Here is a 51,784-nt window from a genome sequence, read left to right as displayed (position 1 = left end):
CCCGCGCGCGCTTCAAACCTTCACTGTCGGGGTCGATCCCGACCATCCACCGCGGTTCGATCTTCTCCGAGCGGAGCAGCTTGTACAGCAGATCCGTCGAGATATTGCCGGAGCCGACAATCGCGGCAGTGACCTTTCGGTTGGCAGTCACAAAATTCTCCTGAGTCTCTGGGATGTGGTGACCGCGGCGCTACGGCCGGTCGAATTGCAAACGGACAGAACCGAGTCCGGCGAACTCGGCGTGGAACTCATCGCCCGGACGGACGTCGATCGCGCGGGTGCACGACCCGGGGAGCACGATGTCGCCTGCCTTCAGCCGGACACCGAAGGAGGCGACCTTGCGGGCCAGCCAGGCCACCCCGATGGTCGGGTCGCCCAGGACGGCGTCGCTGCGCCCCTCGGCCACCACCTCGCCGTTGCGGGTGAGCACGGCGTCGATCGCCTTGATGTCCAGGTCGGCCGGTGCCACGCGCTCCTTGCCCAGCACCCAGCCGGCGGACGACGCGTTGTCGGCGATGGTGTCGCACAACCCGATCTGCCAGTTCTTGATCCGGGTGTCGATCAGCTCGATCGACGGCGCGTAGGCGATCGTCGCGTCCAGGACGTCTTCCTCGGTGCAGTCCGCGCCGGGCAGGTCCTTGCCCAGGACGAAACCGACCTCGACCTCGACCCGCGGGAACAGGTACTTCGCAGTCTCTACCGGCACGTCCTCGAAGACCTGCATGTCGGCGAGCAGGTGGCCGTAGTCCGGTTCGTCGACGCCCATCATCTGCTGCATAGCCTTGGATGACAGCCCGACCTTGTGGCCCACGACCTTCGCACCCGCATCCAATCGCCCGCGAATATTGACCAGCTGGATCTCGTAGGCGTCGACCACATCGATGCCGGGATGGCGGTCCACCAGCGGGGTGAGGGGCACCCGGTCCCGTTCGGCGGCGGCCAGTTCAGCGGCCAGCTGGTGACGAACCTCGTTGCTCAGCACGCGGTTTCCTTTCTGATGATTCCCGCGCTCGACGGCAGCTGCGGCGGGTGCGAGGGCGACCGGTCCCGCGGGAACGTGTTTCGTTGCGCAGCAAGCGGTTTCCTGGCGCTCAAAAGCGGATACGGACGGTGTCGGTGCGTGGGCGGGCCTGGCAGGCCAGGGTGTAACCCGCGTCGATGTCGTCCTGATCGAGAACGCCGCCGGGCGGCATGTCGACCGCGCCGTCGACGACAGTGCAAGCGCACGAACCACATTCGCCCGCCCGGCACGAATAGGGGACGTCGAGACCGTGCGCCAGCATGACGTCGACCAGGGTGCGACCGCGCGGCCAGCTCAGCGCGTGCACAGTGCCGTCGAGTTCCACATCCACCTGGGCGGCGTCGGCGAGTTCGGTGTCCGCGACCTCGACCGGCTCGGCGAACGGGTCACCGGACAGCGAGGTGAACACCTCGGTGTGCACCCGCTCGCGCGGCACGCCGGCCGCGGCGAGGGCGGCGGTCACGGCGGCCATGTACGGCGCCGGGCCGCAGATGAACGACTCGTAGCCGGGGTAGCGGCGCGCGAAGTCGGTCAGCCGGTCGGCGGTCGGCAGGCCCTGCTGCGACTCGAGCTGGTGCACGACGGTGAGCCGGCAGGGATGCTCCGCGGCGAGTACCCGCAGCTGGTCGGCGAAGATCACCGACTCGGCGTCGCGGTTGGCGTAGAACAGCACGACCTTCCGGGTGCCCGCGGTGAGGGCGGAGATCAGGATCGACATCACAGGGGTGATACCGCTGCCACCCGCCCACAGCAGCAGGTCGACGTCGAGGGAGGCGGGGGTGAAGGTGCCCACGGGTGGCAGTACGTCAACGGTGTCGCCGACAGAGATGTTGTCGCACAACCAGTTCGAGCCGTAGCCGTCGACAGTGCGCTTCACCGTCACCTTCGGCGCGGGATCGATGAACGGCGAACTGGACAGCGAATAGCAGCGCGCCACCGTCTCGGGCCGTTCGCTCGGGATACGCAGCGTGAGGAACTGGCCGGGCCGGTACGCGAAGCGGGCGGCGGCCTCGGCCGGCACCTCGAAGACCAGCGACCGCGCGTCGGCCGTCTCTTCGATCACCGCCGATACGCGCAGCGTCGTCACCCGCGTGGGTGCGTCCACGATCGCGTTCGACATGTCGTCCTCCTTCGGTCACGATCCGGCGAGCGTGGACAACGGTGACAGTTCCGCGCGGATCCGCGACCAGGCGATCCCGGTAGCCGGGAGGCTGCCGCGCACCGCCCGCTGACCGGGAGAGGGTTGGGCTCCGCGCGCCGCGGCGGCTACAGCTCGCGCGCGGTCGGCCCGGTGATCTCGGTGGCCGATCGTGTGCCCGTGCCGGCTGGTGCGCTGGAGATCCGGGTAGTGGCTCATCGCGTGGGTACAGGCGGTTCGTTGACACCCTCGATCGCGACAGTCGAGCTGATAGTGCGAACCGGCTGACCGGGAGTGTGCTCGCCCTCCGGTGCGCTGGAGATCCGGGTAGTGGCTCATCCGCGCGGGCGCAGCGGGCCGTCGACAGCGTCGATCACGGCAGCCGCGCCGAGGTGCGACCCGGCTGACCGGCTCGTCCTCGGCTGACCTGGGTAACCGGCAGCCGCGTTCGGTGGCAGGCGATCCCGGCAACCGGGACGTCGTTATGGACTGCCCGCTGACCGGGAGGACGGCGGATCGACCGGCGCGCGCGGCCCTAACGTCGCCCCTCATGACCGGACAGATTCCCGGGGGCGCCCGATGAACCGCATGCAGGACAGAGTCGCGCTGGTGACCGGCGCGGCGCGGGGGATGGGGCGGGCCCACTGCCGCCGGCTCGCCGAGGAGGGCGCCGACATCATCGCGCTCGACCTGCCCGCGGCGGCCGAGGAACTCGCCGAGACCGCGCGGGAGGTGCAGGCCGTGCGGCGCAGCTGTGTGGTCGGGTACGCCGATGTGCGCGATCAGGCGTCGCTGGATGTGGCGGTTGCCGAGGGGGTGCGGGAGTTGGGGCGGCTCGATGTGCTGGTCGCCAACGCGGGGATCTACGCCGATCTGGCGCCGTCGTGGGAGCTGTCCGAGGCGGCCTGGCGGCGCACCCTCGACATCAATCTGACCGGGGTGTGGCACACCGTGCGGGCCGGGGCGGGTGCGCTGGCCGACGGCGGGTCGATCGTCATCGTCAGCTCCACCAGCGGGCTCAAGGGTGGCGCGAACACCGCGCACTATTCGGCGAGCAAGCACGCGGTGGTCGGGCTCGCGCGCACCCTCGCCAACGAGCTGGGGCCGCGCGGGATCCGGGTCAACACCGTGCATCCCGGGTCGGTGGCGACACCCATGATCCTCAACGACACGGTGTACGCGAAGCTGCGGCCCGACCTCGACGCCCCGACCGAACAGGACGCGGCGCAGGTGCTGGCGAGCAAGAACATCCTGCCGGTGCCGTGGGTGGAACCGGTCGACGTCAGCAATGCCGTGCTGTTTCTCGCATCCGACGAGTCCCGTTACGTGACGGGAACCCAGCTCGTGGTGGATGCCGGACTGACTCAGAAGGTGTGACATGGGACGGGTTTCGGGCAAGGTCGCGCTGATCACCGGCGCGGCACGCGGGATCGGCGCGGCGCAGGCCGTGCGGCTGGCCGAGGAAGGGGCCGACATCATCGCCCTCGACCTGTGCGGGCCGGTGGAGACGGTGGTCAGCGGGCACGCCACCCCCGACGATTTCGCACCGGTCGTGGCCGCGGTGCAGGCGACCGGGGCGCGGATCCGCACCGCGGTGGTCGACGTGCGCGACGGCGACGCGCTGCGGGCCGCCACCGACGAACTGTCCGCCGAGCTCGGTGGCCTCGACATCGTCTGTGCCTCAGCGGGTATCAGTTCCAGCGCCCCCGCGCTGGAACTGACCGAGAAGCAGTGGGGCGACATGCTGGACGTCAACCTCACCGGTGTCTGGCAGACCTGCAAGGCGACCGCGCCGCACCTCATCGAGCGGGGCGCCGGCTCGGTGATCCTCACCAGCTCGATCGCGGGCCTGCGCGGCCTGGTCGGCGTGGCGCACTACACCTCCGCAAAGCACGGTCTGGTCGGCCTGATGCGTTCGATGGCAAAGGAATTGGCGCCCCACCACGTACGGGTCAACTCGGTGCACCCGACCACGGTGGACACCCCGATGATCCAGAATCCCGCGGTGCGCAAGAAGTTCCGGCCCGACCTGGAGAACCCGACCCGCGAGGACTTCGCGGAGGCGGCCGCGAAGATGAACATGCTCCCGATCCCGTGGATCGACCCGGTCGACGTGGCGAACGCGACCCTGTTCCTGGCCTCGGACGAGGCACGCTACATCACTGCGGTGACGCTGCCGGTGGACGCGGGCAGCACCCAGGTCTAGGTGAACGCTGAAGCGCCGCACGATCTTTCGGGGTCATGCGGCGCTTGGCTGTCCGGATCGGGCAAAGGTGCCGACCCACGGCTCGAATCGATTGCGTAACCGATGTCGACCAGCCGTTACTATCGAATCGAATGCGTGAACGTGTGGGTTCTGTTGCCCCGGCACGCCGTGGGGAGTTCCTGCGGGACTGAGAGCTGCCCGAAGTGCAGTTCCAACCTGGTGCTTTCGATGGACGGATGAGCTCAGGACCGGTCAGTCGCCGAGAAGCTGAATGATGTCCTCGGTCAACGCGACCGCCTCGCTCTCGGCCTGCGCCAGCGGAAGCGGGGTACCCGGGACGTGGTCGCGGTAGTCGGCTCGGGTACCGGGCGGATAATCAGCGCCTACCCACCGAACCTCGATCACCGCATTGCGGGCTCGGACCAGGGTCGCCACGCCCGGTTGCGTATAGCTGTGGAGGTCGACCCGCTTCATCGGCTCGCCTGCCTTCGCCCCGAAGATATAGTTCGCGTTCGGAATCGGGCCGGCCACCGCCTGGTCGCCGACATTCGGCAGCGGCGCGGTGCGGATGTCGTACCACGAGGGGTTCTCCAACGCTGCCCGCCACAGGTCGAACCTCGTATGTGCGGCGGGCGGGTCGGCTTCCACACTGATGCTCACCGTGAGTAGCCACGTCGAGATGACGGCGGGATCTTTTGCCGACCACACGCACTGCTGGCCACGGTCGCCGAAAAGACTGGTATCCAATTGCAGCCCACGTGCTTTCGCGGGCAGGAGTGGACCCAGCTTGTCGCAGGTCCCGTACCCCGGTGCGGGGACCCTGGCCCGGCTGTCCCAATCGGACCGGGTAACCACACCGACTACCGTCAGCAACGCGAGAACCAGCAGGACCCCCGAGCTGATCAGCATCAACCGCTTGTTCCGGGTGAAATGCTGCCGGATGGGCGGCTGCTGCCGGAACGTCGGTTGTGGATCCGGTGATGGCGGAACAGGCTGTGGCTCAACGCTGATCGCAGTCTGCGGCATCGGCGAGTTGTTTTCGGGCACCGGCAGGTCGGCGCCCCAGACGGCACACCAGTCGACACCGCCGCTGTCGTCGCCCACCGTCATTCCCCTCGAACTCGAATCGGCCTCAGCGTAACGAGTTCGCGCAGCGGCGGCTGAACCAGGAAGCGCCGCACGGTTGTTCGGACCGTGCGGCGCTCTTGCTGTCCGGATCGGGCTAGCGATCCGGATCGGGTGGGTACCTGGCTTGCCCCGGATCGGGCAGGTACCCACGCACTGGGCAGGCCTCGGACCGGGGGTGTGAACGGTGAAGCGCCGTGCGGTCTTTCGGGACCGCACGGCGCTTCGTTGCCGGATCAGGCGGTGCGGGTCAGGAACGCCAGGACGGCCGACTCGAAGGCGGCCTTCTGTTCGATCATCGCCCAGTGTCCACAGTTGGGGAACACGTGGAGTTCGGCGCGCGGGATGGTGCGCATGGGGATCAGGGCCATGTCGAGCGGGGACACCCGGTCGTCGCGGCCCCAGGTGACCAGCGTGGGGGCCTTGACCTTGTGCAGCATGGCCCACGGGGGCGGGGCGTCGGAGGCTTCCATGGCTTTCACCATCATGGCGAAGGCGGCCTTGCTGTACATGCGGCGGGCGCTGTCCAGGGTGGCCGGGTCGGTGGCCTGGGTCCAGCGTTCCTCGATGAGTTCCGTGGTGACCAGCGCGGGATCGAAGACCATCGAGTGCAGCCACTCGATCAGCCGTTCCCGGGTGGGGTTCTCGGTGAACTCCTGCAGCAACTTGATGCCCTCACCGGGGCCGGGGCTGAAGATGTTCTTGCCGATACCGCCGATGGTGACGATCTTGCCGACCCGCTCGGGGTGGGCGATCGCGTAATTGAGCGCGACCCCGCCGCCCATCGAGTTGCCGACGATGTCGACCCGTTCCAGGCCGAGCGCGTCGACGAACCGGACCACCGCGTCCAGGGCGGTGACCATCGGGTGGCCGCCGAAGTCGTCGCTCACCCCGAAACCGGGGAATTCCAGGACCAGACAGCGGAAGTGCTCGGCGAACAGCCCGAGGTTGCCGCGGAAGTTGCGCCAGCCGGTGACACCGGGACCCGAACCGTGCAGGAGCAGCAGCGGGGGACCGTCACCGGCCTCGTGGTAGCGCAGAACGCCTGCGTCGGTGGGGATTTCGCGGAGCGTGCCCTCGTAGCTGAGGTCCGTGGTCATGCGTGGGTCCCTCCGTCGATGCGGATCTCGGTGCCGGTGATGAACGCGCCGTCCTCGGACACCAGCATCGCGATCACCCCGGCCACCGCGCTCGGGTCGCCCATGCCCGCGCCACCGGACTCCAGGTCGGTGGGCAGGACCGGGGAGAGCTTCGCGAACAGCGCCCAGTCCGCATCGGCCGGCACGTAACCCGGTGTGGCGTCGGTGATTCCGGACTTGATGCTGCCCGGCGCGACGCTCACCGCCCGCAGGCCCTTCCCGCCGAACTCCAATGCCAGTGCGTGCGTGAAGGACTGGATGCCGCCCTTGCTCGCCGCGTAAGCGCCCATGTACGGGTGCGCGAACGCCGCCGACGTGGAGCTGAAGTTCACGATGGTGGAGCGCGGGTTTGCGAGCAGGGCCGGCAGCGCCTCCCGGACGACCAGGAAGGTGCCGGTCAGGTTGACGTTGATGATCAGGTTCCACAGCTCGAGCGAGGTCTGCTCGGTGTGCGAGGCGCGCAGGATGCCGGCCGCGTTCACCACCGAATCCAGGCCGCCCAGAGCCGTGATCGCGGACGCGACCCCGTCGACGACGGACTGTTCGGCGCCGATGTCGATGGTCAGGGTGGCCAGGCGGTCGGCCAGGTCCCGGGACTGTGCCTCGGCGTAGGTGCTCGCGAGGCCCTCGGCCGCCACGTCGGCGGCGACCACGGCGGCGCCCTCCTCGAGCAGGCGCAGCACGGTGGCCCGCCCGATCCCCGAGGCCGCGCCGGTGACCAGGCTGCGATGGTCGGTGAGTCGTTTCATCTGTACTCCTTGCTGGTGGGTGCTCAGCCGAGCCGGCCCGGGACCGGTTCGTGCCGCAGTTCGTCGGTGGCCAATTCGCCTGCGCGCACGGCGTTCTCGATGGAGTCGCGCAACGCGGGACAGGTCGGGATCCAGCTGCTGGGCACGCCGAGTGCCGCCTGCCGGGCGAACTCGGGGCACGACCGCTCGGCGTCGCCCAGCCACTGCACACTGGTGTGGCTCGGGCTGAACTTCTCCACCAGAACGCCGGTACCGCAAGTGCCGCACTGTATGTCGCGCATCGCGAATCCTGTCGTCAGCGGGCTCCGGCGGCGTGCCGGGCCCCGATGTAGCCGAACACCATGGCGGGGCCGATGGTGGCGCCCGCGCCCGCGTAGTCGTTGCCCATGACCGCCGCCGACGTGTTGCCGGTGGCGTAGAGCCCGTCGATGACACTGCCGTCGCCGCGCAGCACCTGGGCGTGCTCGTTGTAGACCAGTCCGCCCTTGGTGCCGAGGTCGCCGATGCGGATCCGCAGCGCGTAGAACGGGCCGTGGTCGATCGCGTCCAGCGTGGGCTGGGCGAGTGTCGGGTCGCCGTAGTAGTTGTCGTAGGCGCTGCGGCCGCGACCGAAGTCGTCGTCGCGGCCGGCGTGGGCGAACGCGTTGTATCGGTCCACGGTCGCGGTGAGCGTGGCCACCGGCACCCCGATCGCCGCGGCGAGTCCCTCGACGGTGTCGGCGGTGCGGACGAGTCCGGTCTCCAGCCAGGTCGCGGGGAACTTCTGACCGGGCACGAGACCGCCGATCGGATAGCGGCTCTTGGCTTTCGCGTCGAACAGCATCCACGCCGGGTCGTGGCCGCCGGCCAGCTGCGCGTGCACGAAGGTCACGTACGGCGACGCCTCGTTGGTGAACCGCTCACCGCGTGCGTTCACGATGATCGAGCGCGGGATCGAACGCTCCGACACCAGAACCTGGTTGATTCCCTCGGGCCGCTGGAACGACGGCATCCACCACGCGTCGTCCATGAGATCGACTGCGGCACCGACCTGTTCGCCGGCGATGATGCCGTCGCCGGTGTTGTCGGTGGAGGCGGCGCTGAAGTTGTCGTGCGCGCCGGCGGGCAGGTACCGCTTGCGCATCGCGTCGTTGTATTCGAAACCACCGGTCGCGAGCAGGACACCGGCGCGGGCCCGGATCCGGATCTCACGGCCGTCGCGTTCGGCGACCACACCGATCACCGCGCCCCGCTCGTCGGTGATCAGCGAGCGCATCGGGGTGTTCAGCCACAGCGGGATACCGGCGTCGCGCGCGGCCAGCCGCAGCCGGGCGATGAGCGCGCGGCCCAGGGTGTCCATGTGTCGGCGCAGCGCGATCGCCTTCACCGCACGCATGCCGGTGACCAGCGCGGTCCAGCGCGCCTTCCAGGTGCGCATCACCATGTTGAGCTGGACGAAGTCCTTGGAGGTGATGAACAGGCCGGGCGGGGTGGCCAGCGCGGCGGGCCGCAGCTTGTCCTCCTCGTCGCCGAGTTCCTTCAGGTTCACCGGCAGCGGTTCGATGGACCGGCCCGCGGGGCGGCCGCCCGGCGCCTCCGGGTGGTAGTCGGAATAGCCGGTGCACCACTGGAATCGCAGGTGCTTGCTGCTGGTCTCGAGGAATTCCAGCATGCGCGGGCCCTCGTCGATGAACGCGTCCAGGTTGGCCGAGGGCACCCGGTCGCCGACGACGGCGTCGAGGTAGCGGCGGACGTCGGCGCGTTCGTCGCGCAGGCCCTCGCGCAGCAGGGTCGGGTTGTTCGGCACCCAGATGCCGCCACCGGACAGGGCGGTGCTGCCGCCGTAGTAGGCGCCCTTCTCGATGATCAGGGTGTCGGCGCCGCGGTCGGCGGCGGCCAGCGCGCCGGTCAGGCCGCCCGCGCCGCTGCCGACGACGAGGAAGTCGACCTCGTGGTCCCAGTTCTGTTCGGACATCTGTGGCTCCTACGCGAATGCGATGTCGGCGGGCGACCAGAACGCGCGCATGCTGGTGATCCGCGCGTTCTCGTCGAAGGTCATGACATCGATCGGGTCGATGGTGATGGTCTGGTCACCGGTCTCGGTGACGACGCGGAACGAGAACGCGGCCTCGTTCTCGCCGCCGATGCGCAGCGCGAACAGTTCGGTCTTGTTCTGCACGGCCTCGAGCGCGCTGTAGAACTGTTCGATCGCGGCGCGGCCCTGGTGCACCGGCGAACCGACCGGGTCCTCGACGGTGGCGTCCTCGGCGTAGAGGGCGGCGATCTCGGCGGCGGTGCCCTCGGCGACGAGCTCGAGGTAGCGGTGCACTGTGGCGCGGATCTGTTCGGGGGAAGGCATATTCGTGATTCCTCTAATCAGTTGCCGAGCATGTCGAGCACGGCGAGATGGCTGAACAGCATGGAGGCGCCGATCGGGTTGCCGCCGCCGGGATAGACCGTTCCGCTGACCGCGGCCATGGTGTTGCCGGCGGCGTAAAGGCCTGGGATGACGGCATTTTCGGCAGTCAGGACCCGGGCTGCGGTGTCGGTGCGCAGCCCGCCCTTGGTGCCCAGGTCGGAGATGCCGAACGCGGCCGCGTGGAACGGGCCCCGCGTGATCGGAACCAGCGGCGGCTCACCGCCGGAGAACGCGCGGTCGTAGGCTTCGTCGCCGCGCCCGAAGTCGGGGTCGACGCCGGTCGGGACCATGGCGTTGAACCGATCGACGGTGGCGACGAGGTTCGCGGCGGGTACGCCGATCTTCTCGGCCAGCTCCTCGAGGGTGGCGGCGGTGTGCCACAGCCCTTCCGCCTCGTACTTCTCGGGCTCGACCATGCTGACGTTGCTGGCCTTGACCGGCGGCACCACACCCTCGGTGTCGTCGTAGATCATCCAGAACGGCAGGGTGAGCGAGCCGTCCTCGATCCGTTCGATGATCGAGCGGCCCAGCCGGTCGTAGGGACCGGATTCGTTCACGAACCGGTTGCCGTCCTGGTCGACGAAAATGCCGCCGGTGAACCACAGCGCGAACGCCGACCGCCCGTCCGGGTGGGTCATACCGGGCGACCACCAGGCCTGATCCAGCAGATCGGTGTCGGCGCCGGCCGCGATACCCGCGAGCAGTGCCGCACCCGTGTTGCCACCCGGGCCCATCGAATCGCGCGCCTCGCCGGGTACTCCGTACCGCTTGCGCAGCTCGTCGTTGTTCTCGAAGCCACCCGCGGCGAGCAGGACACCCCGCGTGGCCTTGATCGCCACCCGCTCATTGTCGCGCTCCACGATGGCGCCGGTCACGGCACCGTCCTCGACGACCAGTTCCACCAGCGGCGAGTTCAGCCGGAGCTGGACGTGCGGGTAGGACGACAGCGCGTGCAGGAACCGGCCGATCAGGGCCTGCCCGCCGATCAGCGTGTCGGGCAGGGGGGCGCCGAGCCGGTCGGTGTCGAGCGGGCCGCGCAGCGAGGTGCGCAGGTCACCGAGCACGGACGCGGGCAGCGGGGTCGGCATGACGTGGCGCTGACCGTCCAGGCGCGCCTTGGGCGCGGTGCCGAAATAGTCCGGCCAGGGCAGCATTTCGAAGGCGAAGCGGTCGTCGGCCTCGAGGTATTCGATCAGGCCGGCACCGCGGGTCACATAGGTGTCCTGCAGCTCGCGCGGCGTGCGGTCGCCGACCACGGCGTGGAAATAGGTGAGCGCGTCCTCGATCGTGTCGTCGGTGCCCGCGCGGCGCAGCACCGGGTTGACCGGGAACCACACGCCGCCGCCACCCGAGTAGGCGGTGGTGCCGCCGAACTTGTCGGTCGCCTCGACCACCGTCACGCGCAGTCCCTCCCGGGCCGCGGTGTAGGCGCCGGCCAGGCCGGCACCCGATCCGGCGACCAGGACGTCGCATTCCTCGTTCCACTCCACCACTGCAGCTCCTCCTCGAGACCGGTGTGGTGGCGACGCTAAGCCCGGGGCGGGGGCGCGGAGCCCGGCTCCTCCCGGTCACCGGGAGGGGTATCGATTCGACGAATGTGCCGGTCAGCGGGAGGACGGTCTGCTGCGCGGGCGCGCGGGTCCCTAGCGTGCTGCGGAACTGGTCTCCATCGAAAGGTGCGCATTGTGAACCGAGAGCCGTCAACGTCGACCCGACTGTCCGGCACCGAGCTCGACGTGGTCGTCGTCGGTGCGGGCATCGCCGGTCTCTACGCCCTGCACAAGTTCCGTTCTCAGGGTCTCACCGTGCGGGTGCTCGAGGCCGGGGCCGGCGTGGGTGGTGTCTGGTACTGGAACCGTTATCCCGGCGCGCGCTGCGACGTGGAGAGCGTGGACTACTCGTACTCCTTCGACGACGACCTGCAGCAGGAGTGGAACTGGAGCGAGAAGTACGCGGCGCAGCCGGAGATCCTGGCCTATCTCCAGCATGTCGCCGAGCGGTTCGACCTGTACCGGGACATCGAATTCGGTACCCGGGTGACCGATATCGAGCTCGACGTGCCGACGCTGCGCTGGACGGTCCGCGCCGACACCGGACTGGAGTTGTCGGCGCGGTTCGTGGTGCTGGCGACCGGCCCGCTGTCGAACGCGAACACCCCCGCGATCCCGGGGCTGGAGTCGTTCGCCGGGCAGGTGCTGCACACTTCGACCTGGCCGCACGCCGGGGTGGACCTGGCCGGGCAGCGGGTCGGCGTGATTGGGACGGGATCTTCCGGGATCCAGGCGATTCCGCATCTGGCCGCGGCGGCCGAGCGGCTCACGGTGTTCCAGCGCAGCGCCAATTACAGTGTGCCGGCGGGTAATACGGCGCTGGACGACGAGACCCGGCGGCGGCAGAAGGCCGGTTACCCGCAGCGGCGCCGGCTGTCGATGCACAGTGGCGGTGGCTCACCGCATCTGGCGCACGAGAAGTCCGCGCTGGAGCTGTCCGACGCGGAACGGCGGGCGGCCTACGAGGAGCGCTGGAAGCTGGGCGGGGTGCTGTTCAGCAAGACCTTCCCCGACCAGCTCTCCGATCCCGCCGCCAACGAGACCGCGCGGCTGTTCTGGGAGGAGAAGGTGCGCGCGGTGATCGACGATCCGGAGGTGGCGCGGGTGCTGATCCCACGCGACCACCCGATCGGGACCAAGCGCATCTGTACCGACACCGGCTACTACCAGACCTACAACCGCGACAACGTGGAACTGGTCGACCTGAAGGCCGCGCCGATCGACCGGATCGACGCCACGGGCGTGCACACCACCGCCCGCCACTACCCGCTCGACACTCTGGTCCTGGCAACGGGATTCGACGCCATGACCGGTTCGGTCGCGCGGATGAACATCGTCGGGCGCGACGGGGTCACGCTCAACGAGGCGTGGCGGGAAGGCCCGAAAACCTATCTGGGCCTGGGTGTCACGGGCTTCCCGAACCTGTTCCCGCTCACCGGTCCCGGTAGCCCGTCGGTGCTGGCCAACATGGTGCTGCACTCGGAACTGCATGTCGACTGGGTGGCCGACGCCATCGCCTACCTCGATGCCGGTGGTGCGACGGCGCTCGAGGCGCGGCCGGAGGCGGTGGCCGACTGGGTGGCCGAATGCAGTGAGCGGGCCGCGGGAACGCTGATGACCCAAGCGAATTCGTGGTACCTCGGTGCGAACATCGAGGGCAAGCCGCGGGTGTTCATGCCGTTCTGCGGCGGGTTCGGCGTGTACGGGCAAATCATCGCCGATGTGGCGGCCGCCGACTACAAGGGGTTCGACGTCATCGTGGCGTGACAGCACAGCCGAGAAAACGACCGCGGGCGGGGTGGATATCCGATATCCACCCCGCCCGCGGTCGTCGGTGCCTCAGGCGGCGAAGCCGCCGAAGGCGCCCTTGTAGAACAGCAGCGGCGCCGCGCCCTCGGTGGCGCGCAGCGCGCCGATCCGGGCCAGGACGATGGTGTGGTCGCCCGCCTCGTGCTCGAACTCGACCGTGGCCTCGATATGGGCCAGCGCCCCGGCCAGCAGCGGCGCGCCGTTGGCGGCCAGCTGCCAGTCCACGCCGGCGAACTTGTCGGCCCCGCTCACCGCGAACTGACGGCACAGTTCACCCTGGTGGTCGGCCAGGATATTGATGCACAGCGCGCCCGCTTCCCGCAGCAGCGGCCAGCTGGTGGACGTCTTCGCCGGGCAGAACGACACCAGCGGCGGGTCGAGCGACACCGACACCACCGACTGACAGGTGAAGCCGAGCGGCCGCGTCCCGTCGTGGGCGGTGATCACCGCGACGCCGGTGGCGAAATGGCCGAGCACCGCGCGCAGTTCGGCGGGCGTCAGCGCGGCCGGGCCGGAGTCGAGGACGACGTTGTCTGTGTTCATGATCTCAGAATCCGGTTCGGTGGTGCCGGTCTCAAGACACCTTCCCGGTCAGCGGTTGTCGAGGGCGCCGGAGGTGCACTGGACGGTTGATAACATGCACCGGTGGCTACCAGCGAACCCGATAACGGCGTGATCAACCTGCCGCCGACCAGTTGGGCGGTGCTGGCCATGCTGTCCTACGAGGAAGAGGTCTCCGGCTACGACCTGAAGAAATGGTCCGACTGGAGCCTGCGCTACGTCTATTGGAGCCCGTCCTACAGCCAGATCTACGCGGAGCTGAAGAAGCTGGAGAAGTACGGCTTCGCGACCTCGCGGATCGACAGCGACAACGCCATGCGGGGCCGCCGCCTCTACCAGATCTCCGACGCCGGCCGGGAGGCCGTGACCAAGTGGTGGAACGAGGCGCCGGTCGACCCGTCGGTGCTCAAACACCATGTGCTGCTGCGAGTCATGTTCGGTCACCTGGGCTCGCCGGAGCGGCTCAAGGAGATCCTGCGCAACCACATCGCCGACGTCGACAAGATGGAGAAGCGCGCCGCGATCGACGCCGAAGCGGCGAAATCCGAACCGGGCTGGGCATATTCGCAGCTGGTGCTGCAGTGGTCGCAACGGCACTACGCCGCCGAACGCGAACTGGCCCAGCAGTTGATCGACGACATCGACGCCGCGGCGAAGCGCCTGGACGAAGCCGAACACGACGACCGTTCGGAGTATCCGCATCCGACACCGGGCCGCTGGCGCGAGATCGAGCAGCGCGTGGAGCGCGAGCACCCGGAGCACTGACGGGCCGGAAAGTCGCAGGTACCGGCTGAGCGCTGCGCGGATCTCGGCCGGATCTCGGTGCGGCGGGCGGATGGCTTTGCCCGCGGATAGGTTGTGATCGCTCTGCTTCGGAGCAATGTCAAGGGCTCGAAACCGAGATGTCGGTCAGCTCCGAGCGGCTTCGGTGATCCGAGGATGGAATCTGTTGCGGCTCTGTCTATCCGAGCACGGCGCGGATCATTTCCCAGATCTCGGTGCGGGCGGCTTGGGTTGCCGACAGGCCGGGGATGGTCAGGAAGCCGTGGAACAGGCCGTCGTAGCGGCGGTGTCGGACCGGGACGCCGTCGGCGGCCAGGCGGGCGGCGTAGGCGTCGCCTGCCGAGCAGGGCGGGTCCAGTTCGGCGGTGATCACCACGGCGGGTGGCAGGCCGGCCAGGGTCTCGGCGCGGGTGGGGACCAGGCGGACGTCCGCGGTGCCGTGGGGGGCGTATTGCTGCCAGTACCAGCGCATGGCGGCGGTGGTGTTGTAGTGGCCGGTGCCGAAGCGGCGGTAGGACTCGGTGTCGAAGTCGTCGTCGATGACCGGGTAGAAGAGGATCTGGGCGGCGAGCGGGGGGCCGCCGGCGTCGCGTTCGGCGATCGCGACGGTGGCGGCGAGGTTGCCGCCGGCGCTGTCGCCGGCCAGGGCGATGCGGGTGGGGTCGCCGCCGTGCTCGGCGGCGTGGGTGGTGGCCCAGCGCAGGGCGGCGCGCACGTCGTCGTGGGCGGCGGGGGCGGGATGTTCGGGGGCGAGGCGGTAATCGACCGCGACGACGACCGCGCCGACACCGGCCGCGAGCGCGCGGCAGAATTCGTCGTGGCTGTCGAGGTCGCAGAAGACGAACCCGCCGCCGTGCGCGAACACGATCACCGGGAGCGTGTCGTCGGTGTGGTGCGGGCGGTAGACGCGCAGCGGCAGCGGGCCCCCGGGGCCGTCGACGGTGCGGTCGCGAACTTCACGCATGTCCGGAATGCGTTGCAGCGGTGCGCGTCTGGCGTGGATGGCGGCGCGCACGTCGGCGGCGCGCATGGTGGATACGTCGGGGAAACCGGCGTCGAGCACCGCGAGCAGGTCCGCCACCTGGGGATCCGGTACGGCACCCGGTCCGGTGCTGGGAAAGACGCGGTCGATCACTGGCCCTCCTGAACGTGTGGCGGCGCGTTCGAGCGCCGCGTCCGGTCACCGTAGAACCGGGCTCTACCGGCGGGAACCGTGTTCTCCCGGTGGGTGGAAACACCGGGCCGCGGTGCGCCGCCGGATACCTACCGTCGACGCATGGATACACAGGTCTATGTGGTCGACACGGTGGTGACGAAGCCCGGCCGGGCCCGCGAATTCGTCGACAGTTATCTGCGCGACTACGCGCCGGGCGCCCGGGAACGGGGGATGACCCTGGAACGGATCGTGGTGAGCCCGCCGGTCTGGTTCCCGGACGCGTCGAACACGGTCACCGCGACCTGGGTGCTCGACGGCGCCGCGGGATGGTGGGCGATGACCTTCCAGGGTCGTACCGACGAGCGGGTGCGGCAATGGTGGTCGGGGGCAGCCGATCTGATCGTCGAGCGGTCGCGGGTGACGGGTGCGGCGGCCGCCGATGTCGACGAGCTGTGCGGAACCGGGGGAGTTGCCGTGGAAGACGCGTTCGCCGATTCCGGGCGGGTCGCCGACGGTCCGGGGCACGCGGGATTCGCCGACGCCGTGACTGCCGCCGAGACGCGTGCCGACGCAAGGGAGTCCACCGATGCGTGAGGTGATCCGGCTGCTGCACCTGCCGTCCGTTCCGGCGGCGGAGGCCGCTGACCTGCTCCGACCCGACCTGCGGCAGATCGCCTCGCAGGCGCTCCGGATTCTGGTCGAGCCGACGCTGCCCGGTACCCGCAACGGCGGCGACGTCCTGGTGCGCCTGCGTTTCGCGGCTCCCGCCGACTGGTCCGCGTGCGCGGCGCGGGTGGACGCGGCGATCGCGGCCGCCGGTGCGGTTCACGTCGACGGGGTCGAATATGATTGCGGCACAGGTGGTTTCAGCGAGCCGCGGCAACCGGGTGCGGTGTATCGCGCGCTGTTGCTGCGGGTCGCGCCGCAGACGCCGCCCGATGTGGTCGCGGAATTCGAGGCCGATCTGCTGCGCATGCCCCGCTATATCTCGAGCATCCGGGCCTGGCGGCTGAGCCCGGTGCTGCGGGCGACCGGCTCGTCGCCGTGGACCCATGTCTGGGAGCAGGAGTTCACCGATCTCGACGGGTTGAACGGTCCCTATCTGATGCACCCGATCCACTGGGCGCACGTCGACCGGTGGTTCGATCCGGAATTCCCGGGCGCGATCGTCGGCGACCGGATCTGCCACAGTTTCTGTGCCGCAGGCGAGTTCGCACTCGATTGAGGCCGGTCGTCGCCCGGTGCGGGGACCGGGCGACGACGCTCACGACGCGTAGCGGGGCGTGCGCGAGTCGGGCTGCGGCCGAGTGGCGGGGCCGTGGCCGAGCGGGCGGGCGTGCTGCAGCGTGGGATGCACCCGGACGCGGCCGTCGTCGACCTGGCGCCAGATGTTGAGCGCGGTGGTGCGCACGGGCGCGGCCAGGCGGTGGTCGAACTGCATCCGGTCCACCGGGCCGCATACCGACACCGCGGCGACGGCGGCCTCGCCGAGGTCGCCGATCGGTGCGGCCAGACAGCCGACGCCGGGTGTGGACTCCTCGCGCTCGACGGCGATGCCGTGCGTGCGGACCTTCTCCAACTGGGCGTTGAGCTGGGCGCGGCTGGTGATGGAGTACCGGGTCTGCGCGTTCGCGGGGCCGGTGACGATGTCGTCGAGCCGGCGCGGGTCGGCGGAGGCCAGGATCGCCTTGCCGGCGGCGGTGCAGTGCGCCGGGCGGCGGCCGCCGACCCGGGAGGGGATGGCGGTGGACAGGTCGCCACCGATCTTGTCCAGGAACACGACGTCGGGGCCGTCGAGCACGGCGAGGTGCACGACGAGACCGGTGACGCGGTGCAGTTCGTGCAGGAACGGCTTGGCGGCGCGGTGCAACCGGTCCTGGTGGACGGCCAGCGAGCCGAGTTCCACGAGCCGGATGCCGAGCTGGTAGTCGCGGCCTTCGCGGCGCAGCCAGCGCAGCTGGACCAGGCGTTCCAGCATCCGGTGGGCCGACGATCGGGGTAGGCCGGTGCGCCGGACGATCTGGGCGAGATTGAGCCGGCCCGGTCCGTCGAACGCGTCGAGCAGCAGCGATGCGCGGTCCAGGATCGCGCTGGGGGTGGTGGCCTCGGCCTCGATGATCATGAGGGCTCCGTTCGGATCTACGAGAGAATGCCCATGTTTCGATTAGGCATATGCCTATTCATACCATCCCTTGTGTGGGCTGTCACATGAAATCTCGAAAGTGGCCTGGACAACGAACGGCCCCGGACCGAGCCGAAGCTCGGGCCGGGGCCGCTCAGGGGGTGTTTTCACCCCACGGGGGTGAATTACATGGCCGCCAGGGGCTCGCTACCGGACCAGTCGTGACCCCAGTAGCTGTCCGCGGTGATCTCCTCCGCGGTGTAGAACCGCTCGTCGACCCGCATGCCCTCGGTGCCGAACTCGATGTCCCAGCCGCCGGGCGCCCGCACGTAGAACGACACCATCTTGTCGTTGGTGTGCCGGCCCAGCGTCGACGACACCGAGAACCCGTCCTTGGTCACGCGGTCCAGCGCCTGGCCCACGGCGTCGAGGGTGTCGACCTCCACCATGATGTGCACCAGACCCGGCGCGCCGCCGTGCGGCGCCGGGCACAGCGCCAAGCTGTGGTGCCGCTCGTTCACACCCATGAACCGCACCCGCATCGGGCCGAACTCCGGCGGCGCCGGGATCCGGAACGCGCCACGCGGCAGGAAGCCGAGCACGTCGGTATAGAAGGCGAACGTGCCGTTCGGGTCCATCGTGGGCAGCACCACGTGGCCCATGCCCTGGTCGCCGGTGACGAACTTCGCGCCGAACGGCGTCACCACCGGACTGTGGTCGAGCACCGCGCCGTGGAACACCTCGAGCGTGGCACCGGTCGGGTCTTCGAAGGTGATGACCTCCTCGACCCGGCGGGCGTCCGCCTCCTCCAGCGACAGCGGCTTCACCGCGATCCCGGCGGCCTCGACGGCCTCCCGCACCCGGACCAGCGCGGCGTGGTCACGCACCTCCCAGCCGATGGTCACGATGCCGTCGGTCTCGCCCGGTACCACCGTGATTCGTGCCGCGCGCTCGTCCATCCGCAGGTACAGCGCATTCTCGTCCGGGCCGCTGCCCTGCGCGAAACCCAGCACCTCGAAGGCGAACTTGCGCCAGCGGTCCAGATCGGCGGTCTGGATCGTGACGTAGCCGAGGCCCTTGATGTCAGTCATTTCCGTTGTCCTTCTTCGATTTTCGATCAGATCATGGCCCGCAGCGGGCCCACCGGGGGCTCGATGCCCAGCGAGCTCAGCGACGAGGCGTGATAGACGGTGCTCGGCACGTGGATGGCGTGGGCGAGACCGGCGTGGGCGTCGCGCCAGAAGCGCTGCAGCGGCTTGTCTTTGCGCAGCGCGTTGCCGCCCGAGCGGGCGAAGATCTGGTCCACGGCCTGCACCGCGCGCCAGGCCGCGCGGACCTGGGTGCGCCGGCCGGCGGCCCGGTCGGCGAAGCTGACCTCCTTGCCCGCGTCGACCAGGTCCCACATGCGGTCGGCGTTGGCCAGCAGTTCCTGACGGGCGGCGTTGATGTCGGCCGCGGCCTCGCCGACGGAGAACAGCACGTACGGGTCGTCCTTGATCGCGGTGCCCTGGGCGCCCACCCGGTCGCGCTGGTAGTCCAGGTGCGCGGCCAGCGCGCCCTCGGCGATACCGACCACGGCCGAGCTGATGCCCAGCGGGAACATCGTCGACCACGGCATCTTGTACAGGGTCTCGGTCACGCCGTACTCACGCTGCGCGGTGCCGTCGATCACGTGGTCGCCGTTCATGACCCGGTAGTCGGGCACGAACGCGTCCTTGACGATGATGTCCTTGGACCCGGTGCCCGACAGGCCCACCACGTTCCACGAGTCCTCGACGATCTCGTAGTCCTTGCGCGGCAGGATCATGTGCAGCATGGTCGGCGGCATGACGGGAGCGCCGTTCGCGTCACCGAGCAACGCGCCCAGGAAGATCCAGTCGCAGTGGTCGGTGCCGGAGCTGAACTGCCAGCGGCCGTTGAAGATATAGCCGCCGTCGACGGGAACCGCGACACCGGTCGGCGCGTACGGCGAGGCCATCCAGGTGTCGTGGTCGGAACCCCACACCTCCTCCTGCACCTTCGGGTCGGCGAAGGCGAGCTGCCACGGGTGCACCCCGACGATGCCGGTGACCCATCCGGCGGCACCGTCGAGAGCCGCTGTAGCCATGACGGTTTCGGCGAATTCGCGCGGGTGCGCCTCGAACCCGCCGTACTTCTTGGGCTGCAGCAGGCGGATCGAGCCCGCCTCCTTCATCAGCGCCGCGGTGGCGTCGGGGAGCTTGCCGAGCTGTTCGGCCTCCTCACCCTGCGCGCGCAGTTGATCGGCGATCGCCGCGATATTGTCGAGAACTTTGCTCATGGTCGTGCTTTCTCCCTCGATGCGTAGATCAGACGGTGGTGTCGAGGACGGCGCCGCGCGCGACGTTGTCGGCGACCTCGGCCTCCCAGCTGGTGACTGCGCGCTCGGTGTCGATCTCGAACTCGAAGCGGGCGGTCATGTCCTCGGTGACGTCTTCGATGTCGACGTAGAACTGCTTGTACCAGCGGCGCAGCTGGTAGACCGGCCCGTCTTCCTCCGACAGCAGCGGATTGTCGATCGGGGCCTTGTTCTGCCAGATCTTCACGTCCTGCTCGAACCCGACCTCGACGCCCTGGGCGAACCCCGCGGCCATCGCCGTCGCGTCCTCGTCGGACATGCCGGTCGGCTTCTTTACCATCACGCCGTACTGGAGCACGAACGAGTTCTCGGTGACCGGGTAGTGGCAGTTGATCAGCACGGTCTCGATCGTCATGCCCTGTGCGTCGCTCCACAGCCGGTCGATCATGTACGACGGGCCGAAATACGAAGCGTCCGAACGCAAGGCGGAGTCCGGGTCGTTGTAGTTGGCGCCGCTGATGACGTCCTGACGCGGGGTGGACCGCATGTACTGGGTGGCGACGTGGCCCTGGAAAACGTTCTTGAAGTAGCGCGGGAACGAGTAGTGCACGTAGAAGAAATGCGCCATGTCGACGACATTGTCGACGATCTCACGACAGTGTGAGCCTTCGATCAGAATCGAGTTCCAGGTCCAGTCGGTCCACTCGTCGGAGCCGTATTCCTCGATAACCGGGATGGTCACCTCGTCGGTGGGCTTGCTGCCCTGCGGGTCGTTCCACACGTAGAGCTGGCCGTTGCGTTCGAGGGTCGGCCACGACCGGGTCTTGGCCACCGGCGGCACCCGGCGCGCGTACGGGATTCCCGTGCACTTGCCGTTGCCGCCCCACCGCCAGTCGTGGAACGGGCACGCGATCGAGTCGCCCTTGACGGTGCCTTGGGCCAGGTTGCCGCCCATGTGGCGGCAGAAGCCGTCCAGCACGTTCAGCTTGCCGTCGGTCTCGGACCGGAACACGACCAACGTGGTCCCGAAGGCCTTGACCTCGTGCGGCTGACCGTCGCTGAAGGTCGAGATCAGCCCGAGGCAGTGCCAGCCCCGCGCGAAGCGGGTGGGCGCCGCGGCGGCCTCGATCTGCCGATATTCGGCCTCGGCGGGTTGAGTGCGGCTGTTCGCCGTCTGATCCGGCATCGAACCTCCATGTTCCAGCGGATTGCAGTTGAGCTGCGCCGATCCTGGACCCGCGGGCGGAGGGTGGCAGCGGTCACATCCCGGTCAGTGGACAGGTTTCTGCGGGCGGCCATGGTGCTCCCGGTCAGCGGGAAGAACCCCGGCGGCCCGGCCGGCGCCGGCTCTACCGTGCGGGGACGGGGACGACGAAAGGAAGTGGGACGTGCCGCACGTTGCCGAATCGGGCCGGATCGCCGCGCCGGTCGACCTGGAACTGCGCGCCGACGCCATCCGCGCGTTCGCCGCGGCCGCCGGCGCGGACGCCGCGGAGTACTTCGATGCCGCGAATCCGGTTGTGCCGCCGACGTTCCTGTCCGCCGAGCGAATGCCGGCCGGGAGCCTGGAGACCGACCACTGCTTCTTCACCCCGCCGCCGCGCGCGGGTGACCGGTTGACCGTCGTCGACGGCGCCGAGCGCACGGTCGAGACCGCCGACGGGGTCGCGAGGTCGGAATCCGTGACCCGGTACTACGACCGGACCGGGCGGCTGATCGCGGAGTCGTGGGCCAGTGCTCCCACGGATTCGACTGTGGGCGAAGTCGATTCAGCCCCCGCAGCGGCCCGGCTGGCGGCGTACGCGACCGACTGGCTCGGCGCCGGGAACGTGCGCCGCTTCCGCACCCGGTCGGTCGCGGCGGGCGAGATCGCGCACTGCTCGGGACACATCGTGCAGCAGTACGTGCGCGACCGGGAGCCTCGGGTCGACGTCACGCTCGTGGGTACCGACCGCGACGGCGCGGTCGTGATCCGCGCCTGGGCTACGTTCGCCCAGCCCTGAGCGGGTACGGCGGCCGGAGCGCCGGTGGATCCCGGCGCGGTTACGGGCGCAGGACCGAGACCAGGAAGTCGGTCTGGTCGGCGACGGCTTGTTCGAAGGCGTCGTCGACGTAGATGTCGAAATGGCCCACCGGGTAACGCTTCACGATGGCGTGCTTGGTGCGGTCGGCGGCCTTGAGGGTCGGCTTCACCGGCGCCACCGTGTCGTGGTCGCAGACCGCGTAGAACACCGGGACCTTGATGCCCTTGGTGCGCCGCCACGGCCGGTCGAACATGATCGACAGGCCGGTGCGGGCGGCGACTTTCGGCTGGTAGAGCTCGCTCTCCTCGGCCAGCCGGCCGAAGCCGGCGACCACGTCGTTCGCGCTCATCAGTGCCGAGGAGTGCCGGCGGCCGGCCAGCCGGGCCTTGATCGGCCGCCGCACGACGGTGCCCACCAGCAGATCGGTGGCGGCCAGCGTGCCGGTCTTGACGATGCTGACCGGGCCCTTGGCCCAGGTCGAGGCGGGACCGCTGGTGAACGGGCACTGCGCCACCACCGCGCCCAGGTAGTCGTCCTCGTGCGCGATGGACAGCACGTGGCCGCCGCCGAACGAGGTGCCCCACAACGCGATCCGGGTCGAGTCGAAGCCCTTGAGCGTGCGGCCGTAGGCGATGGCGGCCCGCCAGTCGTCGCGCTGCTTGCGGATGTCGATCACCTGGCGCGGCGTGCCCGCGCTGGCGCCGAAACCCCGGTAGTCGAAGACGAGTGCGCCCATCCCGGCGGCGGCGAACCGGCGTGCGTAGCGGTCCAGCCCCATCTGCCGGTTCGCGCCCAGCCCGTGCGCCATGATCACCAGCGGGCGGGGCTTGGGCGGACCGTCCGGCAGATACAGCCAGGCCGCACATTGCTCGCCACCCGAAGGAAACCCCACCTCCACACGCTCCATGACCGGTTACGGTACTTGCTCGTTTCCCGGGATGCCGAGTCGGCGGCCGGTTTTCGCCGTGAACCGGGGGTCGGCGGCCGGTGCGCCGGGCGGCGCGGCACAATGGAGTACGGCGAGTCGGTCGGGCGGCTGCGGCGACGGGAACGGGCACTTCGGTGCCGCTGCCCGGCGCCGAGGAAAGTCCGGACTCCACAGAGCAGGGCGGTTGTTAACGGCAACCCGGGGTGACCCGCGGGACAGTGCCACAGAAAACAGACCGCCGGCGGGCAACCGCCGGTAAGGGTGAAACGGTGCGGTAAGAGCGCACCAGCGCCCCGGGTGACCGGGGCGGCTAGGTAAACCCCGCCCGGAGCAAGGTCGAAGGCCGCACTCCCCGGAGTGCGGCTGCGCAGGTGCCTGAGGGCTGCTCGCCCGAGCCTGCGGGTGGACCGCTCGAGGTGCCCGGCGACGGTGCACCCAGATGGATGGTCGCCCCCCGGTGCGAACCGGGGACAGGATCCGGCTTACAGACCGACTCGCCCCTACCCTTCATCCACCACGGTCCCGGCCCGCGCGGTGTATCCGCATGCGGCACGGGCTGTCAGCGTGCGGACGCCTGGTTGCTGATGTTCATCGGCGCCGAACCTCGACCGGGCCGTCGGTCAGTCTGCGTCCGGCTCGGCCGGTGTGAAACCGGTGTCGGCAGCCCAGGATTCGAGCTCGTCCAATTCCGCGAGCCGTTCGGTGAGCGTCGCGCGGATTCCCGCGAAGGACTCCGGGCCCAGCGGCAGGCGCAGCGGTGGCGGGTCCATGGCGACGGCGCGCAGGATGGCGGCGGCGGCGCGGTCGGGATCGCCGGGCTGGGCGCCGTTCTGGGCCTCGAAGCGCGTGCGTTCCGCGGCCATCACCGGTTCGTACGCCGGCAGCGGGTCGGCCCAGCGGACCGACCGGCCCGCGAAATCGGTGCGGAACGGGCCGGGTTCGACGATGGTGACGCCGATGCCGAACGGCGCGAGCTCGTAGGACATGCCCTCGGAGAGTCCCTCGACCGCGAACTTGGTCAGTGCGTAGGGCGCGCCGCCGAGCCGGGCCCGCACGCCGCCGACCGAGGACATCTGCACGATGTGCCCGCTGCCCTGGGCCCGCATCACCGGCAGCACCGCCTTCGTGACGGCGATCAGGCCGAAGACGTTGGTCTCCATCAGGTCTCGCAGGTCGCGGTCCGAGCTTTCCTCGATCGCCCCGCGATATCCGTAGCCGGCGTTGTTGACCAGCACGTCGATCCGGCCGAAGTGTGCGACGGCCACGTCGACCGCGGCGGTGATCGTGGCGGGGTCGGTGACGTCCACCCGCAGCGGCAGCACCCGGTCGGGGGCATGCTCGTGGATGTCTTTCAGGGCGGCGGTGTCGCGGGCGGTGGCTACCACCCGGCCCCCGGCGGCGAGGACGGCATTCGCGATGGCGCGGCCGAATCCGCTGCTGGTGCCGGTGACGAGCCAGACCTGGTTCTCGATCATGGCGCCACCCTACGCGTGTGCCTGGCACATCGCCGGAACCGCTGGCGGGCAGCATATTTCGGTGCCCGTATGCAGAGCGTAAATGTTCTCGCCGGGCCGCCGGGGGAGGCGCATCATCGAGACAGCGCCCGGCCATGGAGACCGAGCCGAGTGATATGGGGGAAATCCGATGAGTGTGGCGGGAATTGCCGCTCTTTTCGTCGTGGCGGTGGTCGTGATCCTGCTGTTCCTGCTGTCCACCACCGTGCGTGTGGTGGAGCAGTTCGAGCGCGGCCTGGTATTCCGGTTCGGCAAGGTGCGCGGTGTGCGCGAACCCGGTCTGCGGCTGTTGATTCCGTTCATGGACCGGATGGTGAAGGTGCCGATGCGGATCGTCACCATGCCGGTGCCCGCCCAGGAGGGCATCACCCGCGACAACGTGACGGTGCGCGTCGACGCCGTCGTGTATTTCCAGGTGACCGATCCGGTCAAAGCGGTGGTCGATGTCCAGGACTATCTGTTCGCGGTCGCACAGGTGGGCCAGACCTCGCTGCGCTCGATCATCGGAAAGAGCGATCTCGACGAATTGCTTTCCAACCGTGAGGAACTCAATGCCGGTTTGAGCGCCATGATGGACAGCCCCGCGATGGGCTGGGGTGTGCACATCCACCTGGTGGAGATCAAGGACGTCGCGCTGCCGGAGTCGATGAAGCGGTCGATGTCGCGGCAGGCCGAGGCGGAGCGGGAACGCCGCGCCCGGATCATCACCGCGGAGGGCGAGTTGCAGGCCTCGCAGATGCTGGCCGAGGCGGGCACCACGATGGCGGCCGCACCCGCCGCCATGGAATTGCGGTTGCTGCAGACGGTGGTGGAAGTGGCGGCGGAGAAGAATTCGACGCTGGTGTTGCCGTTCCCGGTGGAGCTGTTGCGATTCCTGGATCGCGCGGCGCCGAACACCGGCGAATCCGCGCCGGTGACGAACACCGATACGTCTGTAGCTGAATAATTGCTGACTGATCCGGGTGCCTGTGCGTCCGGGTGGGTATCCGGGGAATCCGCCGGTGATCACCGGTGGATTCCCCGATCGGTGGTTCCGATCGGATGGTCACGGACAGATCTCGTCCGAGTGAACATTCGGTGCATCGGCTGGTGGCGGCGTTCGGGCCGAGCCGAACGGCTATGGGTATTCCCGCGTGTCACACACGTAATTGCCGGACCGACTGGCATTTCGCGTGATGGACGTCATAAAGTGTTGCGCATCGAAAGATTCCGCAACCGGGGCGGCTGCGGATCAAGGGTGCCAATGGACGTCGGAAAGCAGGTTCTGTCTTCATGGGAATGGTTCGCAAGTCGGTTGCCGGAATGTTGATCGTGGGTGCCGCTTCGGTTCTGGCGACGATGGAAGCCGGCTCCGCGTCGGCGCTGGCGCTCAATCCGCTGCCGGGTGGTGTCGAGGTGGACCTGTCCCCGGGTGACACCCAGTGGGTGCACCAGACACACTTCGGTCTCACGATGTCGCGGCTGCCGCACCCGTCGGCGGCCTCCTTCGGCCAGTCGCTCGAGGCTGCGGCCAACCTGTCGTCGCAGTACCCGGACGGCCGGGTGATCTTCACCGTCTACGGTCCGCTGGACCAGCTGAACGGCACCATGCTGGCGCTGCAGTAGCCGACTGCCACGGTCGAATTCCGGCCCGCCGCACGAGAAGTGCGGCGGGCCGGTGTGTTTCGGCGGCCCTCAGCGGAAAGCGTCGGTCGCCGTGACCAATCGGTGCGTGATCCCCGGTTCGGTGGCCGCGTGCCCGGCGTCGGGCACCAGATGCAGTTCCGACTTCGGCCAGGCGCGGTGCAGGTCCCAGGCGCTGACCGCCGGGCACACGATGTCGTGGCGGCCCTGCACGATCACGCCGGGCAGGTGGGCGATCCGGTCCATGTCGCGCAGCAGCTGCCCCTCGTCGAGGAAGCCGTGGTGCACGAAGTAGTGGTTCTCGATCCGCGCGAACGCGAGCGCGAATCGTGGCTCGCCCGTTTCGGCTTCGCGTTCCGGCGCCGGTAGCAGCGCGCTGGTCGCGCCCTCCCAGGTGGACCAGGCCACCGCGGCCCGCAGCGCCGTCTCCGGGTCGGGGGAGTGCAGCAGCCGGTGGTAGGCGGCGACCAGGTCGCCGTCGCGTTCGGCCGCGGGGATCGGCGCCAGATAGCGCTCCCACACGTCGGGGTAGACGTAGCCCGCGCTGCCGTTGTAGTACCAGTCGATCTCCTTGCGGCGCAACAGGAAGATGCCGCGCAGCACCAGCTCGGTCACCCGCCCCGGATGGGTCTGGGCATACGCCAGGGCCAGCGTGGAACCCCAGGAGCCGCCGAACACCTGCCACCGCTCGATCCCGAGGTGGGTACGCAACCGTTCGATATCGGCGACCAGATGCCAGGTGGTGTTCACCGACAGGTCGGCGCCGTCGGCGACGTGTGGCGCCGATCGGCCACAGCCGCGCTGGTCGAAGAGCACGATCCGGTAGGCGTCGGGGTCGAAGAACCGGCGATGGAACGCGGCGGTGCCGCCGCCGGGCCCGCCGTGCAGGAACACCACCGGTTTTCCGGCCGGATTGCCGCTGACCTCCCAGTACAGCTGCTGGCCGTCGCCGACGTCGAGCATGCCGTGGTCGTGCGGTTCGATCGGCGGGTAGAGGGTGCGCAATGGCTCGGTCATCGGCCGAGTGTGCCATTGCCGGCGGCGCCTTACCCAGCCCGGACAGGCTGGAATCGGACATGGCTCGAGGAGGACTTCGGCCGGGTGCCTGGGCTTTCGGCGCGGCCACCCGAACGGGGCTGGCAGAGCGACTTCCTTGTCGGTAACTTTGGTGGACATGACTGTGGGGGAACAATCGTCAGCCGCCCCGGCCTCCGTGTTGCACCAGCCGATCCTCGAACTGGTCGACTGGGCTACGGCGGAACTCGCGCAACGCGGCATCCGGGTCATCGGGCAGGTGGAGGAAGCCCGGCGCCGGGACTGGTCGCTGCTGGTCCGGATCCCGACGTCCGCGGGGCAGGTGTGGGCCAAGTCGACCGCCGCCGCCTTCGCGCACGAGGTCCGGCTGGTCGAGACGCTCGACCGGCTGTGCCCGGGCAGCGTGCTGACCCCGCTGGCGGTGCACCGGGGCAACGGCTGGCTGCTCAGCCCCGACGGCGGGCCCTCGCTGGAAGAGGCCTCGCCGGGTGGGGTGGTGCCGTCGGGCTGGTCCGGCGTGCTGCGCTGGTACGCGACGCTGCAGCAGCGGCTCACCGATCACGTCGGCGAACTGCGCACCACCGGGACGCCGTATCTGCCTCCGTCGCAACTGATCTCGGTGTACCGGCACTTCGAGGAGCGGGTCCCCGGCCTCGGCCCCGCGATCGAGGCGGCGGCCGCCGAACTCGAGCAGTACGGCCGGCTCACCCTGGAGCACAACGACCTGCGGCCCGCGCACGTATTCGCTTCCAGCACAGCGTTCTTCGACTGGGGTGACGCGGTGCTCACCCACCCGTTCCTGTCGGTGCGGTTGTTCGCCGACCCGCTGCGCGAGGACTACTTCGACATCTGGCGCCGGATCGGGGTGGTCACATCCACCGAACTGGTTCTGGCGCAACGGCTTTCGCCGCTGGTGGCGCTGCGGCCGTGGCTGGCGATCGATATGGCGCCCGGCAGCTACGGGGAACGGTTCACCACCGTCGTCGACGGTCTGCTCGACCAGTTGCGGGCCGGATTCGGGTCCTGAGCACGCGACCGTGCCGGGGCGACGACGCCCCGGCACGGTTCCGGCCTCAGAAGCTGTGTTCGGGGCCGGGGAACACGCCCTGGCGTACCTCGGCGGCGTAGGTGGCGGCCGCCTCGCGCAGGTCGTCCCCGAGCCGCGCGAACCGCTTCACGAACTTCGCGGTCTTACCGCTGGTGTAGGCGGCCATGTCCTGCCAGACCAGAACCTGGGCGTCGCAGTCGGCACCGGCCCCGATACCGACGGTCGGGATCGTCAGCTTGCGGGTGACCATGCCGGCCAGTTCGGCGGGCACCATCTCCATCACCACCGAGAACGCACCGGCCTCCTCGACCGCGATGGCGTCGGCGATCAGCCGCTCGGCCGCGTCACCGCGCCCCTGCACCCGGAAACCACCGAGTGTGTTCACGCTCTGCGGGGTGAACCCGATGTGCGCCATGACCGGAATGCCGGCGCCGGTCAGCAGCGCGATGTGGTCGGCGACCCGCTCGCCGCCCTCCAGCTTCACCGCCTGCGCGCCGCCCTCCTTCATGAACCGGGTGGCCGTGGCCAGGGCCAGCTCGGGCGAGCCCTCGTAACTGCCGAACGGCAGATCCGCCACGACCAGCGCGTGCGGCGCGCCGCGGACCACACCGCGGACCAGCGGAATGAGTTCGTCGGCGGTGACCGGAACCGTGGTGTCGTAGCCGTACACCACGTTCGCGGCCGAGTCGCCGACCAGCAGCACCGGGATACCGGCCTCTTCGAACAGCCGGGCGGTGGAATAGTCGTAGGCGGTGAGCATGGCCCACTTCTCCCCGGCCGCCTTGAGCTGCTGGAGATGCTGGACGCGGGTCTTGCGCCGGGCGGGCTGCGCCGCGGGTGCCGCGCCGTAGGCAGGGATGTCTTGCTCGGACATCTTCGTCCCTTTCGTCTCCTCGAGGCCCGATCGCGGGTCCCCGGGTTGGTGTGACGGTCTCAGTCTGCCACCGCCGTCACGGTCCCGGTGAGGGGCGCCGGCGATGCGATTGGTCACAGTGCCTGGGGCGGTGCGGGCCGGTGGGATGGCAGGATCGTCAGCATGTCGTCGATGCGATCCGGCCGAGTCGCCGCTCTGGTGGCCCTGGCGTGTGTGGCTGCCGCGTGCACCACCTCAGGCAAACCCACACCCACCCAGACCGGCGCGGCCGCGGCGGGAATGGACAAGTTCTATTCCCAGACCGTGAAGTGGGGGAGCTGCGACACCTACCCGACCGACTCGAAGCTGCCCGCCGGCACCGAGTGCACCCGCGTCGACGTCCCCGTCGACTACGCCAAGCCGGGCGGGGCGACCGCGCAGATCGCGCTGTCCCGGGTGAAGGCGACCGGCCAGAAGATCGGTTCGCTGCTGTTCAACCCGGGCGGTCCGGGTGAGGGCGGCCTGTGGATGGTGGGTCAGGGCAACGGCACCCCGATCGCCGAACGCTTCGACCGGGTCGGATTCGATCCGCGCGGGATCGGCGCCTCGGTGCCGCTCATCCACTGCCTGTCCGACAAGGAGAGCGACGCGTTCCGCGCCGAGCCGCCGCACGACAACTCGCCGGCCGGGATCGCCGCCACCGAGTCCGAGGCCAAGCAGGTGGCGGGCGAGTGCACCAAGAACACCGGCAACGAGTTCCTGTCCCACGTCGGCACCCGCGAGGTGGCTCAGGACATGGACATCATCCGGGCCGCGCTCGGTGACGACAAGCTGAACTACGTCGGGTTCTCCTACGGCACCCGGCTGGGCACCGCGTACGCGGAGAAGTTCCCGACCAAGGTGCGGGCCATGGTGCTCGACGGCGCCGTCGACCCGAACGGCGACCCGCTCTCGGATTCGATCAACCAGGCCACCGGTTTCCAGAAAGCGTTCGAGGCGTACGCCGCCGATTGCGCCACCAAGCCCGACTGCCCGCTCGGTACCGATCCGGCGCAGGCGGTGAACCGCTTCCACGACCTGATCTGGCCGCTGTGGGACCACCCGTCGGTGGCCAAGGACGGCCGCGTGGTGACCATCGGCGACGCCACCACCGGTGTGCAGGCCGCGCTGTACGGGGAGGACGGCTGGCCGATCCTGACCCAGGCGCTGAACCAGTTGCAGCACGGTTCGGGTGACCTGCTCATGCGGCTGGCCGACAACTACGACGGCCGCGGCCCCGACGGCACCTACACCAACTCGCAGGACGCGTTCAACGCCATCCACTGTGTCGACGACCCGCCGATCACCGACCAGGCCACGATCGACCGGCAGGACGCCGAATACCGCAAGGCCGCGCCGTTCCTCGACGACAATCACGCCGGCGCGCACGCGCCGCACCCGCTGTGCAACTTCTGGCCCGTGCCCAGCACCGGCGGGCCGCACAAGATCGACGGGATCGCCGGCCTGCCGACCATCGTGGTCGTGTCGACCACCGGTGACCCCGCCACGCCGTACCAGTCGGGTGTCAATCTGGCGAACGATCTGAAGGCGGCGCTGATCACCAACACCGGCACCCGGCACACCGCCTACCTCGGCGGAGTGCAGTGCGTGGACGACGCGGTGAACGCCTACCTGATCGATCTCACCATCCCGCCGGCGGGCCTCACATGCGGATGACGCACGGTTCTACCTGCCCGGTAACACAGATTTAACACCGCATGCCTACGCTCGCGCCTATGGATCGCCAGAAGGAATTCGTGCTGCGGACGCTCGAGGAGCGGGACATCCGCTTCGTGCGACTCTGGTTCACCGACGTCCTCGGTTACCTCAAGTCCGTGGCGATCGCGCCCGCGGAGCTCGAGGGCGCCTTCGAGGAGGGCATCGGTTTCGACGGCTCGGCCATCGAGGGCTTCGCCCGCGTGTCCGAAGCGGACATGGTCGCCCGCCCCGACCCGTCGACGTTCCAGGTGCTGCCCTGGTCGACCAGCAAGGGCCACCAGCACTCCGCGCGTATGTTCTGCGATATCGCGATGCCGGACGGGTCGCCGTCGTGGGCCGACCCCCGGCACGTGCTGCGCCGGCAGCTGAACAAGGCCGGTGACCTCGGCTTCAGCTGCTACGTGCACCCGGAGATCGAGTTCTTCCTGCTGGAGAACGGCCCCGAGGGCGCCCCGCCGCGCCCGGCCGACTCCGGTGGCTTCTTCGACCAGGCCGTGCACGACTCGGCCCCGAACTTCCGCCGCCACGCCATCGACGCGCTCGAGTCGATGGGTATCTCGGTGGAGTTCAGCCACCACGAGGGCGCGCCCGGCCAGCAGGAGATCGACCTGCGCTACGCCGACGCGCTGTCCATGGCGGACAACGTCATGACCTTCCGGTACCTCATCAAGGAGGTGGCGATCGACGAGGGTGTGCGCGCAACGTTCATGCCCAAGCCGTTCGCCGACTACCCCGGTTCGGCCATGCACACCCACATGAGCCTGTTCGAGGGCGAGGCCAACGCCTTCTACGACCCGGACGACCCGCTGGCGCTGTCGGCGACCGCGCGCGCGTTCGTGGCCGGCATCCTCGAGCACTCGCACGAGATCAGCGCCATCACCAACCAGTGGGTGAACTCCTACAAGCGGCTGGTGCACGGCGGCGAGGCGCCCACGGCCGCGTCGTGGGGCCGGTCCAACCGGTCGGCGCTGGTCCGCGTCCCGATGTACACCCCGAACAAGGCGTCCTCGCGCCGGGTCGAGATCCGCAGCCCTGATTCGGCCTGCAACCCGTACCTGGCGTTCGCGGTGCTGCTGGCCGCGGGCCTGCGCGGCATCGAGAAGGGGTACACGCTGCCGCCGGAGGCCGAGGACGACGTGTGGTCGCTGACCGCCGCCGAGCGCCGGGCCATGGGCTTCCGGGAGCTTCCGGCGAGCCTGGACGAGGCGCTGAAGGCGATGGAGAAGTCCGAGCTGGTCGCCGAGACGCTGGGCGAGCACGTGTTCGACTTCTTCCTGCGCAACAAGCGCCGGGAGTGGGCGGACTACCGCGCCCAGGTGACGCCGTTCGAGCTGAAGGAATACCTCGGGTTGTGAGCCGGGGGACCGCGAGTGGCGAACCGCTCGCGGTCCTGGGTTCCGCTCCGCTCGCCGTGGCGGCGCGTTGTAGGTTGGTTTCATGACGAGGCCTCCGACCGCGCGACCGGTCGTTCCCGGTGTCGGCCGGCTCGGATTGCTCGAACCTACGGCGCCTGCCGCGCTGCGGGAGTTCGGCTGGGACAATCCGGACAGTATTCCGCTGTTGTGGGCGCTGTCCCGCGCGCCCGAGGCCGATCTGGCGTTGCAGACGCTGATGCGGATGCGCGAGCGGCTGGGTGACGGCTGGGCCGAACTGGATTCGGCGCTGCGGTCCGGAACCGCGTTGCGCGCCAGACTGTTCGCGCTCGTCGGGTCCTCCAGTACCTTCGGCGACCATCTGGCCGCCGACCCCGCGGCATGGAAAGTGCTGCTGCGCCCGGAACTTCCGACCGCGGCCGAGGTGACTGCCGACCTGCTCGACGCGGTCGCGGCGGTGCCCGAGCCCGGCCCCGACGGCGCGCCGTCGTATCACCGGGCGGGGATCGCCGGTCCCGAGGTGATCGCGTTGCTGCGCAAGCGGTATCGCGATCAGCTCATGCTGCTGGCTGCGCTGGACGTGGCGCCCACCGTCGAGAACGAGCCGGTGCTGCCCTATGTCACAGTGGGCCGCCATCTTTCGGACCTGGCCGACGCGGCGCTCACCGCCGCGCTGGCCGTGGCGGTGGCCCGGGTGTGCGCGAACAAGCCGGTGCCGTCGCGGCTGACCGTCGTCGCCATGGGCAAATGCGGTGCGCGCGAACTGAACTACGTCTCCGACGTGGACGTGATCTTCGTGGCCGAACCGGCGGACACCACCGCGACCCGGCTCGCCGCGGAGATGATGTCGGTGGCCAGCGGCGCCTGCTTCGAGGTGGACGCCGCCCTGCGGCCCGAGGGCAAGGCGGGTGCGCTGGTGCGCACCCTGGATTCCCATGTGGCGTACTACAAGCGGTGGGCGCGCACCTGGGAGTTCCAGGCGCTGTTGAAGATGCGGCCCGTCGCGGGGGACGCGGCGCTCGGCGAGGACTACCGTGCCGCGCTCATGCCCATGGTCTGGAACGCTTCGCAGCGGCCGGATTTCGTGCCCGACGTGCAGGCGATGCGGCGGCGGGTGGAGGACCTGGTGCCCGCCGAACTCCGCGACCGGGAACTGAAACTCGGGCACGGCGGCCTGCGTGACGTCGAATTCGCCGTTCAGCTTCTGCAATTGGTGCACGGCAAGGGTGACGAGGCGCTGCACGTGCCGGGCACGGTGGAGGCGCTGACCGCGTTGGCCGCCGGCGGATACGTGGGCCGCGACGACGCCGCGGACCTCACCGACTCCTACGAGTTCCTGCGCCTGCTCGAACACCGGTTGCAGTTGCAGCGGCTGCACCGCACCCACACCCTGCCCGCGCCCGACGACGAGGAGGCCCGCCGCTGGCTCGGCCGGGCCGCACACCTGCGGCCCGACGGCCGGCTCGACGTAGCCGGAGTACTGGACCGCGAGATCAAACGGCATGCCGCGCGGGTGCGCCGGCTGCACGCCAAACTGTTCTACCGGCCGCTGCTGGAATCGGTGGCGCGCATCGGTTCCGACTCGCTGCGCCTGAGCCCGGAGTCCGCGGCCCGGCAGCTGGCGGCCCTGGGCTACGCGGCACCGGAGAACGCGCTCGGCCACCTGCGGGCCCTGATCGGCGAGGTCGGCCGCAAGGGGCGGATCCAGGCCCTGCTGCTGCCCACCCTGCTGGAATGGCTGGGCGACACCCCCAACCCGGACGCCGGCCTGCTAGCCTACCGGCGGGTCTCCGAGGCGCTCGACCAGCAGATCTGGTTCCTGCGCGAACTTCGCGACGAGGGTGCCGTCGCGCAGCGGCTGATGATCGTGCTCGGCTCGTCGGCCTACCTGCCGGACCTGCTGATGAACGCGCCCGAGACGATCCGGATGTACGCCGACGGCCCTAACGGCCCGCTGCTGCTGGCCCCCCAGCCCGCCGACGTGCGCACCGGCCTGCTCGCCGGTGCCGGTCGCTACGACGACCCGCGCCGCGCGGTCGCCACCGCCCGCTCGCTGCGCCGCCACGAACTGGCCCGGGTCGCCTCGGCCGACGTGCTCGGCATGCTCGACGTGCCGCAGGTGTGCGAGGCACTGTCCTCGGTGTGGGTGGCGGTGCTGGAGGCGTCGCTGCAGGCCGTGATCCGGGCGAGCGAGGCCGAACGCGGTGCGCCCGCGCCCGCCGACATCGCGGTCATCGGGATGGGCCGGCTGGGCGGTTGGGAACTCGGCTACGGCTCGGACGCCGACGTGCTGTTCGTGTGCGATCCCCGGCCGGGGGTCGAGGAGTCGGTCGCGGTGCGGTGGTCGATCTCGATCGCCGAGCAGGTGCAGCGGCTGCTGGGCGCGCCGAGCACCGATCCGCCGCTGCAGGTCGACGCCGGGCTGCGGCCGGAGGGCCGCCGTGGACCGCTGGTGCGCACGCTGGCGGCCTACCGGGCCTACTACCAGCAGTGGGCGCAGCCCTGGGAGATCCAGGCGCTGCTGCGCGCCCATCAGGTGGCCGGCGACCAGGAGCTGGGGCTGCGCTTCCTGCACGTGATCGATCCGGTGCGCTACCCCGAGGGCGGGATGTCCGCGGAAGCCGTACGCGAGATCCGCCGCATCAAGGCGCGGGTGGACAGTGAACGGCTGCCGCGCGGCGCCGATCCGGCCACGCACACCAAGCTCGGGCGCGGTGGCCTGGCGGATATCGAGTGGACCGTCCAGCTGATGCAGTTGCAGCACGCGCACCGATATCCGCAGCTGCACAACACGTCCACGCTGCAGACCCTCGACGCGATCGAGGAGGTCGGCCTGCTCGAGCCCGACGACGTCGCGCTGCTGCGGGACGCGTGGCTGACCGCGACCCGGGCGCGCAACGCGCTGGTTCTGGTGCGGGGCAAGCCCTCCGATCAGTTGCCGGCGCCGGGCCCGCTGCTGGCGGCGGTGGCGAAGGTGGCGGGCTGGCAGACCGAGGACGCCAGCGAGTTCCTGGACAACTATCTGCGGGTGACGCGGCGCGCGAAAGCCGTGGTGGACCGGGTGTTCGGGGGCGCGTGAGCCCGATTCGCGTGTGGGCGTGACGGTTCCGAACGTTCCCAATGATGGGGACCCGGGATGATAACCGGAATGAAGCAGTCCGCACCCTCGATGACACGAGGACGCCAGTGGGCGCACATTCTCACCTCGCATTCGGTTCGCCTGTCCCATGTTCGCGACTGAGGAGCTGTCCAGAACCGGCCGCGAACTGTTCCTGCGGCTGAACCACACTTTCGGGGATCTCTCCCGCGGGGTGTCCACTGCCGAACGGTCGACCGTCCGCGCCATCGTGGATTCGGCCTACGACGCCATGCGGGCCGACGCGGAGGGCCCGCTGCACCTGGCGGTGAACCCGGTCGAACGGCGCCGCGGACAGCTGCGTCCGCCGAAAGGCCGACCGCCCACCTACCAGAAGCCCGACCGGGTGCGGCGGCGCCGTTTCAACCAGGAGGTGCGGGCGGCGCGCGAACTCGACAACTGGCAACAGATGTCCGAGCGGCTCTATCAGCCGTTGCTGCGCGACAACGTCACCGGCTTCTACGACGGGCGGCTCGACCATTTCAAGATGTCGGAAATCGAACGCGCGCAGGAGTTCGTCCGGGAGTCCGAGACGACCGCCTACTGGGCCGCCGGCGACATCGCCAATCTCGGCGGTCTCAATGCCCGCTTCAGTAACCGGGCGGACGCGGCCAACGTCCACTTCAAGGGGCTGACCGACATCTTTCACGACACGTTCCGCGAGGCCGGTGGCACCGTCGTCCCGATGCGGACCGGTGGCGACGAGATCGGCGCCGTGGTCGTCGGTCTCGACGAGCGGCAGATGGCCGCCGCCACGGCGAAGATGCGGGAGCGGACCGCCGACTACGCGCGTACCCACGGGCTCACCGACATCGAACACCCCAAGCACCCCGGTGAACCCGAGCACTTCGGCGTGGGACTTCACACCGGTTACGCTGAAATCGTCCCGGGCGTGGCCGCGAAGGACACGCTCACCGACGCCGAGGCCGGAATCAACTGGGACAAACTCAGGAGGAATCATGTCGCAGGAGAGCCGGGACCAGCGTCTGGGGCTCACGGGCCTGACGCCGGAACAGCGCATACAGCGACTCGAGGAGATGCGGCGGGACTACGCCACGGCGGTGGCGGAAGCGAAAGCGAAATTGCGGGCCGAGCAGGAAGCGGAAGCCCCGGGCGAACCGAGCTGAGCGAATACCCGTCACCGGACACGTTGCATCGGCAGCAATGGGACGACAAGGTCCGGCAGGCCTGGGACATGCCCGATTGGCACGCTCAGGCCGACCATCTGTTCACCCCGTATCCGAAGGACGGCGTGACGGACTACTACGACGGACGACTGTCCGATTTCAAGGTGTCTGAGCTCAAACGGGCGCAGAACTACCTGAATCGGTATGGCGCGACCGGTCATTGGGTCTCCGGTGACATCGCCAATCTCGGGGGTCTCAACGCCTTCTACGAGGATCGGTCGGAATTCGCGAACGTCCACTTCAAGGGGTTGACCGATATCCTGCACTCGACGCTCGCCGAGGCCGGTGGGGCCGTGGTGCCGCTGCGGACCGGCGGGGACGAGGTCGGCGCGGTAGTGATCGGGCTCAGCAACGAGCGGATGGCCGCGGCCATGCAGTCGGTGCGGGAACAGGCCGGCGCGTACGCGGAAGAGCACGGCCTGACCGGGATCGAACATCCCAAACACCCTGGCGACCCGGCCTACTTCGGCGTGGGGCTGCACACCGGCTATGCCGAGATCGTCCCGGGGATCGATGTGCGGGAGACGCTGCGGGCCGCGGACCTCGGGATGGACCTGAGCAAGGCAGGCTGACGGTGCTCGGACACTGTAAGAACAAGATCGATCGATCGGGAACAAAGCGGTTGGGACCGAGGTTGCAGCCGTAGATGTGCAGTGTGCCGCGGGGTACGACACGGTCCGGCAACAGCCGGTTAACGTGGCCGGTCCGCCTCGCCATACTGGTAGTAGCGAATCCGAATCATCGGGAACGACCATGATGCCGTGGACCGTCCAGGGGAGTCCGGCGCCAGCGCCGGGGACGTCGCGCGGCCTGGAGGTATAGATGGCCGAGACGAGAACCGCCGCCGCCGCCGGCGCGCGAACCTATCGGGACGTGGCGCTGAATCCGACGCGGGCGGTCCGATTGCCACTGATCGCCGGTCTGCTGCTGGTCGGGCTGATCCTGATCTACGCGGCCAACCGCGGTGAGCGGGAAGGACTGGACCGGGGCTGGTTCGTGGCGTTGTCGCTGGCCGGGCTGTTCGCGGCGCGCGGCCTGCACCTGCGGCGCCCGATCACACTCCCGCACTTCGCCGTCGCGCTGATCACGCTCGGGGTCTCCGAGATCGCCTATCGGGCCACACATCCCGGTGTGGGGTTCGCGTGCCTGGCCGCCACCGGAGCGATCCTGATGCTGCCGGTGGGCTCGCGTCCACAACCGGAACTGCGCGCCCGGGTCGCGGCGCTGGTGGACCGGTCCACGGCGGACCCGTTGGCGCCGTTCGCGTTCCATTCGGCCAAGAGCTACTTCTTCGGCAGTGCCGGCACCGCCGCGCTCGGCTACCGGACCAGGTTCGGGATCGCGGTCGTCGCCGGCGACCCGATCGGTGACCGGGCCGCGTTCCCGGCCGTGATCGCCGAGTTCTCCGAGTTCGCCGCTGACCACGGCTGGCGGGTCGCGGTCCTGGGCGCGAGTCCCGAGGCCGCCGAACTGTGGCGCACCCGCGCCGCCGAACAGCCGGGCCTGCACCCGATCCCGATCGGCCGCGACGTCGTCATCGACGTGCCGCACTTCGCCATGACCGGGCGGCACTTCCGCAATCTGCGCCAGGCCGTGAGCCGCACCCGCAACGCGGGGGTAACCACCGAGATCGTCGCCGAACGCGACCTCCCCGCCGACCTGCGCGCCACCCTGCTGTCGATCGTGGCCGAGTGGGGCCACGGCGCGCAGAACCGCGGCTTCTCGATGATCCTCGACCACCTGCTCGACGGCCGGCACCCGGGCATGCTGGTCGTGATCGCCCGCGACGCCACCGGCGAGGTGGTCGGCTTCCAGCGCTACGGCAGCTCCGGCCACGGCACCGAACTGAGCCTGGACGTCCCGTGGCGCCGCCGCGACGCCCCCAACGGCCTCGACGAACGCATGGTCGCCGACCTCGTCACCTACGGCCAGGAGCACGGCGTCCAGCGAATCTCCCTGGCCTTCGCGGCCTTCCCCGAACTGTTCGCCGACACCAGCCGCTCCCGCGTCCGCCAGGGCCTGTATCTGGCCACCCACACCCTGGACCCGCTGATCCGCCTGGAGTCCCTCTACCGATTCCTCCGCAAGTTCAACTCCTTCGCCGACCAGCGCTACGTCCTGATCCGCTGGCGCGAAGTCCTCTTCGCCGCCGCGGCCCTGCTCACCCTGGAGTTCCTGCCGCACCGCCACGAGAACTGAGCGGCGGCCGCTACGCCGCAGGTGCCGATCCGAGCATCAGGCATGGTTTCGGCAGTTGCGATCGATGCCGTTACTCAGGGGCCGGCGATCCTTGCCGCCGGTACCGGCCGGCGGTCGGATCTGGCCGGACAGCTTCGCGTGCCGATGTTCCGTTCGCGGGTTCGCGGGTATCCGCGCGATATCGCCAGTTCGAACTGGACGAAAGGCTCTGTGATGATCGAGACCTCGAAACTTGTCGGCGCCCAGCGGCGGGAAGCCGCCGAGAAGGCCCTTGACCGGCTGACCACGCCGGGAGAGCAGGTACTGCTGCGGGTGCGCTGCGGACGTGGCCACCACGTGGCGACGGTATTCGAAACGCTAGTGGGACCGGTATTCCGCTCCACCGTCGGTCCGCGCGCACACGGCGATCGGGATTTCGCCGACGCCGCCCATGGTGCCCACGGCCACGGCACCCGCTTCGCCGACCTGCTCTCCGCAGACGAGTTCACCGACGACGGGCTACCGGCCACCTGTGAATGCGGCCCGCACATACTGTCGTGCACCCTGCTGCGCCAGGCACTCGAGCGCGGGGAGCGCACCGTCCATCTGGGATGACGCCGCCCTCGGACGGAACGACAGCTACTGATCAGGCGACCGCGGTCGTGGGTTACCCGCCCGCGGCCGGATCTCCCGTGCGCCTGCGGCTTCCGTTGCGCCCGTGGGTGTTAAGCGAACCTCGAGAGTTTCGTTGGGGTGGTGCCGGAGCCTACGATGTGGACGCTCGACACCGGGGGGACCGTGGCTGATCGCTGCCGGCCTGCTCGAGTTCGGGGTGGTAGCAGTGACATTCACGGGAGTGGGAGCTTCATGCGATCGAAGCGATTGCGGGTGGCGGCGGTCGGGGCACTGATGGTGCTGGCGGCTGCCGTGGCCGGATGTGGTGGGAACAGCGGTAATTCGGCGTCGGATCTCGCGGTGCAGCAGAGCCGGGCGACCGCGAACGACTGGCCCGTGGCGGGGGCGACCGCGGCCACCACCGGGCCGAACGGGCCGCGGATCGGGGTGCCGGACGCACCGCTGAGCGCGGACAACGGCGACGGCGGGGAGATGGACCGGCTGGCGCTCAACACGCTCGCCGACCTGAAGGACTACTGGGCGGCGGAGTATGCGAAGAACTTCCCGGGCAAGTTCGCGCCCGTGTCGAAGTTCATCTCGTGGGATTCCACTGCGCCGCAAGACAAGTCGGTCACCTTCTGCCGGTCCTCCACGTATCAGGTGGTGAACGCGGCCTACTGTTCGGTCGACGACACCATCGGCTGGGACCGGGGAACCTTGTTGCCGCTGGTGGCGAACAAGTACGGGAAGATGGCCGTGGTGATGGTCCTGGCCCACGAGTACGGGCACTCGATCCAGCACATGGCCCGGCTGAACGGGTTCCTCACCCCGGGCATCGTGCTCGAACAGCAGGCGGACTGCTTCGCCGGCGTGTTCCTGCACCACGTCGCCGACAACGGTGCCGCGCACTTCACGCTCAACACCACCGACGGCCTCAACGGGGTGCTCGGTGCGACCGTGGCGGTCCGTGACCATGACCCGAACAACCCGAACAACGTGCACGGATCGGCGTTCGAGCGGGTCACCGCGGTGCAGATCGGCTGGACCGACGGGGCGGCCGGGTGCAAGACCATCAACAAGAAGGAGATCCAGCAGCGCCGCGGCGGGCTGCCGACGACCTTCGAGGACGGCGCCAAGCAGGACCAGGAACCCGTCGACGAGGGTGGACTGGAGGCGGTCAAGAAGGCGCTCAGCAAGCTGTACCCGCTGCCGGCGGGCCCGAACGTGGTCTACACCGGCATTCCCAAGAACTGCCCGAAAGACACATCCACCGAACCGGTTTCGTACTGCCCGGCGAACGACACGCTCGGCGTCGACGTCCCGGAACTGGCCAAGCGGGCCGGTAAACAGCCCGGTGATCACGACCCGCTCTCGGCAGTGGTCGACGGCAACTACAACGCCTTCCTGCCGTTCATCTCCCGCTACATGCTGGCCGTCGAGAAGAACCGCAAGCAGTCGCTGACCGGGGCAGCCACCGCCGGTCTGCGTACGGTGTGCCTCGCGGGTGTGGTGACCGACAAGCTCGCCGACAAGAACAGCAGCCCGCGCCTGGACGCCGGTGATCTCGACGCCGCCGTATCCGGCCTGCTGGCCGACGGTATCGCCGCCGGGGACGTGGACGGGAAGGTCGTACCGACCGGTTACGATCGACTGGAGGCATTCCGCACCGGAGTCCTCGACGGTGAGTCCGCCTGCCAGTCGCATTACGCGTAGGCCCGGTCCGAACGCGTAGATGCGACCAGTACGACGCGGCGGCACGGTTGCCTACCGTGCCGCCGGCCGGTGCTCCGCCGGCCCCTTGTCCACCGATGTTGCCAGGATGTGTTCATGACCGGTCCGATCGCAAGCCTCGGGCTCGGACCGATGTCCACCGGTGAAGTGCTGAGCATTCTGCTGGCGCTGGTCTCGGCCATGCTGTTCGCGGTGTGCGCGGCCCTGCAACAGAGCAGTACCCGCAAAGCCGCGCTCGCCCGCGAGGGCGACTCCCGTTTCCTCGCGGTCGCCGGCCTGGCCCGCACTCTGCTGACCAATCGGGCCTGGCTGCTGGGCCAGGGTGCCACCGTGATCGGCTTCGCGTGTCACGCCGCGGCGCTGCGGTTCGGGCCGATCGCCTTGGTGCAGTCGCTGCTGGTGGTGCAGCTGTTGTTCGCGCTGCCCATGTCGGCGCAGCGGCACCACAGCAGGGTGCTGCGCCGCGACTGGATCGGTACCGCGCTGGTCTGCGTCGGCCTGGCGTTCATGGTGGCCCAGGGTGTGCCGCACGGCGTGGTCCGGTCCGAGCGGCTGCCGTACGCGGCCGTGGTGATCGTGTGCGCGGTGGTCGTGCTGATGGTGGCGTCGCGCCTGGTGCCCTCGACTCAGCTGCGCTCGGCGCTGACGGCCATGGCGTCGGGCTGCTGCATCTCGGGCACGGCCGTGCAGACCGCGGTCGCCACGACCGCGCTCCCGCATTTCAGCTGGGCGCTGCTGGGCATCCCGATCACCACCACGGTCGGCGCGATCCTGACCCAGGAGGCGTACGCTCACGGCTCGCTGCCCACGGTCCTGACCACCATGACGATCACCGACCCGGTGCTCAGCTACGCCGCCGGCCTGACCCTGTTCACGGTGTCGGCGGCACCCAACCCGCTGTCGCTCGGCCTGACCGCCGCCCTGGTGTTCACCGGCGTCACGATCCTCGCGAACTCACCGACCCTCTACGACGACCGCAAACCCGGTGCGGGAGCGAGCGATCGGGCGTCAGACGCGGATCCCGCGGCCGAGCCGCCGGCCGCGATCAACGATTCGGCCGACCCTACCGCGGCCTGAGCCTCTCGAGGCCTCGGGTCAGCCCGCGGCCTGTGCGGTCGGCAGATACCCCGCGTACAGCTCCAGCATCCCGGTGACCGTGGCCGACCACGGGAAGCGTTCGGCGCTGAGCCGGGCCGCCCGGCGGCGTTCCACCGCGGGCACCCGCAGCAGCGCCTGCACACCGGCGGCGAGCCCGTCCGGGGTGCCGTCGCATTCGATCCCGGACCCCACCGGGCCCAGCAGTTCGCGGGCGGCGCCGTCACGCGGAACCACCACCGGGGTGCCGCAGGCCAGGGCCTCCAGCACCGCGAGGCCGAAGGTCTCCGCCGGTGACGGGCAGACCGCGACATCGGCGCGGGCCACCAGATCGGCCATCACGGCCCGATCGGTGACATGCCCGAGGAACTGCACCGGGAGCCCGGCCGCACGCTGCTGCAGGCGTTCCCGCAGCGGGCCGTCACCGATCACGGTCAGCTGGGCGGCGATCCCGGCGTGCACCAGCAGGCGCAGCGCCTCGATCGCGCGGCCGGGGTGCTTCTCCCGCGAAAGCCGGCTCACCAGCACCAGATTCACCGCAGCGCCGGACAGGTCGTCATCGGGTCCACCGGCCGGGACCGCGACGTGGCTCCGCGGCGCCTCGGCCCGCGCCGTACCGTCCGGGACCGCGCCCAGGTGCCGCGACCGGTCGGCGGCGCCGCGCAGCGCGCCGGCGGGTTCGGCGATCGGTTCCAGCGGATGGAAGATGTCCAGGTCGACCCCGAGCGGCACCCGGCGCACATTGCGGGCACCGATCCGGGTGAACTCGGCGCGCGCGAACCCGGAGGTCACCACGATGTACTCCGCGCGGGCCGACAGGCGGCGGTTCGCCAGATCGGCGGCGGTCGCCAGCGGGAACCCCGGTGGTACCCGGGTGCGCAGAATGGCGTCGATGCGCTCGTGCGAGAACAGCACCAGCGGCACCCCGTGCCGCCGCGCCCACGGCGCCAGCCAGCGCATGCTGAGCTTGTCGCTGCACTCGATGACGTCGGGCCGCAGCTGCTGCAGCAGCGGCTTGGTCCGGCGCGCGGTCAGCACGTGATAGCCGCCGGAACCGAAACGCGGGCCGCGCAACGTGATCCGCCGGCCGGACGGGGTCTGCTCGTCGGCTTCGGTGAGGCCCGGCACCACCAGCACCCGGTCGTGCCCGGCCGCCAGGTAGCCGCGGCCGATCTCGTCCACACAGGTCCGCAGGCCACCGGAAGCAGGGGTGTAGAAGTTGGCCAGCTGAACGATGCGCATCAGGCCATCACCTCGGCGTATGTCGACCCGACGGCACCGGCGGCGAGCGCGCCCTCGATCGAGCGCAGCGCCGCCTCCCGCAGGCCCGGACGGGTCAGATCGTCGGGGTGCAAAGCGATCCGCACGAAACCGCCGCGCGCGGCGGTGCGCTGCGACGCCCACTCCATCAACCGGGCCCCGGTCTTCTCCCCGGTACCGCCGGGCCGCTGCGACAGCGCGAACCCGCGCCAGCGGCGACCGCTGCGCAGGTCCTTGAGCCCGAAATGATCGGTGGTGTGCGAGAAACCGGCCTGGCACAGCGCGCGCTCGGCGGCGGGGGAGGCCAGCCAGCCGGGCGGGGTGAAACCGGTGGTGGACAAGCCCATTCGTTCCATCACGTCCATGGCGGGACGCAGCCGGGCCCGGGCGGCCTCGTGATCGAGGGCGGCGAATTCCGCGGCGCCCCGCGCCACCAGCTGAGCGACACCGCGACGCAGCAGTGTGCCCTCCTTCGGAGCCCGGTGTTCCCAGCCGTGCATCATGATCTCGTCACCCTGTGCCCGCCGCGCCTTGAGGAAGTCGGCATAGTCCGGCGCGTCCGCCAGACTACCGCCCCGCCAGGGCCCGGGAATGACCAACAACGACACGGGGATGCCGAAAGAGTCGGCGTCGGCGCACCATTGCGCCGTCGCGGCTTCGGTCGCGGGAGCGACATCATGAACACTAACCACCAAGCGTGCGGACACGCGCGCACGGTAACACCGACTGGTTGCCGTCGGCTGAACACCAGGGTGTCCTTCCCGTGTGGCGGTTGTGCTAGGGCCGGGCCTGTCCTCCCGCCGCGCGGTCACTCGACCGGCAGGGCGCGCAGCGACGCCAGGGTGGTGGCCAGCGCGCGTGCCGCTTCGGCGCCCTTGGTGGCGAAGTGTTTGGTGAAGTAGTCGACGTGCTCGCTGTGCTCGTGGAAGTGGTGCGGGGTGAGCACGACCGAGAAAACCGGAACGTCGGATTCGAGCTGGACCCGCATCAAGCCGTCGATCACCGCGCTCGCCACGAAGTCGTGCCGGTAGATGCCGCCGTCGACCACCAAGGCGGCGGCGACGACGGCGGCATACCGGCCGGTGCGGGCCAGCCGCTGCGCGTGCAGCGGGATCTCGAAGGCACCGGGGACGTCGAATACGTCGATGGTCTCGGGGGCGAAGCCGAGGTCCGCGTACTCGGCGCGGAATCCCTCGTATGCCTGGGTCACGATCGACCGGTGCCAGTTGGCACGCAGGAACGCGACGCGTTCGGCAGAGTTACGCATGTCCGGATGTTACTGGCCTGCCAGGTGATTCTCCAACCATCCCGTGAGGTCGCCGAGTACCTTCTCCTGCTCGGGTTCGTTGAAAACCTCGTGGTAGAGGCCGGGATAGCGGATGACGGTCAGGTCCTGTGACGCGGCCCACCGCTCGATGAGGTCGGCACTGGCCGGGTCGGCCATGACATCCCCCTCGCCGTGCAGCACCAGGGTCGGGACGGTCAGCTGGTCGAGTCGGCGCACCACCAGTTCGGAGGTGGCCAGCATTTCGGCGCCGGTGCGGATCGGCAGCTTGCCGCGGAACACCAGCGGGTCGGCGTCGTAGGCGGCGACGACCTCGGGGTCGCGGCTGATCTCCGCCGAATCCAGTTGCACGATACCGATATTGGGAATCAGCTTGCTCAGCATCGGGGCCAGGCGGCGTTGCAGCGCGGAGCCGCCGTGGAAGAGCAGCGGGGGCGCCGAAACCGCGATCCCGGCCACGTCGAGCGGGGCCCGGGTGGCCAGGTGCAGGGTGATGAGCGAGCCCAGGCTGTGCGCGACGAGGAAGCGTGGCACGCCCGGGTACCGGGACCCGGCCAGGTCCAGCACGGTCGCCACGTTGTCGGCCGCGCCGTCGAGGGATTCCACGTTGGCGCGGCGGCCGCCGGACTTGCCGTGCCCGATGTGGTCGGGGGCGAACACCGCGAAACCGTGCGACACCAGATGCTCGGCGACGTGGGCGTAGCGGCCGGCGTGTTCCGCGACTCCGTGCACCAGGACGACGACCGCGCGCACGGTGCCGTCCGGCAGCCAGGCCTGCCAGCTCACCCGGCCTCCGCGTCCGTCGAACTCCCCGCTGTCGGTCAGCGTTGCCACCACGTCCTCCTCGTCCTGCTCGGGCGGCCGTCCGGCCGCTGCGGTCATTGTCACCCGGGTGCGGCCGGTGCCGCCAGCCGTTGTCCCGGGGCGGTTCAGGGTTGGGCGAGGCGATCGAAGAGCAGCCGGTAGAACTCGATCAGCCGGGCGTAGTTCAGCCGGGACAGCCGCTCGTCGGTGCCGTGGATCCGGTCCAGGTCGGCGCTGTCGAGCACGATCGGCGCGAAGTTGCAGCGCGCCGCCGCCAGATCGGCGAAGAAGCGCGAGTCGGTGGCGCCGGGCACCACGCCGGTGGTGACGACGATGCCGGGCACGACCCGGCGGGCCAGGTCGGAGATCAGCTCGAACTGCGGGCCGGGTGCGGGAATGACCGAGGGCTCCGAGGTCGAGCCCGACACCGCGATGGTGATCCGGGGGTCGCGGATCACCCGGCGGCAGTGGGCCAGCACGTCGGCGACCGAATCTCCGGGCAGGATCCGGAAATTGACCAGGGCGTGGGCGCGCTGGGGGAGCACGTTCGCCTTCACGCCGCCGTGGATCACGGTCGCCGCGGTGGTGGTGCGGACCATGGCTTCGGTCTTGGGCTGCCGGGCCAGCACCCGGGCCACGAGCGAGCCCGCGACCGGCAGCAGGGTGAGCAGGCCGCGGCGGCCGGCCGAGAGCGCGGGACGCAGCCGGGTCAGCATCTCCTCGATCGGGGGGATCAGGCGCAGCGGCATGGGATTGTCCTGCAGCCGCGCCACCGCTTTCGCGATCCGCCCGACGGCGGTCTGTCGCCCGGGCATGGACGAGTGCCCGCCGGGGTCGGTGGCGTCCAGTCGTACTGTGACCCAGCCTTTTTCGCCGAGCATGACCGTTGCCACCGGCCGGACCGCGCCGTCGGCTACCCCGGAGGTGATCACGCCGCCCTCGTCGAGCAGTAGGTCGGCGTGTACTCCGTTGTCGCGCAACCGTTCCGCGATGCGGGCCGCGCCGTCGGTGCCGAACACCTCCTCGTCGTGCCCGAAGGCCAGGTAGACGGTGCGTCGCGGGCCGATCCCGGCGGCCAGGGCCGCCTCGGCGGCCTCCAGGATCGCGAGGACGCGGCTCTTGTCGTCGACGGCACCACGGCCCCAGACGAATTCGTCGTCGACGACTCCGGCGAACGGCGGATGGGTCCAGCGCGCTTCGTCGTCGACGGGTACGACGTCCTGGTGTGCCAGCAGGATCGCCGCGGTACCGGGTTCCGTTCCGGCCCAACGGTAGAGCCGGCTGTGCCCGAAGGTCTCCAGTTCCAGGTGCCGGTGCACGAGGGGGAAGCTGGTGCGCAGATGTTCGGCGAGCCGGTCGAATTCGGCTGCGGCGACGGGGCCCGCCTCGGTCGACACGGTCACGCAGCGTAGTGCCGCGGCGAGGCGCTCGGCGGTCTCGTCGTCGATCGGGGACACGGTCACCGGAGCCATTGTTCACCATCGTCACCCGGGTCCGCGGGGAACATGACCGGTTCGATGCCGCACAGCGGGGTTCTCGCAATATTCACGCTAATTTGACTGTTGTTCACCTAAAATTGGTGGACAATGACTTCTGTAGCCCGATCGAGGAGGTTCGCCATGTTCGACACCCACGCCGTCCGTGTCCAGTGTGAGCAGACCGCGACCGCGTTCCGCAGCATGCTGAACCGCGCCGTGGCCCGGCACCGCCTCACCGCGGAGGAACGCGCCAACCTCGCCGCCGGCCGCCCCCACGCGGCCATCTACAGTGCGTCGCTGGGCTACCACGCGACCCACTGACCCCGAAAACTCGAGGGTCCGGCCGCATTCGGCCGGACCCTTGCCCGTCTGCGCACCCATCCCGCCGACGTTATCGCGCAGGTAGCCCCACCGGCAGCCCCCAAAAGCAGGGGCGCCCACCGTGGTTCGACGGAGGGTCACAGCGTGTCCGACTCGAGCAACTGCGACCGGTGCGAGATCACCCTTCGCTCAGGCCGATTCGCTCACCGCTGTCGCGCCTGCCCGCAGTGGTCGGCCAATGCGGGCAGGTCATCGCAGACTCCGCAGCACATCACGGTGCAGCTCGTCGATGACCTGGGCGGTCACGTGTGGCACGGTGACGATGTGGGCACGAGTTCCCTCCGTGGCGAGGTGATACTTGCGGCAGATCCACTCGGCCGGCCGATCGAAGACCACGATGATCGACGACGGATGCAGTATCGGATGCATTCCGGCGTCGGCCAGCTTCTTGGCGGTGTACTCGGCCATGTCGAGGGCCCTGCGGGCATTGTTCGCCAGGCCCGTCCTGCCCTTTGTCGCCAGCGCATACCAGAGCAGCGTGCTGGCCAGTCCGCTCCGGGAGCAGGCCAGGGTGGAATCGGTGGCTCCGACGTACTCACCCTCCACACGGGAGTCGACCAACTCCGCCCGGCACATCGCGAGCGCGCACGGCACCGGCATGCCCAGCCCCTTGTGCATGCTGATCGCGACGCTGCCGACTTCGGGCCGGGCGAAACCCCACGACTCCCGTTCGGGAGTGAACGGCACGATCAGCCCGCCCAGGGCCGCATCGACATGGACATACACGCGGCCGGCCGGTGCGGCGGCCGCGGTGATCGCATCGACATCGTCGATCGCCCCGGTCATTGTCGTGCCGACGGTGGCGACGACTACTGCACCCCGCCCCGGATGATCGCGGCATTCGCGGGCGAGTGCATCGGTGTCTATCCGGCCCCGGTCGTCGCATCCGACGACCACCAGCTCCTTGCGCATCAGCCGGGCGCTCTTGCGGATGCAGTAGTGCGCTCCCGCGCTGCAGTAGATCCTGGCCTCGGGCAGTAGCGTGCAGCCGCGGTCCAGCCCGAATTGATCGGCCTCGCTTCCGCCACTCGCCACGTATCCATAAACGTCCCGCGGGTCGGCGTTGGCGAGTTCGGCCATGAAATCGACCACGGCACGTTCCATGGGTTTGGCACTGATATCCGACTTTTCGCCGCTGTCCGGGTCGCCGACGTTGTTCACGAGAATGTCGAGCAGACCTGCCAGGTTGCTGAAGCTGAAGTCGAGATTGCCGGGGAACCCGAGGACGTAGGGTCTCTCTGCTCGCATTTCCGCGATGAAGTCGTCGATTCTCCCGAGCGGATCCCCTACGGGCTGCGGAGCTGGATGGATCCGGTACTGGTCGAACGGTGCCGTTCTCATGCCCGGTACCAGGGCTGCTGATTCAGGGGGATCGCCGAGAATGGCAGGCGGACGCGGTTACCCATGGTTAACGCATGCGGGGGCAGAGGTATGCACGGACGGCCTTACATTTGGAGCCACGTTGGCAGTCAGAAGGTACGTCCGACGTCGCGGCGACTCAACCGACGCGCCTCCTCATTGCTGAGAAGAAGCTCGGTGTCGACTCGCGCGACTTCCCTTGTCTGGGAATCCAATCCGGTCGTGGTGGATGTCACACTTGCCGCAGCCTCCGCTGACAGGTGGCCCGCCGCGAGGAGATCAGATGCGTACCCTTCGAACCTTGACTCGATTCGGCCTCGCGGCCGTCGCGGTGCTCACAGCCTCGCTGGCGGCGGCCGGTCCGGCCGAAGCCAGTACGGCCTGGGGTGCGGCGAGCGTGTGCGGCTCGGGCTACTGGCCCCTCGATCAGCACAGCCTGGGCATCTCGACTGTGTACCTGGCCTACAACGGCAGCACCGATTGCGTGGTGAACTGGCTGGATACGGCGCACGAGGGCCAGCGGACATTCCTCGGGGCCGACGTCGAGACCGCCGCGCTGCGGCAGGACGACTACGACTTCTACTACCACTACGCGGGCCCGGTCCGGCTGAACGCTCCCGGCCAGTGCATCTATTGGGGTGGCATGGTCGGCACCGACGCGAACCACCTCTCCGGCAACTGGCAGTCCGGCGCCTCGCACTGCAACTGACGTCAGCGCCATGGCCGAGCAATGGATTTTCGTCCGGCTGGGTCCAGTGCGGGCTGATTCGTAGGGCAGACCGGTGAAAAGGGCGGAGCCCCCAGCTGATTCGGCTGAGGGCTCCGGGAATGCTTGCGGCAGTACGACTTAGACGTCGTAGTACAGCGAGAACTCGTACGGGTGCGGGCGCAGGTTGATCGGGGCGATCTCCTGCTCGCGCTTGATCGAGATCCAGGTCTCGATCAGGTCCGGGGTGAACACGCCGCCCTCGGTGAGGTAGTCGTGGTCGGCCTCGAGGCGGTCGATGACCGAGGCCAGCGAGGTCGGGGCCTGCTGGATGTTCTTGGCCTCCTCGGGCGGCAGCTCGTAGAGGTCCTTGTCGACCGGAGCGGCCGGCTCGATCTTCTTCTTGATGCCGTCCAGGCCGGCCATCAGCATGGCGGAGAAGGCCAGGTAGGGGTTACCCGAGGAGTCGGGGGCACGGAACTCGATGCGCTTGGCCTTCGGGTTCGAGCCGGTCACCGGGATACGCACGGCCGCGGAGCGGTTCCGCTGCGAGTACACCAGGTTGATCGGGGCCTCGTAGCCCGGCACCAGACGGTGGTAGGAGTTCACGGTCGGGTTGGTGAACGCCAGCAGCGACGGGGCGTGGTGCAGGATACCGCCGATGTACCAGCGGGCCAGGTCGGACAGGCCACCGTAGCCGGCCTCGTCGTGGAACAGCGGCACGCCGTCCTTCCACAGCGACTGGTGCACGTGCATGCCCGAGCCGTTGTCACCGAAGAGCGGCTTCGGCATGAAGGTGACCGACTTGCCCTCGGCCCACGCGGTGTTCTTGATGATGTACTTGAACAGCTGCAGGTCGTCCGCGGCGGACAGCAGCGTGTTGAAGCGGTAGTTGATCTCGGCCTGACCGGCGGTGCCGACCTCGTGGTGGCCGCGCTCCAGCTCGAAGCCCGCGTTCTGCAGGTTGGTCGACATCTTGTCGCGCAGGTCGACGTAGTGGTCGTACGGCGCGACCGGGAAGTAGCCACCCTTCGGGCGGACCTTGTAACCACGGTTCGGGGTGCCGTCGGCGTTGAACTCGACGCCGGTGTTCCAGGAGCCCGAGATCGAGTCGACCTCGTAGAAGGCGCCGTTCATCTGCGAGTCGTAGCGCACCGAGTCGAAGATGTAGAACTCGGCCTCGGGGCCGAAGTACGCGGTGTCGGCGATACCGGTCGAGCGCAGGTACTCCTCCGCCTTGCGGGCGATGTTGCGCGGGTCGCGGGAGTACGCCTCACGGGTGAACGGGTCGTGGACGAAGAAGTTCAGGTTCAGCGTCTTGGCGGCGCGGAAGGGGTCGATCCGCGCGGTGCTGAAGTCGGGGAGCAGGAGCATGTCCGACTCGTCGATCGACTGGAAGCCGCGGACCGAGGAACCGTCGAAGGCGAGGCCTTCCTCGGCGAGGTCGGCGGTGAAAGCCTTCGCCGGGATCGAGAAGTGCTGCTGCACACCGGGGAGGTCGGTGAAGCGTACGTCGACGTACTCGAGCTCCTCCTCCTTGATGTACTTGATGACCTCATCGGCCGTGCTGAACGCCACTTAGTACTCCTTACGGATCGGTTCCCAGCCAATGCCGACTGCTGGGCGCTTCCGCCGAACCTAGGTTCGCGGTGTTTCCCGGCAATCAAGGCTGTGTTTCGCCAGTGTTACAAACGCAGGTCTACCGGCTGCAAGCCGGGGTCCCGCGTTCGTCCCTGGTCAGGGTAGCTCAGGCCCGAACGGCCGCCTGTTGTGCCCTCACCGCATTCCTGCAGCGCTTTCGGCATGTTCACCGGTGTGGGCGACCGGGTTTCGGGGGCGGCGCCCACGGATGTGTCGGGGCCGTGGGAGGCGGGCGAGTTTCTTCTCACAAGGCAACGAAAAAGCCCCTCCCGGTCGGGAGGGGCTTTTCGGCGCGCACCGGAATCGGCGGTGCGGCACTCTGCCGTACCGCCGATTCCGGAAGTGCCGAATTCGGGATCAGGCCCCGAACGCGCCCAGCAGGCCCTGCAGGACGGTGCCGAGGGCGCTGCCGCTCGCGCTGCCGGTGCCGTCGCCGCCCGGTGCGGTGGTGGTCGTCGAACCGGGGGTGGTGGTCGACCCCGGAGTGGTGGTCGTGCCCGGGGTGGTGGTGACCGGCGTAGTGGTGGTCGGCGGAACCGTGGTGGTCGGCGGGACGGTTGTGGTGGTCGGCGGCGGCGGCGTGGTGGTGGTGGGGGCGGCGGTTGCGGTGAAGCAGACGTTCAGGGCGGGGGAGTTGCTGACGCCGACGGTGCCGCTGACGCTGATGCCGCCGGAGGTGACCGGGCCGGCGGGCTCGT

General features: G+C 69.4%; 45 protein-coding genes, 1 other RNA gene and 3 pseudogenes. 21 read left to right on the top strand and 28 right to left on the bottom strand.

The window, feature by feature from the left end:
* The 3 genes and pseudogenes from EBN03_RS32185 to EBN03_RS32175 all read right to left on the bottom strand — a co-directional run.
* A pseudogene (locus EBN03_RS32185) lies at positions 1 to 151 on the bottom strand (acetaldehyde dehydrogenase (acetylating)); the annotation flags it as partial.
* Between the two features lie 39 nt (positions 152 to 190).
* Positions 191 to 982, bottom strand: a complete 792-nt coding sequence (locus EBN03_RS32180; RefSeq protein ID WP_122191946.1) for a 2-keto-4-pentenoate hydratase — start codon at positions 980 to 982, stop codon at positions 191 to 193.
* 109 nt (positions 983 to 1,091) lie between these two features.
* Positions 1,092 to 2,141 (bottom strand): ferredoxin--NADP reductase, encoded by a 1,050-nt coding sequence (locus tag EBN03_RS32175; RefSeq protein WP_122191945.1) that lies wholly within the window; start codon positions 2,139 to 2,141, stop codon positions 1,092 to 1,094.
* Positions 2,142 to 2,738: 597 nt separating this feature from the next.
* Here EBN03_RS32175 and EBN03_RS32165 point away from each other — a divergent pair.
* Positions 2,739 to 3,536: a mycofactocin-coupled SDR family oxidoreductase gene (locus EBN03_RS32165; RefSeq protein WP_122191943.1), complete on the top strand. Its 798-nt coding sequence runs from the start codon at positions 2,739 to 2,741 to the stop codon at positions 3,534 to 3,536.
* Position 3,537: 1 nt separating this feature from the next.
* Positions 3,538 to 4,365: a mycofactocin-coupled SDR family oxidoreductase gene (locus EBN03_RS32160; RefSeq protein WP_122191942.1), complete on the top strand. Its 828-nt coding sequence runs from the start codon at positions 3,538 to 3,540 to the stop codon at positions 4,363 to 4,365.
* Positions 4,366 to 4,617: 252 nt separating this feature from the next.
* Here the strand turns inward: EBN03_RS32160 and EBN03_RS32155 are convergent, their stop codons facing one another.
* From EBN03_RS32155 to EBN03_RS32125, 7 genes are all read right to left on the bottom strand, one after another.
* Positions 4,618 to 5,469 carry a hypothetical protein gene (locus EBN03_RS32155; RefSeq protein ID WP_147471784.1) on the bottom strand — a complete coding sequence of 284 codons (852 nt, stop codon included), beginning with the start codon at positions 5,467 to 5,469 and terminating at the stop codon, positions 4,618 to 4,620.
* Positions 5,470 to 5,726: 257 nt separating this feature from the next.
* Positions 5,727 to 6,590, bottom strand: coding sequence for an alpha/beta fold hydrolase (locus EBN03_RS32150; RefSeq protein WP_122191940.1), 864 nt, complete (start codon positions 6,588 to 6,590; stop codon positions 5,727 to 5,729).
* Positions 6,587 to 7,378, bottom strand: coding sequence for an SDR family NAD(P)-dependent oxidoreductase (locus EBN03_RS32145; RefSeq protein ID WP_122191939.1), 792 nt, complete (start codon positions 7,376 to 7,378; stop codon positions 6,587 to 6,589). The genes EBN03_RS32150 and EBN03_RS32145 overlap by 4 nt, the downstream gene beginning before the upstream one ends.
* A gap of 23 nt (positions 7,379 to 7,401) precedes the next feature.
* Entirely contained in the window at positions 7,402 to 7,659 is a 258-nt protein-coding gene (locus tag EBN03_RS32140) for a hypothetical protein (RefSeq protein ID WP_122191938.1), read from the bottom strand.
* Between the two features lie 14 nt (positions 7,660 to 7,673).
* The gene (locus tag EBN03_RS32135) at positions 7,674 to 9,332 is read right to left on the bottom strand and encodes an FAD-binding protein (protein WP_122191937.1); all 1,659 of its coding nucleotides are present in this window, start codon (positions 9,330 to 9,332) and stop codon (positions 7,674 to 7,676) included.
* 9 nt (positions 9,333 to 9,341) lie between these two features.
* Positions 9,342 to 9,716, bottom strand: a complete 375-nt coding sequence (locus tag EBN03_RS32130; RefSeq protein ID WP_122191936.1) for a nuclear transport factor 2 family protein — start codon at positions 9,714 to 9,716, stop codon at positions 9,342 to 9,344.
* Between the two features lie 17 nt (positions 9,717 to 9,733).
* Positions 9,734 to 11,269 carry an FAD-binding protein gene (locus EBN03_RS32125; RefSeq protein ID WP_122191935.1) on the bottom strand — a complete coding sequence of 512 codons (1,536 nt, stop codon included), beginning with the start codon at positions 11,267 to 11,269 and terminating at the stop codon, positions 9,734 to 9,736.
* 192 nt (positions 11,270 to 11,461) lie between these two features.
* On the opposite strand from EBN03_RS32125, the gene EBN03_RS32120 reads away from it, so the two are divergent.
* Positions 11,462 to 13,093, top strand: coding sequence for a flavin-containing monooxygenase (locus EBN03_RS32120; protein WP_233608785.1), 1,632 nt, complete (start codon positions 11,462 to 11,464; stop codon positions 13,091 to 13,093).
* 72 nt (positions 13,094 to 13,165) lie between these two features.
* Here the strand turns inward: EBN03_RS32120 and EBN03_RS32115 are convergent, their stop codons facing one another.
* Positions 13,166 to 13,678 carry a flavin reductase family protein gene (locus tag EBN03_RS32115; RefSeq protein WP_122191933.1) on the bottom strand — a complete coding sequence of 171 codons (513 nt, stop codon included), beginning with the start codon at positions 13,676 to 13,678 and terminating at the stop codon, positions 13,166 to 13,168.
* Positions 13,679 to 13,846: 168 nt separating this feature from the next.
* Here EBN03_RS32115 and EBN03_RS32110 point away from each other — a divergent pair, with 168 nt between their 5' ends.
* Complete coding sequence (locus tag EBN03_RS32110) at positions 13,847 to 14,461, top strand: PadR family transcriptional regulator (RefSeq protein ID WP_122191951.1); 615 nt, start codon at positions 13,847 to 13,849, stop codon at positions 14,459 to 14,461.
* 196 nt (positions 14,462 to 14,657) lie between these two features.
* On the opposite strand, the gene EBN03_RS32105 is transcribed toward EBN03_RS32110, so the two are convergent.
* Complete coding sequence (locus EBN03_RS32105; protein WP_122191932.1) at positions 14,658 to 15,614, bottom strand: alpha/beta hydrolase; 957 nt, start codon at positions 15,612 to 15,614, stop codon at positions 14,658 to 14,660.
* Between the two features lie 141 nt (positions 15,615 to 15,755).
* On the opposite strand from EBN03_RS32105, the pseudogene EBN03_RS32100 reads away from it, so the two are divergent.
* Positions 15,756 to 16,091: pseudogene (locus EBN03_RS32100) on the top strand (hypothetical protein); the annotation flags it as partial.
* A 130-nt stretch (positions 16,092 to 16,221) separates the two neighbouring features.
* Positions 16,222 to 16,860, top strand: coding sequence for a Dabb family protein (locus EBN03_RS32095; protein ID WP_122191931.1), 639 nt, complete (start codon positions 16,222 to 16,224; stop codon positions 16,858 to 16,860).
* Positions 16,861 to 16,899: 39 nt separating this feature from the next.
* Here the strand turns inward: EBN03_RS32095 and EBN03_RS32090 are convergent, their stop codons facing one another.
* The 4 genes from EBN03_RS32090 to EBN03_RS32075 all read right to left on the bottom strand — a co-directional run bounded on the left by EBN03_RS32090 (position 16,900) and on the right by EBN03_RS32075 (position 21,260).
* A complete protein-coding gene (locus EBN03_RS32090) occupies positions 16,900 to 17,757 on the bottom strand; it encodes an IclR family transcriptional regulator (protein WP_122191930.1) in 858 nt (285 codons plus the stop codon).
* Positions 17,758 to 17,942: 185 nt separating this feature from the next.
* Positions 17,943 to 18,848, bottom strand: coding sequence for a biphenyl-2,3-diol 1,2-dioxygenase (gene bphC / locus EBN03_RS32085; protein ID WP_122191929.1), 906 nt, complete (start codon positions 18,846 to 18,848; stop codon positions 17,943 to 17,945).
* Between the two features lie 26 nt (positions 18,849 to 18,874).
* Positions 18,875 to 20,056 carry an acyl-CoA dehydrogenase family protein gene (locus tag EBN03_RS32080; protein ID WP_122191928.1) on the bottom strand — a complete coding sequence of 394 codons (1,182 nt, stop codon included), beginning with the start codon at positions 20,054 to 20,056 and terminating at the stop codon, positions 18,875 to 18,877.
* A gap of 28 nt (positions 20,057 to 20,084) precedes the next feature.
* Positions 20,085 to 21,260 (bottom strand): Rieske 2Fe-2S domain-containing protein, encoded by a 1,176-nt coding sequence (locus EBN03_RS32075; protein WP_122191927.1) that lies wholly within the window; start codon positions 21,258 to 21,260, stop codon positions 20,085 to 20,087.
* A gap of 202 nt (positions 21,261 to 21,462) precedes the next feature.
* On the opposite strand from EBN03_RS32075, the gene EBN03_RS32070 reads away from it, so the two are divergent.
* Positions 21,463 to 22,077 (top strand): hypothetical protein, encoded by a 615-nt coding sequence (locus EBN03_RS32070; RefSeq protein WP_122191926.1) that lies wholly within the window; start codon positions 21,463 to 21,465, stop codon positions 22,075 to 22,077.
* Between the two features lie 40 nt (positions 22,078 to 22,117).
* On the opposite strand, the gene EBN03_RS32065 is transcribed toward EBN03_RS32070, so the two are convergent.
* Positions 22,118 to 23,005 carry an alpha/beta hydrolase gene (locus EBN03_RS32065; protein WP_122191925.1) on the bottom strand — a complete coding sequence of 296 codons (888 nt, stop codon included), beginning with the start codon at positions 23,003 to 23,005 and terminating at the stop codon, positions 22,118 to 22,120.
* A 113-nt stretch (positions 23,006 to 23,118) separates the two neighbouring features.
* On the opposite strand from EBN03_RS32065, the gene rnpB reads away from it, so the two are divergent.
* Positions 23,119 to 23,527, top strand: an RNA gene (gene rnpB / locus EBN03_RS32060) — RNase P RNA component class A.
* A gap of 119 nt (positions 23,528 to 23,646) precedes the next feature.
* Here rnpB and EBN03_RS32055 read toward each other — a convergent pair.
* Positions 23,647 to 24,501: an oxidoreductase gene (locus EBN03_RS32055; protein WP_122191924.1), complete on the bottom strand. Its 855-nt coding sequence runs from the start codon at positions 24,499 to 24,501 to the stop codon at positions 23,647 to 23,649.
* Between the two features lie 169 nt (positions 24,502 to 24,670).
* Here EBN03_RS32055 and EBN03_RS32050 point away from each other — a divergent pair, with 169 nt between their 5' ends.
* Both EBN03_RS32050 and EBN03_RS32045 read left to right on the top strand, forming a co-directional pair.
* Positions 24,671 to 25,486 (top strand): SPFH domain-containing protein, encoded by an 816-nt coding sequence (locus tag EBN03_RS32050; protein WP_122191923.1) that lies wholly within the window; start codon positions 24,671 to 24,673, stop codon positions 25,484 to 25,486.
* 326 nt (positions 25,487 to 25,812) lie between these two features.
* Positions 25,813 to 26,145: a hypothetical protein gene (locus EBN03_RS32045; RefSeq protein ID WP_122191922.1), complete on the top strand. Its 333-nt coding sequence runs from the start codon at positions 25,813 to 25,815 to the stop codon at positions 26,143 to 26,145.
* Between the two features lie 69 nt (positions 26,146 to 26,214).
* Here EBN03_RS32045 and pip read toward each other — a convergent pair whose 3' ends face one another.
* Positions 26,215 to 27,180, bottom strand: coding sequence for a prolyl aminopeptidase (pip, locus tag EBN03_RS32040; RefSeq protein ID WP_122191921.1), 966 nt, complete (start codon positions 27,178 to 27,180; stop codon positions 26,215 to 26,217).
* 157 nt (positions 27,181 to 27,337) lie between these two features.
* On the opposite strand from pip, the gene EBN03_RS32035 reads away from it, so the two are divergent.
* Positions 27,338 to 28,225 carry a hypothetical protein gene (locus tag EBN03_RS32035; RefSeq protein ID WP_122191920.1) on the top strand — a complete coding sequence of 296 codons (888 nt, stop codon included), beginning with the start codon at positions 27,338 to 27,340 and terminating at the stop codon, positions 28,223 to 28,225.
* 46 nt (positions 28,226 to 28,271) lie between these two features.
* Here EBN03_RS32035 and panB read toward each other — a convergent pair whose 3' ends face one another.
* Positions 28,272 to 29,120, bottom strand: a complete 849-nt coding sequence (gene panB / locus EBN03_RS32030; protein WP_122191919.1) for a 3-methyl-2-oxobutanoate hydroxymethyltransferase — start codon at positions 29,118 to 29,120, stop codon at positions 28,272 to 28,274.
* A gap of 162 nt (positions 29,121 to 29,282) precedes the next feature.
* Between panB and EBN03_RS32025 the strand changes: the two genes are divergently transcribed.
* The 8 genes from EBN03_RS32025 to EBN03_RS31990 all read left to right on the top strand — a co-directional run bounded on the left by EBN03_RS32025 (position 29,283) and on the right by EBN03_RS31990 (position 42,154).
* On the top strand, positions 29,283 to 30,815 hold the full coding sequence (locus EBN03_RS32025) for an alpha/beta hydrolase (RefSeq protein ID WP_199743064.1): 1,533 nt from the start codon (positions 29,283 to 29,285) through the stop codon (positions 30,813 to 30,815).
* A 59-nt stretch (positions 30,816 to 30,874) separates the two neighbouring features.
* Positions 30,875 to 32,212 carry a glutamine synthetase family protein gene (locus EBN03_RS32020; RefSeq protein WP_122191918.1) on the top strand — a complete coding sequence of 446 codons (1,338 nt, stop codon included), beginning with the start codon at positions 30,875 to 30,877 and terminating at the stop codon, positions 32,210 to 32,212.
* An 82-nt stretch (positions 32,213 to 32,294) separates the two neighbouring features.
* Positions 32,295 to 35,309, top strand: a complete 3,015-nt coding sequence (locus tag EBN03_RS32015; RefSeq protein ID WP_122191917.1) for a bifunctional [glutamine synthetase] adenylyltransferase/[glutamine synthetase]-adenylyl-L-tyrosine phosphorylase — start codon at positions 32,295 to 32,297, stop codon at positions 35,307 to 35,309.
* A 148-nt stretch (positions 35,310 to 35,457) separates the two neighbouring features.
* On the top strand, positions 35,458 to 37,125 hold the full coding sequence (locus EBN03_RS32010) for a hypothetical protein (protein WP_122191916.1): 1,668 nt from the start codon (positions 35,458 to 35,460) through the stop codon (positions 37,123 to 37,125).
* A gap of 250 nt (positions 37,126 to 37,375) precedes the next feature.
* Positions 37,376 to 38,752, top strand: a complete 1,377-nt coding sequence (locus EBN03_RS32005) for a bifunctional lysylphosphatidylglycerol flippase/synthetase MprF (protein WP_122191915.1) — start codon at positions 37,376 to 37,378, stop codon at positions 38,750 to 38,752.
* A 213-nt stretch (positions 38,753 to 38,965) separates the two neighbouring features.
* Complete coding sequence (locus tag EBN03_RS32000) at positions 38,966 to 39,346, top strand: hypothetical protein (protein ID WP_199743063.1); 381 nt, start codon at positions 38,966 to 38,968, stop codon at positions 39,344 to 39,346.
* 252 nt (positions 39,347 to 39,598) lie between these two features.
* On the top strand, positions 39,599 to 41,059 hold the full coding sequence (locus EBN03_RS31995; protein WP_122191914.1) for a neutral zinc metallopeptidase: 1,461 nt from the start codon (positions 39,599 to 39,601) through the stop codon (positions 41,057 to 41,059).
* 114 nt (positions 41,060 to 41,173) lie between these two features.
* Complete coding sequence (locus tag EBN03_RS31990) at positions 41,174 to 42,154, top strand: DMT family transporter (RefSeq protein ID WP_233608784.1); 981 nt, start codon at positions 41,174 to 41,176, stop codon at positions 42,152 to 42,154.
* Between the two features lie 18 nt (positions 42,155 to 42,172).
* Here the strand turns inward: EBN03_RS31990 and EBN03_RS35380 are convergent, their stop codons facing one another.
* The 5 genes from EBN03_RS35380 to EBN03_RS31965 all read right to left on the bottom strand — a co-directional run bounded on the left by EBN03_RS35380 (position 42,173) and on the right by EBN03_RS31965 (position 46,993).
* Positions 42,173 to 43,414 (bottom strand): glycosyltransferase, encoded by a 1,242-nt coding sequence (locus EBN03_RS35380; RefSeq protein WP_233608783.1) that lies wholly within the window; start codon positions 43,412 to 43,414, stop codon positions 42,173 to 42,175.
* On the bottom strand, positions 43,414 to 44,124 hold the full coding sequence (locus EBN03_RS31980) for a DUF2334 domain-containing protein (protein ID WP_233608782.1): 711 nt from the start codon (positions 44,122 to 44,124) through the stop codon (positions 43,414 to 43,416). The genes EBN03_RS35380 and EBN03_RS31980 overlap by 1 nt, the downstream gene beginning before the upstream one ends.
* Positions 44,125 to 44,240: 116 nt before the next feature.
* On the bottom strand, positions 44,241 to 44,699 hold the full coding sequence (locus EBN03_RS31975) for a 6,7-dimethyl-8-ribityllumazine synthase (protein ID WP_122191912.1): 459 nt from the start codon (positions 44,697 to 44,699) through the stop codon (positions 44,241 to 44,243).
* Positions 44,700 to 44,708: 9 nt separating this feature from the next.
* Entirely contained in the window at positions 44,709 to 45,599 is an 891-nt protein-coding gene (locus EBN03_RS31970; RefSeq protein ID WP_122191911.1) for an alpha/beta hydrolase, read from the bottom strand.
* A gap of 47 nt (positions 45,600 to 45,646) precedes the next feature.
* Positions 45,647 to 46,993, bottom strand: coding sequence for a M20/M25/M40 family metallo-hydrolase (locus tag EBN03_RS31965; protein WP_122191910.1), 1,347 nt, complete (start codon positions 46,991 to 46,993; stop codon positions 45,647 to 45,649).
* A gap of 147 nt (positions 46,994 to 47,140) precedes the next feature.
* Between EBN03_RS31965 and EBN03_RS31960 the strand changes: the two genes are divergently transcribed.
* Complete coding sequence (locus tag EBN03_RS31960) at positions 47,141 to 47,320, top strand: hypothetical protein (RefSeq protein WP_122191909.1); 180 nt, start codon at positions 47,141 to 47,143, stop codon at positions 47,318 to 47,320.
* A 249-nt stretch (positions 47,321 to 47,569) separates the two neighbouring features.
* On the opposite strand, the gene EBN03_RS31955 is transcribed toward EBN03_RS31960, so the two are convergent.
* On the bottom strand, positions 47,570 to 48,721 hold the full coding sequence (locus EBN03_RS31955; protein WP_122191908.1) for a histidine decarboxylase: 1,152 nt from the start codon (positions 48,719 to 48,721) through the stop codon (positions 47,570 to 47,572).
* Positions 48,722 to 49,022: 301 nt separating this feature from the next.
* On the opposite strand from EBN03_RS31955, the gene EBN03_RS31950 reads away from it, so the two are divergent.
* Positions 49,023 to 49,448, top strand: a complete 426-nt coding sequence (locus tag EBN03_RS31950; RefSeq protein WP_233608780.1) for a hypothetical protein — start codon at positions 49,023 to 49,025, stop codon at positions 49,446 to 49,448.
* 138 nt (positions 49,449 to 49,586) lie between these two features.
* Here the strand turns inward: EBN03_RS31950 and glnA are convergent, their stop codons facing one another.
* On the bottom strand, positions 49,587 to 51,023 hold the full coding sequence (glnA, locus tag EBN03_RS31945; protein WP_122191907.1) for a type I glutamate--ammonia ligase: 1,437 nt from the start codon (positions 51,021 to 51,023) through the stop codon (positions 49,587 to 49,589).
* 420 nt (positions 51,024 to 51,443) lie between these two features.
* Positions 51,444 to 51,784, bottom strand: a pseudogene (locus tag EBN03_RS34760) (hypothetical protein); the annotation flags it as partial.

The sequence above is a fragment of the Nocardia stercoris genome (genome assembly GCF_003696265.1).
Taxonomy (GTDB): domain Bacteria; phylum Actinomycetota; class Actinomycetes; order Mycobacteriales; family Mycobacteriaceae; genus Nocardia; species Nocardia stercoris.
Note: the sequence above shows the minus strand (reverse complement) of the source record. Positions and strands in the feature narration are given on the sequence as shown.

Excerpts from the sequence above, each read along its gene's own strand:
- EBN03_RS32135 (WP_122191937.1), bottom strand. The coding sequence starts at position 9,332 with ATGTCCGAACAGAACTGGGACCACGAGGTCGACTTCCTCGTCGTCGGC.
- EBN03_RS32035 (WP_122191920.1), top strand. The coding sequence starts at position 27,338 with ATGACTGTGGGGGAACAATCGTCAGCCGCCCCGGCCTCCGTGTTGCAC.
- EBN03_RS32110 (WP_122191951.1), top strand. The coding sequence starts at position 13,847 with ATGCTGTCCTACGAGGAAGAGGTCTCCGGCTACGACCTGAAGAAATGG.
- EBN03_RS31975 (WP_122191912.1), bottom strand. The coding sequence starts at position 44,699 with ATGCGTAACTCTGCCGAACGCGTCGCGTTCCTGCGTGCCAACTGGCAC.
- panB (WP_122191919.1), bottom strand. The coding sequence starts at position 29,120 with ATGTCCGAGCAAGACATCCCTGCCTACGGCGCGGCACCCGCGGCGCAG.
- EBN03_RS32025 (WP_199743064.1), top strand. The coding sequence starts at position 29,283 with ATGTCGTCGATGCGATCCGGCCGAGTCGCCGCTCTGGTGGCCCTGGCG.
- pip (WP_122191921.1), bottom strand. The coding sequence starts at position 27,180 with ATGACCGAGCCATTGCGCACCCTCTACCCGCCGATCGAACCGCACGAC.
- EBN03_RS31960 (WP_122191909.1), top strand. The coding sequence starts at position 47,141 with ATGTTCGACACCCACGCCGTCCGTGTCCAGTGTGAGCAGACCGCGACC.
- EBN03_RS31950 (WP_233608780.1), top strand. The coding sequence starts at position 49,023 with ATGCGTACCCTTCGAACCTTGACTCGATTCGGCCTCGCGGCCGTCGCG.
- EBN03_RS32130 (WP_122191936.1), bottom strand. The coding sequence starts at position 9,716 with ATGCCTTCCCCCGAACAGATCCGCGCCACAGTGCACCGCTACCTCGAG.
- EBN03_RS35380 (WP_233608783.1), bottom strand. The coding sequence starts at position 43,414 with ATGCGCATCGTTCAGCTGGCCAACTTCTACACCCCTGCTTCCGGTGGC.
- EBN03_RS32050 (WP_122191923.1), top strand. The coding sequence starts at position 24,671 with ATGAGTGTGGCGGGAATTGCCGCTCTTTTCGTCGTGGCGGTGGTCGTG.
- EBN03_RS32160 (WP_122191942.1), top strand. The coding sequence starts at position 3,538 with ATGGGACGGGTTTCGGGCAAGGTCGCGCTGATCACCGGCGCGGCACGC.
- EBN03_RS32075 (WP_122191927.1), bottom strand. The coding sequence starts at position 21,260 with ATGCCGGATCAGACGGCGAACAGCCGCACTCAACCCGCCGAGGCCGAA.
- EBN03_RS31955 (WP_122191908.1), bottom strand. The coding sequence starts at position 48,721 with ATGAGAACGGCACCGTTCGACCAGTACCGGATCCATCCAGCTCCGCAG.
- EBN03_RS32090 (WP_122191930.1), bottom strand. The coding sequence starts at position 17,757 with ATGATCATCGAGGCCGAGGCCACCACCCCCAGCGCGATCCTGGACCGC.
- EBN03_RS31965 (WP_122191910.1), bottom strand. The coding sequence starts at position 46,993 with ATGGCTCCGGTGACCGTGTCCCCGATCGACGACGAGACCGCCGAGCGC.
- EBN03_RS32165 (WP_122191943.1), top strand. The coding sequence starts at position 2,739 with ATGAACCGCATGCAGGACAGAGTCGCGCTGGTGACCGGCGCGGCGCGG.
- EBN03_RS32065 (WP_122191925.1), bottom strand. The coding sequence starts at position 23,005 with ATGGAGCGTGTGGAGGTGGGGTTTCCTTCGGGTGGCGAGCAATGTGCG.
- EBN03_RS32080 (WP_122191928.1), bottom strand. The coding sequence starts at position 20,056 with ATGAGCAAAGTTCTCGACAATATCGCGGCGATCGCCGATCAACTGCGC.
- EBN03_RS32095 (WP_122191931.1), top strand. The coding sequence starts at position 16,222 with ATGCGTGAGGTGATCCGGCTGCTGCACCTGCCGTCCGTTCCGGCGGCG.
- EBN03_RS31970 (WP_122191911.1), bottom strand. The coding sequence starts at position 45,599 with ATGACCGCAGCGGCCGGACGGCCGCCCGAGCAGGACGAGGAGGACGTG.
- EBN03_RS32045 (WP_122191922.1), top strand. The coding sequence starts at position 25,813 with ATGGGAATGGTTCGCAAGTCGGTTGCCGGAATGTTGATCGTGGGTGCC.
- EBN03_RS32145 (WP_122191939.1), bottom strand. The coding sequence starts at position 7,378 with ATGAAACGACTCACCGACCATCGCAGCCTGGTCACCGGCGCGGCCTCG.
- EBN03_RS31995 (WP_122191914.1), top strand. The coding sequence starts at position 39,599 with ATGCGATCGAAGCGATTGCGGGTGGCGGCGGTCGGGGCACTGATGGTG.
- EBN03_RS32140 (WP_122191938.1), bottom strand. The coding sequence starts at position 7,659 with ATGCGCGACATACAGTGCGGCACTTGCGGTACCGGCGTTCTGGTGGAG.
- EBN03_RS32150 (WP_122191940.1), bottom strand. The coding sequence starts at position 6,590 with ATGACCACGGACCTCAGCTACGAGGGCACGCTCCGCGAAATCCCCACC.
- EBN03_RS32115 (WP_122191933.1), bottom strand. The coding sequence starts at position 13,678 with ATGAACACAGACAACGTCGTCCTCGACTCCGGCCCGGCCGCGCTGACG.
- EBN03_RS32010 (WP_122191916.1), top strand. The coding sequence starts at position 35,458 with ATGTTCGCGACTGAGGAGCTGTCCAGAACCGGCCGCGAACTGTTCCTG.
- EBN03_RS31990 (WP_233608784.1), top strand. The coding sequence starts at position 41,174 with ATGACCGGTCCGATCGCAAGCCTCGGGCTCGGACCGATGTCCACCGGT.
- EBN03_RS32015 (WP_122191917.1), top strand. The coding sequence starts at position 32,295 with ATGACGAGGCCTCCGACCGCGCGACCGGTCGTTCCCGGTGTCGGCCGG.
- EBN03_RS32175 (WP_122191945.1), bottom strand. The coding sequence starts at position 2,141 with ATGTCGAACGCGATCGTGGACGCACCCACGCGGGTGACGACGCTGCGC.
- EBN03_RS32020 (WP_122191918.1), top strand. The coding sequence starts at position 30,875 with ATGGATCGCCAGAAGGAATTCGTGCTGCGGACGCTCGAGGAGCGGGAC.
- bphC (WP_122191929.1), bottom strand. The coding sequence starts at position 18,848 with ATGACTGACATCAAGGGCCTCGGCTACGTCACGATCCAGACCGCCGAT.
- EBN03_RS32055 (WP_122191924.1), bottom strand. The coding sequence starts at position 24,501 with ATGATCGAGAACCAGGTCTGGCTCGTCACCGGCACCAGCAGCGGATTC.
- EBN03_RS32000 (WP_199743063.1), top strand. The coding sequence starts at position 38,966 with ATGATCGAGACCTCGAAACTTGTCGGCGCCCAGCGGCGGGAAGCCGCC.
- EBN03_RS32005 (WP_122191915.1), top strand. The coding sequence starts at position 37,376 with ATGGCCGAGACGAGAACCGCCGCCGCCGCCGGCGCGCGAACCTATCGG.